Raw genomic sequence first — 57,671 nt, forward strand, 5'->3', positions numbered from 1 at the left:
GGTCAACCTCTAGATTTCTCCAAAAAAGAACAACATTCTTTCCAAGAATGGTTACAACTTTCTCGCTCGCAACCTATAAAAAGGGAATCTGAAGAGACTATAGCGGAACCTATAATTTTAGAAGATGCAGATAAAAGAAAAAAAACAGAACTGATTGATAAATTTATAGAAACCAGTCCTAAAATCTCACCTGTAAAACACGGAGTGCCTTCTTCTATCAATCTCAATGTAAATTCTCAGGACAATTCTTATTTGATGACAGAGACTTTAGCTAGAGTTTACTTAGAACAAAAAAAATATCAAAAAGCGATTCAAGCATATGAAATATTAATTTTGAAATATCCAGAAAAAAGTAGTTTCTTTGCAGACCGCATATCGGATATTAAGATTTTACAACATAACAATAATTAAACAATGAGCACATTTTCAATTTTTTTAGTTTTAATAACTATAGTTTGTTTTCTATTAATCGTAGTTATAATGGTTCAAAACCCTAAAGGTGGTGGATTATCTTCTACTTTAGGCGGTTCTCAAATGATGGGAGGAGTACAAAAAACAACGGACTTTTTAGATAAAAGTACTTGGACATTAGCAACAATTTTAATTGCGCTAATACTTCTTTCTACCTTAAGTTTTACTGGATCATTGAGCGATAACGATTCTAAAATCATTGATACTAAAACAAGTACAGCTCCTGTAGCTCCTGTTCAAAATACACCTGCTGTACCTAATCCAGCAAAATAAAAATACTTTACCTATTTTTAAAATGCCAGCTTGTCAAAGCTGGCATTTTTTATAAGAAAATGTGTCAGTTTATACAGGATGGCATAATTTCTGAAATCCTATAAGCATTCATAAAAACAATAAAATAAAATATAAAATCATGGCTTTAAACATCAAACCACTTTCAGACAGAGTTCTTATCGAACCAGTTGCGGCTGAAACAAAAACTGCGTCAGGGATTTTTATTCCAGATACAGCCAAAGAAAAACCACAAAAAGGAACTGTTGTTGCCGTTGGAAATGGTACAAAAGAACATACAATGACTGTGAAAATCGGAGATTCTGTACTTTACGGAAAATACGCTGGAACTGAATTAAAATTAGAAGGAAAAGATTATTTGATTATGCGTGAGGATGATATCCTTGCGATTATCTAAATCCCCCTAACCCCCGAAGGGGGAATTCTTGAGTTTTTAGAAACTTGAAACCTTAAACTTGAAACAAAATTTAACATAACAGAAATGGCAAAAGATATAAAATTTGATATTGAAGCACGTGACGGATTAAAACGTGGTGTTGACGCATTAGCAAATGCAGTTAAAGTAACTCTTGGACCAAAAGGTCGTAATGTAATTATTGGAAAATCTTTTGGTGGACCAAATGTTACGAAAGATGGTGTTACTGTTGCAAAAGAAATTGAATTGAAAGATCCATTGGAAAATATGGGTGCTCAAATGGTTAAAGAAGTAGCGTCTAAAACTAATGATTTAGCTGGAGACGGAACTACAACTGCTACCGTTTTGGCGCAAGCAATCGTAAAAGAAGGTTTGAAAAACGTTGCAGCTGGAGCGAATCCTATGGACTTGAAACGCGGTATTGACAAAGCTGTTGAAGCTATTGTTGCTGACTTAGCGAAACAAGCTAAAGTGGTAGGAAGTGATTCTGAGAAAATCAAACAAATTGCTTCTATTTCTGCTAATAATGACGAAGTAATTGGTGAATTAATCGCTACTGCTTTCGCAAAAGTAGGAAAAGAAGGTGTTATCACGGTGGAAGAAGCTAAAGGAACTGACACTTACGTGGATGTTGTCGAAGGAATGCAATTTGACAGAGGATATCTTTCTCCTTATTTTGTTACTAATTCAGAAAAGATGGAAGTAGAACTAGAAAGTCCTTACATCCTTTTGTATGACAAAAAAGTATCTTCACTAAAAGAATTATTACCAGTACTTGAGCCAGTTGCTCAATCTGGAAAACCACTATTAATTATTGCTGAAGATGTTGATGGTGAAGCATTATCTACATTAGTTGTAAATAAATTACGTGGAGCCTTGAAAATCGCTGCTGTAAAAGCACCTGGTTTTGGAGACAGAAGAAAAGCAATGCTAGAAGATATCGCTATCTTAACAGGAGGAACTGTTATCTCTGAAGAAAGAGGATATACGTTAGAAAATACAACTTTAGAGATGTTAGGAACTGCTAAGAAAGTAACTATCGATAAAGACAATACTACAATTGTAAGTGGTGCTGGTGAAGCTGACATGATCAAAAATCGTGTGAACCAAATTAAAGGTCAAATGGAAGCTACAACTTCTGATTATGACAAAGAAAAATTGCAAGAACGTTTAGCTAAATTAGCTGGTGGAGTTGCTGTTCTTTATGTTGGTGCTGCTTCTGAAGTAGAAATGAAAGAGAAAAAAGATAGAGTTGATGATGCACTTCACGCAACTCGTGCTGCAGTTGAAGAAGGAATCGTTGCTGGTGGTGGTGTAGCACTTTTGAGAGCTAAAAATGTATTAAGTACTTTGAAAGCTGATAATGCTGACGAAGCTACAGGAATCCAAATCGTATCTCGTGCCGTACAATCTCCTTTGAGAACTATCGTTGAAAATGCAGGTCTTGAAGGTTCTGTTGTGGTTGCAAAAGTTGCTGAAGGAACTGGCGACTTTGGATACAATGCCAAAACTGACGAATATGTTGATATGCTGAAAGCAGGGATTATTGATCCTAAAAAAGTAACTCGTGTAGCCTTAGAAAATGCAGCTTCGGTTGCGGGAATGATATTGACTACTGAATGTGCTTTGATCGATATTAAAGAAGAAAATGGTGGCGGAAACCCAATGGGTGGTGGTATGCCAGGAATGATGTAATATCTATCCAAAAAAAATAAAAATCCGTTTACCAAAAGTAAACGGATTTTTTATTTAATAGCAATAATTATAAATTATGGCAATGACAAACTATATTTTTAATAGAGACAAAAAAAAATCCGAAAATTAAATTTTCGGATTTTTTATATAGGCTATTCTTTATCAGCTGGTCTTTTCTTTAATAACTTGATCAATACTGGAAAAGTAGAAATCAAGACAATGATAATAATAATATATTCGATGTGGTGTTTTAAATCAATGCCTTGCTTTAAGAAAATACCGTAAAGATAATGACCTGCAAAAATTAAGATAAAAGACCATAAGAATGAACTTAATATATTAAAGAATATAAACTTCTTTTTATCCATCGATACAATTCCTGCTATAATAGGAGCAAACGTTCTAAATATTGGTAAAAAACGGGCGAAAATAATAGCTTTACCACCATATTTTTCAAAGAAATCCTTTGATTGAAGTAGGTATTTTTTCTTAAACCAAAAAGTATCTTCTTTCTTAAATAAGTAATAGCCGCTTTTAGCACCAAACCAATATCCAACCATATTTCCTAAAATACCCATTGCTGTGACTGAAAGTGAAAGCAAAAGGACATTCATAAAATCATTAGGAATATGAATAACATTGGCCATTAACTCGCCGCTATAAATTCCAGCTAGAAAAAGTAAACTATCTCCTGGAAGAAAAAAACCTGCAAAAAGTCCTGTTTCAGCAAAAACTATGAATAAAACAATGTACAAGCCTATTTGAACTCCACCAATACTCAATGTAATATAAAACTCTGGGTTGATCAATTGAGTCCAGTCAAAATTATTCATAAATGTCTTTTTTTGTTAACGTGTATAAGTTCGTGAAAGTAATAATAATTTATATCATCAACAATTTAAAACTCCACTTTAAAGTTTAATTAACTTAATTAAATTAAAGAAAAATCAAATGCTAATCCCCATGTAATTTAAAACTAATTTCTTTCATATAAGCAGCAATGATGTAGGCTTTCATAATCTTCGGCTGTAGCCTTTACGTCATCTGTATCGTGTCCTACTTTTGCAATTGCTTTTTTTACAGCTAACGGAGTTGTTTTTTCTTCGTTAATTATCAAATTAAGTTGATGTGTTGCAACATCCCATGAAGCCGATTTTACTCCAGGCACCGTATATGCCGCTTTTTGAATGCGCTTTTGACATTGTTCGCAATTCCCATTTACCTCTGTAACATATTTTGCATTTTTATTCTTTTTTTCTTGTGCTTGAGTTACAAACCCAACTAAAAAAAATAAAAGAACTATACTTAAATTTTTCATTTTTTCTATTTTATTTTATTTTAAACTAATTATTTTATTTTAAATCGCAATCCTGCATAATACATTTGTCCAAAAACAGGTGCATAAACAATTGACGCATCAAAATTGGGACCAAAAGGATTCTCACTTCCCAGAATTGCTTTATCTTGTTTGTAATTTGCAATATTTTCTCCTCCAACATACATTTCGAAAGTAGAAGAAAAAGTTCTAGTAATTTGAGCATTCATCACAGAATAAGATTTTGAAAATTCCGGCAATCTATCATTTACTGGATTTGACATCGTATTAGGTAATTGTTGCTGACCAATCCAATTGAAAGTGTAATCAAATTTCCATTGTTTCCCTTTCTCACCAATGTGTGTTGCATATTCTAAATTACCAAAAAACCTGTGTTTTGCTTGTAAAGGATTTTGGTACTTTCCAGAAAGATAATCTGTGTTTACATCATAAAATTTATAAGCAGATCGCAAATTGAAATGTTGCGCCAATTCATAATTAAATTCGAACTGCATTGTATTGGCAATGGATTTTCCTTTCAAGTTATAAATCAAAACTTGTTGTGGACTTTGCATCAAATCGACAACCGCTTGATTTTGAAAATCAGTTCTATAAAAATCAAAACCAACATCGGCACTTTTGCCAAAGAGCGAGAACTTTTGAGCAAAACTTATTCCATAATTCCACGCAATTTCTGGATTTAATCCATAAATTTTTCCATTTGAATCTAAAATATCAAAAGTTCTAGAACTCGCAAATAACTGTTGATTTTCTGCAAAAATATCAGCAGAGCGTTTTCCTCTTCCTGCTGAAAATCGCAAAACTGCCTTATCCCAAGGATTATACCTCGCGTGTAATCGTGGTGTTACGAAAGTTCCGAGACGGTTGTGATTGTCGATTCTACTACCTAAAATCAAACTAAAATTATCTGCATTGTCATAAGTATATTCAAAAAAAGCACCTATAGAAGTATCTGCTCTACTGTAGTCATTGATATTTACAAATTCTTGGTATTTGTCGTAAGTAAAATTCAAACCTGTAGCAAATTTATTCATCGTATTGCTGATAATCGAGTTAAAAATCAAGTTCGAATAATAGCTGCTTTGTTTAATATTATATTGGTTTAAACCAAAATAAGAATTTTGATCATGGATATTAAATGCATTTTGAAAACCAATACTTTGATAAGGCATGTCTTTAAAAACATAACCTGTTTTTGTAGAAATATCCAAACGTTCTGTATTAATTTCTGAACCCCAAAAATTAGTTGTCCCTTTGTCTTTATTGGGATTAAAATCTAATTGTCCTGTTTGTTTTTTATCATTCATGTATCTGAAATTGATAAAACTAACTAAACCTTTTTCTTCATCATAATACTGATATCTGTTGAGAACATTAATTTGTTTTGCCAACGGATTATCCAAAAAGCCATCTTTGTTTTTATCCATTTTAGAAACTCTTGCATTGCCATGCAAAAACAAGCTACTACTCCATTTATCGGAGAGTTTAGTGTTAAAATGGGTATTTAATTCAAAACGAGAATCGGTAGAACCGTAAGCATTTAAGAAAAATGGAATATCATTAATCGGCTTAATTAACTCCGTATTTATTTGGCCCGAAATACTCTCGTAACCATTCACTACGCTTCCTGCTCCTTTAGTGATTTGAATACTCTCTACCCAAGTCCCTGGTGTAAATGACAAACCATAGGCTTGAGAAGCACCTCGAACAGAAGGGACATTTTCTTCGGTTATCATCAAATACGGACTAGTTAGTCCAAGCATTTTGATTTGTTTTGTTCCTGTCAAAGCATCTGTAAAATTGACATCAATTGATGGATTTGTTTCAAAACTTTCTGCCAGGTTACAACAAGCTGCTTTAAGTAATTCTTTGCTGGTAATTATAGTGGTGTTTCCTGTAACCGTATAAGATTTTTGAATTCCTTTTTGCTTTTTTGTTATTTTTACTTCTTTCAAATTCTCTTGAGAAAACATAGGAATCGAAAGAAAAACAGCAATCAGAAGTATTGCTTTTTTATTCATTATAAATTTATTTAATGTTTATAAAAAGTAGAATCAAACCACAAAAAAGTGATCTGACTTTATAAAAAACATTAAAATCAAGCGTAAAAAATATATTGGCTGTACAATTTAAAGAGTGGTGGCGCATTTGCCTCGCAAAAATAAGAAGTGACTTCAATACTTTTAAGATTTTCAATCGAAAAAAAAGAAATGGTTTGTACTTGCTTAATAACAAAATAATAAGGAGCAGAAAAAGAAAACACTTTAAGAATTGTGTTATCTGATTTTTTTTGAAAGTTGACTACTTTATCTTTACAACAACTGTCTTTTTTAGTTACTGTTTTTTCGCAACACCCTTTTTCAATTTTTTGAGGAGCAATTCTATTTACCGAAATAGAGGCAATTTCGTCTCCACAGTAATGCACATTAAAAGCCATCCCTACATTGGAAACCAATAGTAGAAATGCTAAAATTATACTAGTGCATCTTTTTAAATTCATGTTGCAAAATTAGACAATAAACACAGCATTAAAATCAAAATAGTGTTAAAACTTATAATTCGAATTCCTGACCAATTAATGGAATTTTACAATTAAAACCATATTTTTCTTGAATTTTAATACGTAGTTCATCCGCTGGCTGATTTTCTCCGTGAACTAAAAATACTTTAGTAGGTTTATTTTGTAGATCCGATAACCAATTCACTAAATCATTTTGATCACCATGAGCTGAAAGACCTCCTATTTCTACAATTTTTGCATTTACAGGATAGTATTTTCCAAAAAACTTAATTTCTTTTGCTCCATCTAACATTTTTCGGCCACGAGTTCCTTCAGCTTGATAACCAACCATAATTATAGTTGTTTCTGGCTGCACAATATAATGCTCTAAATAACTCAAAACTCGACCTCCAGTAATCATTCCGCTAGCAGCAATAACTACTTTTGGGCGACTATCCAAAATTATCTCGTTTGTTTCCTTGTGTTCAGAAACTAATAGAAACATTTTACTCACTTTATCACATTCCTCAACCGATAATTTATGCCATTTTGGGTTTTCTCGAAATATATTTAAGGCATTAATTCCCATTGGTGTATCAATAATATAGGGCACATTAGGAATTCTTTTCTCTTGTTTTAATTGCCATAACAAATACATAATAGTTTGAGCTCGTTCTACGGCAAAACTCGGAATAATAACCGTTCCACCACTATTAATTGTATGATTCACATACTTTTCGAGCTCTGATTTAATATCTAAATGTGGATGCAACCTATTGCCATAAGTGCTTTCTAAAAAAACATAATCAGCCTTTTTAGGTTTAGTCGGCGGAAACATTAAAACATCATCATTTCTTCCAATATCGCCAGAGAAAACCAAAGTTTTATCTTCTAAGGTTATGGCAATTGTGCAGGCTCCTAAAATATGTCCTGCAGTAGTAAAAACAGCTTGAATTGAATCATTTAAAGAAACAGCTTCACCAATGGAAACCACACTGAAAAGAGGAAAAACTTTTTCCGCTTGTTCTACTGTATAAAGAGGCTCAGCAATTTCGTGTTTAGAATACTTTCCTTGATTGGCTTTATTAGCTTCTTCTTCTTGAATTTTAGCACTGTCAAGCAGAATTAATTTTGTAATTTCTTTAGTTGGACCAGTACAATAAATTTTCCCATTAAAACCTTGGCTTACTAATCTTGGCAACCAGCCACAATGATCTAAATGACCATGAGTCAAGAGTACATAGTCTATCGTAGAAGGCAAAACTGGCAATGGATCCCAATTCATTTCTCTTAGCGGTTTAATTCCCTGAAACAATCCGCAATCAATCAAAATACGCACTCCATTACTTTCAACTAATGTTTTAGAACCAGTTACAGTTCCCGCTCCTCCTATAAATTTAACTTTCATCTTTATTGCTTTTTTAAAATTAATTAAAACCTCTATTCTTTAATTACATTCGCACAGCTCAGCAGCTTCTTTTAAAACATTTTTTATACGATTGGAACTGATTCCTATTTTTTCTAAAGCAGTAGTGTTGTTTACTATTTCTTTAACTAAAATCACATCCATTACCAATAGTTTGTCTTTTTCAGCAAGAGTCAATGTTGTCAAACAAGTAATTGGATACAGTGCATTATCATCATTTTTGGTCTTTAAATTATCTTTTGAAGGATAATCCCAACTCAACAAATTGATTCCTGAACATTTCGCAAAATCCATTGCGTCCTTAGTAAAGCGATTATTGGTAACAATCCAACATTTTGAAATTACATCTTCTTGTGTAAAAACAGGATGTTTTCTTTCCTTTAAATCATTAAATCGTGATAAAATATACATAGGAACTTTTACATCTGAAGCTGCTTCTCTACCCATATGAAATTTACACTCTACCATTGCTATAACTTCATTTTTCTTAATAAGCACATCTACTTCATGAGAAACACACTTACCTGATAAAGTTAAATTAGTAATTACGTTATATCCTTCTGATGCAAATAGACGAGCAGTATATTTTTCGAAGAAAAAGCCAGCAGGACCCAATAAACGAATAGCTTCTCTAAGATTATAACGAGCTGCATGAGAATTAGCTGTTTTTTTTAACAATGCAAATGCCATTTTGTAAATCTTTTTTGTTGAAATACCTTCGTAAATTTCGTTTTGAATTCGCTTCATAATTCCATCTACAACTGCTAAACTTGCTCCAGACTTTAGTAATGAACTTTTCAGTTTAACAGGATTAAACTCGACGATAAGACCCGAATGTTTTACTATCTTCATGCTTTAATAATTTTAATACCAACTCAATAATATTAAATAAAGATACGCATTAAAAGCTGCTCTATCTTTGTTTTTGATAATAAAATCCTGCAACAAATAGCAATAAAAAAAGAGGCTGAATTAAGAACCTTCGGATATAAAAGAGTATCCAATTATAATTTCCAACAGCAAAAAACACTATATAAATAAAGATACAAATAAAAAGAAGGAAGAGAAAACAATACAAAGCAGCGGCAAATTTCAGGAGTGAAATTTCCTTAAAGACTACATAAATAATACAAAGAGAAAAAAAAGTGTTTAGTGAATATCTGAAAAACAACCCTGTAATTAGAGGAAAGAACTTAACAGCTGGCAAAGACAAATTAGCAAAGTCTTTCTTGAAAAAATCTAAAAAAGGATCATAGAATAATTCATTTTCAAAGGCACGAATTAGAACCAAAAAAAGAACCAGAAAAAGAAGTTGCAATATGATAAGTTTATTACTTACTATTTTACGAAACATATTTTGAAAATTTACGCACCCAGATTAACCATAATAAAAAAACAACACTATAAATAAATAATGGAAAAAGAACTTCATGCAATATCACTTCTTGTTTTGGAAAATAAAACAGTAATACAGTTAATGCAGCTATTCTAAAAACATTTAATAGATAAATAATTATACTTCCGCAAAAAATAAAGAGAAGAGTTGGTGTTAATTTGCTTGAAAAAGCTACTACAAATGAAACAAACAAAATTATAATACTAATTGCATTACAACCCTCTACGATGCGGGCAATATATTCCTTATGAAAAAATAATTTCATGTAGGATCCTGTATCGCTCTCTACTACCGAAACTTCTTCACCAAAAAATAGCAAAATCTGTTCTGTATTCTTACTCACAAACTTTGTAACAGCATCCGTTTTATTCTTTTCTAAACTGCCTAAATATTGCTGATAAATAAAAGTAAGAATGAAATAAGTTAAAAAAAAACTAGCCAAAAAAATTAAGAAAGGTTTATACTGAATAAAATATTTTTTCAAAATCTATATATTTTTAAACAAATTAATTTATTTTTTGAAATTACTTTAAATACTTTTACAAAATAAAAACAAAACGATGACATTTCAAGAACTACAACCAAAAGTAACTCAAATAACTTTGAATACTAGCCTTTCTCGTGATGAAAAGCTTTTAACAATTTGTCAACTACTTAGCGATTCTATTTCCCACTACAACTGGGTAGGGTTTTATTTTGCTAATCATGAAACTCAAACATTACATTTGGGCCCGTATGTGGGAGCAGAAACAGATCACACTGTCATTCCGTTCGGAAAAGGAATTTGTGGACAAGTAGCAGTATCTAACAATAATTTTGTAGTTCCAGATGTTGCTGCTCAAGACAATTATATTGCTTGTAGTTTTACCGTAAAATCCGAAATCGTGGTTCCATTATTTGTAAATGGAGAAAACATAGGACAAATTGATATTGACAGCCATGTAATTGATCCTTTTACAGAGGAAGACGAGCGTTTTTTAGAATTTGTAAATTTAGAAATTGCAAAGCTTTATTAAACTAAATTACACTTATTCGTTATCTTAAATGAAAATAAAATTATATACAATTATTGCAATATTAGTTACGTTTTTTTCCTATTCTCAGGCCAACAAACCTATTAGTCGGATGATTTTTCTGGATTCATTAGACACTGAAACATCACAAGGGGAACATTTATACTCTAGAATTATTAAAAATTATTTTTCTGACAGAACAAGTTACGAATTTACAGAATATTATAAATCTGGAAACATAAAAAGCACTGGAATCAGTAAAAATAAAGACTATTTAGAGATAGACGGGACTTATATTACCTATTTTGAAAACGGGAAAAAAGAATCTATTTCAAATTATAAAAATAAAAAAACAACTGGTAAGTCTTTCAATTATTACGACACCGGAAATATTCAATCAGAAATTGAATATCTAGAGAACGAAGACGAATTCGCAGTAAACTACAAAGTGTTACAAGCATGGAATAAAGAAAACCAACAAGTGATATTTGATGGCAATGGCAAATTCGAATCATTTGAAAATGAGCATTACATTGTTAATGGCATAATTGCAAACGGACTTAGAGAAGGGAAATGGGAAGGATACAATAAATCCAACACTATAAAATTTATCGAAAATTATGCAAAAGGAAAATTAATTTCTGGTATCACTACAGATTCTAACGGTATCGAAATACCTTATACGTTATTATTTGAAAAAGCAAAACCAGAAAAAGGATTAAAACATTTTTACGATTATGTACGTTATAACTTTGTAAGACCAAATGAAACCGAATGGCAGAATACCTCTGGAAAAATACACTTAACATTTACCATAGAAAAAAATGCTACCGTAAATAACATCGCTATAATAAAAGGAATAAACGAAAAATTAGATCAGGAAGCAATACGAACAATACAAACCTATAATAAATGGTTGCCCGGATATTCTAGAGGACTGCCAGTAAGAGTTCAATATCGCATTCCAATTACATTACCATCAAATAAATAGTTTATCACAGAAAACAAATGAATTGTATTTGTCAATTCAAAATTTTATATTACTTTTGCAACCGTCTTACAATAGCTGTATGACATACATAAAAATCATTAAACAAATATTGGAATGTATTTAACTAAAGAGATTAAAGAAGAAATCTTCGCTAAACACGGAGAAAAAACAAACACTGGAAAATCAGAAGCTCAAATAGCTTTGTTCACGTATAGAATTACCCACTTAACGGAGCACTTGAAAAAAAATCGTCACGATTATAATACAGAGCGTTCATTAGTATTGTTAGTAGGTAAAAGAAGATCTTTGTTGGATTACTTGAAAAAGACTGAAATCAACAGATACCGTGAAATTATCAAAGTATTGAATATCAGAAAATAATCAATAAAAAAGAGGTGCGAAAGTGCCTCTTTTTTATTTTACAATTTAGAGTTTAAAAATTCTACTTCAGTCCTGACACAAAAGGGATTAGAATTAAAACTTCTCCAAAAAATGATTACTACCATAAAGTAATCGACAATAAAAAAAGTTTGGTTTTTCATTGGGTTTTAGGCATTAACTACGCAAAACAACAACTACAACACAACTAAAACCCATGTTTAACTAAAAAAATTAAATTTATGATTCCACAATTATTTGTAGAAACTATCGATTTAGGTGATGGCAGAAACATCACAATCGAAACAGGTCGATTAGCAAAACAAGCGGACGGTTCTGTAGTAGTAAGAATTGGAAAAACTGTAATTTTAGGTACAGTGGTTTCCTCAAGAAAAGCAAGTCCTGGTATCGACTTTTTACCATTAACGGTAGATTACCGCGAAAAATTTGCTGCAGCAGGTCGTTTTCCAGGAGGTTTCTTCAAAAGAGAAGCACGCCCAAGCGATAGTGAAGTATTAACAATGCGTTTAGTTGACCGTGTATTGCGTCCACTTTTCCCAGATGATTATCATGCAGAAGTGCAAGTTATGATTCAGTTAATGTCTTATGACGAAGATATTATGCCAGATGCATTAGCAGGTTTAGCAGCTTCGGCAGCACTTGCTCTATCTGACATTCCTTTCGAAACTTTAATTTCTGAAGCTAGAGTTGGTCGTATTGATGGAAAATTCATCATTAACCCATCTCGTGCTCAATTAGCATTATCAGATATTGATATGATGATTGGAGCTTCTATGGATTCTATCGCAATGGTAGAAGGAGAAATGAAAGAAATTTCAGAAGCAGAAATGCTTGAAGCAATCAAATTTGCACACGAACACATCAAAAACCAAATTGCTGCACAATTGCGTTTGCAAGCTGCTTTTGGAAAAAAAGAAGTTCGTACCTACGAAGGAGAAAGAGAAGACGAAGCTATTTATGCGAAAGTAAAAGCAGCATCTTATGATAAAATTTATGCTATTGCAAGCAAAGGTTCATCTAAACAAGAACGTACTGCAGCATTTGAAGAAGTAAAAGAAGAAGTAAAAACTTTATTTACTGAAGAAGAATTAGCAGAAAACGGAGATTTAGTTTCTAAATACTTCAAAAAAACAAACAAAGAAGCAGTTCGTAACGTAACCTTAGATTTAGGAACACGTTTAGACGGAAGAAAAACTACTGAGATCAGAGATATTTGGTGTGAAGTAGATTATTTACCATCAGTTCACGGATCTGCATTATTTACTCGTGGAGAAACGCAAGCATTGGCAACAGCAACTTTAGGAACCTCTAGAGAAGCAAACCAAATTGATTCTCCATCAGAACAAGGGGAAGAAAAATTCTACTTGCACTATAACTTCCCTCCTTTCTCAACTGGTGAAGCTCGTCCTTTAAGAGGAACTTCAAGAAGAGAAGTTGGTCACGGAAATTTAGCGCAAAGAGCCTTAAAAAATATGATTCCTGCTGATTGTCCTTACACTATTCGTGTGGTTTCTGAAGTTTTAGAATCGAATGGTTCTTCTTCTATGGCGACAGTTTGTGCTGGAACATTATCATTAATGGATGCTGGTATTCAAATGATTCGTCCTGTTTCTGGAATTGCAATGGGATTAATTACCGACGGAGATCGTTATGCTGTATTGTCTGATATTTTAGGTGATGAAGATCATTTAGGAGACATGGACTTTAAAGTAACTGGAACTTCTGAAGGAATTACAGCTTGTCAGATGGACATCAAAATTGACGGTTTGAAATACGAGATTATGGAAGCGGCGCTGGCTCAAGCTAGAGATGGTCGTTTGCATATCCTTGGAAAATTAATCGAAACTTTAGCAGCTCCAAAAGCAGATGTTAAAGCGTATGCTCCAAAAATCATTACAAGAAGAATTCCTAATGCATTCATTGGTGCCTTAATCGGACCTGGTGGAAAAGTAATTCAAGAATTACAAAAAGCTACTGGAACTACAATTGTTATTAATGAAGATCCTATTACTGAAGAAGGAGTTATTGAAATCTTAGGTACTGATCCTGCTGGAATTGAAGCAGTATTAGCTAAAATTAAGTCAATCACTTTCAAACCTCAAATGAATGAGTCTTACGAAGTGAAAGTAATTAAAATGCTAGATTTTGGTGCAGTTGTAGAATATACATCCGCTCCAGGAAACGAAGTTTTATTACACGTATCTGAGTTAGCTTGGGAACGTACAGAAAATGTTGCTGATGTAGTAAACATGGGCGATATTTTTGAAGTGAAATACTTAGGTATGGATCCAAAAACTAGAAAAGAAAAAGTGTCAAGAAAAGCACTTTTACCAAGACCTCCACGTGAGGAAAGAAAAGAGTAATCAGATCTTAAGTTTACTAAAGGTTTATTTATAGAAAACCCCAATTCATTTAGTTGAATTGGGGTTTTCGTTTTAATCAAGAAATATTATGTTTGATTACTACAATAAAAAAGCATGTTCTCTAAAGAATTCAAAAAAGCATTGCAAGAACTACCAAGTGCCGAGAAAGATAAATTAATCTTTAGACTTATAAAAATAGATCTGGACCTTGCTAATAGATTGTATTTTGAACTTGTAGACATCGAAACTATTGAAGAAAAAAGAGCAACTTTCGAATTGTTATTGAGTAAAAAAATTAAACAAATCACAAACCGTTTTTACTCAATAGTTTTTTTTTATTACAAAATATACGATATGTAAGTGGTGACATTACAGAATGTATAAAAAATAAATAAAGATAAATATGGCGAGATAAGTCTTAATCTAAAAATGCTGAATGAACTATTACAATTAAACAACAACAAAAATGAAAAAACAGATATGCAAAACCATATACTTTTTGCATTTACGTTATTGCAAGAGCATTTAAAATTATGATTTTAATGAAAGCTATTGATGAAGATTATTTAATTGAATTCAGAAATTATCTTGCAAGATTGGGAAAATTCATTTCTAATAACACGTTCTTAATACGAACCGCAATTAATAATAGTCTTGATATAAACTAGTTATTTAATGGCGAAATACCAAAAAACATTGCAGTGTATCACAAAGAAATAAGAAACAATGCTTTCTAAAATAGAGCTTATTTAATTCATTCTGAATTTGCTTCTATTAGAAACCTCTGAGAAAATGTTAGTTTTACGAATTATTAATTTAAAAAATCTTTTAAGCAATAAACTGCATTAGGGATAGCAGCAATTGTTTGAGCTCTTATTGTGAAGTAAAGCGGAACAATAAAGCGAGTGCGAATAGCCCGACCGCAGGGAATGCCACAATTTAAATTCAGTATGTATGTAATTTAAAAAATCTTTTCAAATTATTGTAACTTTTTTGTAACTCGCTACGTATAACTATTTGTACACTTAAAACTGAGGAGACAAAAACATGAGACAACTTAAAATCACCAAGCAGGTAACGAATCGTGAAACTGCATCATTAGACAAATATTTACAAGAAATTGGAAAAGTTGATCTTATTACAGCAGACGAGGAAGTAGAATTGGCTCAAAAAATTAAGGCTGGGGATCAAAAAGCCCTAGAAAAATTGACAAAAGCTAATTTACGTTTCGTTGTTTCGGTGGCTAAACAATACCAAAATCAAGGATTAACTCTTCCTGATTTAATTAACGAAGGAAACTTAGGATTGATTAAAGCAGCACAACGTTTTGATGAGACACGTGGTTTCAAATTCATTTCGTATGCAGTTTGGTGGATTCGTCAATCGATTCTTCAAGCTCTTGCTGAACAATCTCGTATCGTTCGTTTGCCTTTGAACAAAATTGGTTCTATCAATAAAATCAACAAAATGTACGCTTTATTAGAGCAATCTAATGAACGTCCACCATCTGCTGAGGAAATTGCAAAAGAACTAGACATGACCGTGAATGATGTAAAAGAGTCTATGAAAAACTCTGGTCGTCACTTATCAATGGATGCACCTCTTGTAGAAGGAGAAGATTCTAACCTTTATGACGTTTTACGTTCGGGTGAATCTCCAAATCCAGATAGAGAATTAATACACGAATCATTACGTACTGAAATTGAGCGTTCATTGGAGACATTAACTCCAAGAGAAGCTGATGTTGTACGCTTGTACTTTGGTTTAGGCGATCAACACCCAATGACTCTTGAAGAAATTGGAGAAACTTTTGACCTAACTCGTGAGCGTGTGCGTCAGATTAAAGAAAAAGCAATTCGCAGATTAAAACACACTTCAAGAAGTAAAATCCTTAAAACTTATTTAGGATAAAATATAAATTCCACTTATAGGAATTGAACAGTAAACAACAGTTTGATTGACTGTTCGTTTTTTGATTGATGATTGAAACTCCGGCTGATTACCGGAGTTTTGCTTTTTCAGCAAAAATCCGGTCTGTTCGCAAAAGCTCGGGTTTCCGGAGTTTTGCTTTTTTATCCCCCTAACCCCCAAAGGGGGAATTATAAAAATACTGCTTTTAGACATTGCAATTGATTTGGGCGTGTCCCTTCGTAAAACTTCGGGCCGGGCTTTTCGTTACAATCTTTTTTATTTTATTGTGCTACGCTACATAAAATAAAAAAGGATTTCCACTTCACTCCCTCACGCAAAACGGAATTAAAAACTCACCAATTGTCTTCATAAAAAAACTTTCGCAATCATATTAAATAAACTAATTTTGCAGAAACTACAACATAATAGTCTAAACCAGATTTAGATTAAACAACAACACAAATGAAAAATACACTTATTGCACCCTCAGTATTAGCAGCTGATTTTGGAAATTTACAACGCGACATCGAAATGATTAACAATTCGGAAGCGGATTGGTTTCATATTGATATTATGGATGGTGTTTTTGTTCCTAATATCTCTTACGGAATGCCCGTTTTAGAAGCAATTACAAAGCACGCAAAAAAAACAGTAGACGTTCACTTAATGATTATCGATCCTGATCGTTACATCAAAACATTTGCTGAATTAGGCGCCAATATACTTAGCGTACATTATGAAGCCTGTACCCACTTGCATAGAACTTTACAAGCTATAAAAGCTGAAGGGATGAAAGCTGGAGTAGCAATTAATCCACATACTAATATTGATTTATTAGAAGATGTAATAAATGATATTGACTTGGTTTGTGTCATGAGTGTAAATCCAGGTTTTGGAGGTCAATCTTTTATAGAGAACACTTACGCAAAAGTTAAAAAGCTAAAAGCATTAATTAATAGAACGGGAGCTACAACACTAATAGAAGTTGACGGTGGCGTTACGAACAAAAATGCAAAACAACTTGTTGAAGCTGGAGCAGATGTTCTAGTTGCTGGAAGTTTTGTTTTTAAAGCTGAAAATCCAGTACAAACCATACACGATTTAAAGAAACTAACTACTTTCTAGAAAATGGCGCCTTTAGCGCCATTTTTTATTTATAATAGTTTCCTATATAATTCAAAGTTCCCGGCTCTGTTACTAACTAATACAAAGCTTCCAGCCTTCAAAAGGCTAGAAGCTTTATAAAAAAAAGATAACAAAAAGCCACAAAAAAACCGCCAATCTTTCGAAAGGCGGTTTTTATTTTAATCTATGACAGCATTTTCTTTTTTGTCATAGAAATGATATTCTAAATACGTGTAAGCATCACGAGGTATGATTTTCACCCACTTTTTATGTTCAAGAAACCATTTTGAACGTAATGATGGAAAACCTTTGGTAAGGTATGCAGCCACAAATGGATGTACATTAAGCACAACATCTTTGTGGTTTTTTAATACTCTTTCTAGATCAAAAGTAATCTTGTCAATGATTTGTATTGGCGCTTCAATCTCGCCACTTTCATTATTAGGATCTTCCTCTCTAGTTTTAATATTTACTTCTGGTCTTACTCTTTGTCTAGTAATTTGAACTAATCCAAATTTGCTTGGAGGTAAGATCTTGTGTTTTGCTTTATCATCGCTCATTTCCTCTTTCAAGAAATCGAACAAGACTTTACGATTTTCGGGATTAGACATATCAATAAAATCAATGACTATGATTCCGCCCATATCACGTAGACGCAATTGTCTAGCGATTTCGGCAGCAGCAATCATATTGACTTCCATGGCGGTATCTTCTTGGTTGGTGGCCTTATTAGAACGGTTTCCGCTGTTCACGTCGATAACATGTAACGCTTCAGTATGTTCAATAATAAGATATGCTCCTTTACTCATGGATACTGTTTTTCCAAAAGAAGTTTTGATTTGTCTCTCTATGTTATATTTCTCAAAAATTGGAGTGTCCTTAGATTGATAAAACTTAACGATTGATTGTTTGGATGGTGCAATTTCTTGCAAATAATCCTTTGTTTGGTTGTACAACTCTTCATCATCAATTTGAATACCACTAAAGGTATCATTAAACACATCTCTTAGTATTGAAGAAGCTCTGTTGAGTTCTCCTAATACTTTGGACGGATGATGAGCAGTTGGTAATTTTTTACACATTGCAGTCCATCTGCTGAGCAGGTTCTGCAAATCTTTTTCTAATTCGGCTGTATTTTTGCCTTCGGCTACTGTGCGAACAATAACACCAAATCCTTTTGGTTTGATGGATTGTACTAATCGTTTCAAGCGTTCTTTTTCTTTTTTGTCTTCTATTTTTTGTGAAATAGAAACGCGGTCAGAAAATGGAACTAAAACTATAAATCTTCCGGCTAGAGAAAGCTCAGCGCTAATTCTCGGTCCTTTGGTAGATATAGGTTCTTTGACAACTTGTACTAAAACAGATTGATTGGCACTCAATACATCAGTAATGGTACCATCTTTGTCTATTTCTTTTTCAAACTGAAAGGTTTTTAGGGAGAAATCTTTTAATTTACCTGCGCTTACAAGTTTTATGAATTTCAGTTGGGAAGCTAAATTAGGACCTAAATCATGATAATGTAAAAAGGCGTCTTTTTCGAAGCCAACATTTACAAAAGCTGCATTAAGTCCAGCAACTGGCTTCCTTATTTTGGCAATAAAAATATCACCAACCTGGAAGTTGCTTTCTTCTTCTTCTTTGTGTAATTCAATTAGTTTTCCATCTTTTAATAAGGCAAAATCTACGGCTTCAGAACTCGATCGGATGATTAATTCTTTATTCACACTGTAAATTTTTATCCGAACTTTTAGCAAAAAGTTTAAAATTTTAGTCTCAAACCAAGGCTTAAGAACTTATATCTTAAAACTCATAACTGAATTGTAAGGATGGATTAAACAATATTTTAACAGGTATTGTACCCGGGGAAACTTATAGATTTTAGATTCTCGATTTCTGATTCTTGATTTCTGATTTTAATAAAATCTGAAGTCTACAATCGTTAATCTTAATTCTTAAATCATTCCGTTTCGATTTCAATGAACTTTTAAAAAGAAAAAAGTAGTTATAAACTACTTTTTCTTTTTGTGACGGTTAGCTCTCGCTCTTTTTTTACGTTTGTGAGTTGCTACCTTATGTCTCTTTCTTTTTTTACCACTTGGCATATCGTATCGATTTTATGATTAATTAATATTATTATTTTGCTTCGTTATTTATCTTAACTCCTTCTACAAAAACTTTTGCAGGTTTAAATGCAGGGATATTGTGAGCAGGAATTTTTATTGTTGTATTTTTTGAGATATTTCTACCTGTCTTTTCAGCTCTAGTTTTTACAATAAAACTTCCAAAACCTCTTAAGTATACATTGTCACCAGTCTCTAATGAATTTTTTACTTCATTCATAAAAGTCTCTACAGTTGCCTGAACATCTCCCTTTTCAAGACCTAGTTTCTCTGAAATTTTTGCTACGATATCTGCTTTCGTCATTTTCTTTCCTATTATATTATGTTGTACTATTTTTTTGAGGTTGCAAATATATGAATTTAAAAAACAATTAATCAACCTAATTCATTAAATTTTAATCACATAAACTTTTACTTTTGCAGTCTAATATTTAAACATGAATTTTTCTAACTTATTGATAAAATGGTACTTACAAAATAAACGTGATTTACCTTGGCGAAACACCACAGATCCCTACCCTATTTGGCTCTCGGAAATCATGTTACAACAGACCCGAGTTGCGCAAGGAACACCTTATTTTTTATCTTTTACAACCGCTTTTCCAACCATTTTTGATCTCGCCGCAGCAAGTGAAGAACAAGTACTTAAACTTTGGCAAGGTTTAGGATACTATTCTAGAGCTCGAAATTTACATAAAACCGCTCAATATATAGCTTCTGATTTAAACGGTATATTTCCTGATAACTATAATGACTTACTAAAACTAAAAGGAATTGGAGAATATACAGCCGCCGCAATTGCTTCTTTTTCTCATAATGAAGTGGTACCTGTTGTTGACGGAAACGTTTTTCGAGTATTATCTCGTTATTTTGATGTAGAAACTGATATTGCGCAGGCTTCCGCCAAAAAAGAGTTTACTGCTTTGGCTTTTGAATTAATACCTAAAGACAATCCTGCTATTTTCAATCAAGCAATAATGGAATTTGGCGCTTTGCAATGCGTTCCTAAAAGTCCTAATTGCAGTATTTGTATTTTTAACGAAAGTTGTGCCGCTTTACAAAAGAAGAAAGTAGACCAATTGCCCGTAAAGTCTAAAAAAATAAAAGTTAGAAACCGATACTTTAATTATATAGTAGCATCAGATGAGAACCAAAACACGATCATACAAAAACGAACTGATAAAGGAATTTGGCACAACTTATATGAATTTCCATTATTAGAAACAGAAAAAGAGGAAGATTTTAGTTTTGTTTCAGAACAAATACAAAACGAATATTTTAAAGAAAATAAGATTTCGAGTATCTTAGAAAACAACGACAAAAGTATTGTACATAAACTATCACACCAGTATTTGCATATTAAGTTTTGGAAAGTCAATATAAAAGGTGCTATTAAGGAAGGAATAGATCAAGACACATTAAGGTCATTTCCCTTCCCGATTGTGATTCATAATTTTATTGAAAAGGAATTAAATTAAATATTTCTAAAAAAATGTATCTTTGGTATAAATACCACAATCTACGATGAACGGAACATTAAATAAGGTTATGCTAATTGGTTTTCTTGGCGATGACATCAAAATGCACTATTTTGATGGAGGAAACTGCATTGGTAGATTTCAACTCGCCACGAACGAAGTCTATATAAACAAAACCACAAACGAAAAAATCACCTCTACAGAGTGGCACAACTTAGTTGTACGAAATAAAGCCGCTGAACTTTGTGAAAAATATCTTTCCAAAGGAGACAAAATATACGTCGAAGGCCGAATCAAATCGCGCCAATGGCAAGCTGAAGACGGAAGTACAAAACACACCAGCGAAATTCAAGTGACCGAATTTACTTTTCTAACAACCAAAAAAGATAGCGAAAGTAACAAACAATTTCCTGCAACAGATATTGCAAAAAACACTAATTTTGCCTCAGAAAAAAATGACTTGCCTATAAACGACTTGCCATTTTGATTGTTTAACTAATCTTTACTAATTTGGACCCAGAGCCCAGTTTGTCTTTTATTAACACTATCGACACCCATTTAATATTGGGTCTTTTAGCGATAGTTGTTTTGTTATTTTTCTCCGCATTAATTTCCGGTGCAGGAGTAGCATTATTATCTCTTTCTCAAAAAGAAGTTGATTGTTTATCTCAAGAAAATAATTCTAAGGGGAAAATTATTGCTAAACTTTTAGAAAAACCAAAAAAATTATTAGCAACTCTTATGATTGCCAATAACTTTCTTAATATCTCTATAATTTTATTTTTTGCATTTATTGGAGAAAATATTTTTGAGGCAATTTCCAATCCGTTTTTAAAGTTAACCGTCGAAATAATTATAATTGCATTTTTAATTTTACTTTTTGCAGAAGTATTACCAAAAGTTTATGCAAGTAGAAATCACGTGAAATTTGCTAAAAATATTGTATTTCCAATTGCTTTTTTAGATAAATTATTATCGCCAATCAGCTTACCATTACGTGCATTCACTATTTATTTGCACAACAAATTAGGCAAACAGAAAACAAATTTTTCTGTCGATCAATTGTCTCAAGCACTAGAAATGACAACCTCTGAGGACACTTCTTCTGAGGAACAAAAAATTCTAGAAGGAATAGTTAGCTTTGGAAACACAGATACAAAACAAGTGATGAGTCCTAGAATTGACATCTTTGCATTGGAAATCACAGAACCATTTATTGAAATTTGTCCTAAAATTATTGAAAAAGGATTCTCTAGAATTCCTGTATATCGCGACAACATCGATCAAATAGAAGGTGTTCTTTATGTTAAGGATTTATTACCACATATAAATACAAACGAATACGACTGGAAATTATTATTAAGAGAACCGTTTTTTGTGCCTGAAAATAAAAAACTAGACAACTTATTAAAAGATTTTCAAAGTATGAAAAGCCATCTCGCCATTGTTGTAGATGAATATGGCGGTACTTCTGGACTTGTTTCGCTAGAAGATGTTATCGAAGAAATTGTAGGTGATATTAGCGATGAGTTTGATGACGAACACATTAACTTTTCTCAAATTGATGACAAAAATTATCTATTTGAAGGAAAAATAAATTTGAAAGATTTTTACAGAATTATTGATGTCGATGAAGAATTATTCGAAAATAAAAAAGGAGAAGCAGAAACATTAGCCGGATTTATTCTTGAAATTTTAGGAAATTTTCCAAAGAAAAATCAAAAAATAGCTTTTGAAAACTGTCTATTTACAGTAGAAACAGTAGATCAAAAAAGGGTAAAACAGATAAAAGTGACTCTAGAATAAATCTTTCCGTAAGATTGGAAATAGATAAAAAGAACAAAAAATGACAAAAAGAACTATTGCTTGCATGATACTAATCCTAATTTCACTATTAAATTACAGTTGTAAAGACGAGGTTTTACCTAAACCTTCTAGCTACTTACGACTGGATTATCCCGAAGCAAAATATGTTGGTTTTGAAAATGAATGTCCTTATGCTTTCGAAATGAATTCGGATGCTATCATAAAAAAGGAAAAGAATTGTGACTATACAATTACCTATCCTAAAATGAAGGCCACTATTTACTTGACCTATAAACCTGTTATAAATAATATTGACAAACTGTTACGTGATGCACAGAAATTGACGTACGAACATGTTATAAAAGCAGATGATATTTTAGAACAACCTTATTTGAATCCGGATAAAAAAGTTTACGGTATGTTTTATCAAGTGGAAGGCAACGCAGCTACGAACGCACAATTTTACGCTACAGATAGTACTAAACATTTTGTAACGGCTTCTATTTATTTTTATGCCAAACCAAATTACGACTCTATAATGCCAGCGGCAAGTTATATCAAAAATGACATGCAACGATTAATGGAAACTTTAAAATGGAAATAATATTTTAAAAGTATTACTGTTTTAAAGAAACATATTTATAAAAAAAGCTTCTCAATTGAGAAGCTTTTTTTATGCGAAATTTAAAAATATTAGATTTTTACCTCTTTAACTTTGTATGTCTTACCATCTGCAGCAGCTTCTACCACTTTAGTCAATTTTGCTTGATCTTGAACTGTTTTGTCAAAAGTAACTGTAGCCAACTTTGTATCAAAATCTACTTTAGCATCTTGTACACCATCCAGTCCACTTAAGTCTTCTTGTATTGTTTTAGCACATCCTATAGCGCAAGTCATTCCTTCTATAGCAAAACTTGCCGTCTGAAGATTTTCAGCTGCAATTTCTTTTTTTACTTTTGGAACAGTACTTTCAGTAGCTTCCGCAGTTCCTTTCAAATCTTTTTCATTGGTTTTATCTTTACATCCAACAAATAAGACACTAGCAAGAGCGAAGGTCAACATTGATTTTTTGAAATTCATTATATTATAATTTTAGAGATTAAGAGTTCCTTTTAATACTTCAAAATTAATCAAAAAAAGAAGGAATATTTCATAAAATAATTACAATTTTGGGGCAAAATCAGATTTATGAAATCAAAGCAGTTAAAATGGCTCTACTTAACACTTCTAGCCCTAGTTTGGGGAAGTTCTTTCATATTAATAAAAAAAGGACTCATTGGTTTAACAGCGTTACAATTGGGATCACTACGCATTATTTTTGCTGCTCTTTTTTTATTCCTAATTGGTTTTAAAAATTTATCAAAAATTCCTGCTCGAAAATGGAAATATATTGCCTTGACTTCATTAGTCGGAACTTTTTTGCCTGTTTATTTATTTGCTATTGCTCAAACAGAAATTGAAAGTTCGGTTAGTTCTATTTTAAACTCCCTTACACCTTTAAACACTTTACTTTTAGGCGCCTTTTTTTTCGGATTGCATTTTAAAAGAAATCAAATTTTAGGAATATTAATTGGCCTAACCGGAAGCATTTTATTGGTTTTTAATGGCGCTCTTAATCACCCTGAACAAAACTATTATTACGCTATTTTGGTCTTAATTGCTTCAATTTGTTATGCATTAAACGTTAATATAATAAAAAAACATTTGCACGATTTAAGCCCATTGAGTATAACAACTGGTAATTTTACAATATTGTTCATTCCAGCTTTTATCCTATTATTTTTCTCTGGTTTCTTTGAAGTGGTTCAGGAAATCAAAGTACAACAGTCTGTGCTTTTTATTATGATATTAGGCATAGTAGGGACCGGAATAGCCAATATACTTTTCTTTAAGCTAATACAAATCTCATCACCAGTTTTTGCAACTTCTGTAACCTATTTAATTCCTGTAATTGCTTTTGGATGGGGATTGTTGGACAGTGAAATACTTACGCCCGTGCAATATTTTGGCGCCTTTATTATTTTAATAGGTGTGTATTTATCCGCAAAAAAATAATTGTACCATTACGAAACAATGATAATTTAAAACAACAAAGGCTGTCTTTTAGACAGCCTTTGTTTAAATAATTCAATTAAAGATTACTGAAAATCAGCATCTGATACTCCTTCGTTTATTTTGACATCTGATATTTTTATATCTAATTCAAAACCTACATTTTGTATAATATTAAAAGGAACTTTAACTCCTTTTACTACTCTGTAATCTGAATAATTTGTAGTTTGAGAAATACTCTTACCACCTTGCTCCATCACTTTCGTTTCAGCAACTTTTAAACCTGTATTTACATCATAGAAAAGCGTTGTTTTACCATTTTTGATTGCGTAAGCATCCTTACCATTTATAGATTCAATACTCTCTAAAATTAACCCTTGTTTTTTAGAAAGCAAAAGCTCTTCAATTGGAGTAGCAGCCGCTTTCATTTCGGCAAGCGCAGCACCTTCAATAACTTGACGTTGCCCTTGTTGCATCACATAACCTCCTTTTTCATTAACCACTTGCTTCATTATACTCATTGTCCCCATAGCCAACTCTACCATTAGTTTTCCTTTGGCATCAATTTTAGAAACAAAAGTCAATGGAGAAGGCGCTTGAGGAATCGTCGTTGTTCCATTCAATGCAATTGTTTTAACAGCTGAAACTGCTTTCTCACCACCGATAGCTATAATATAATTATCAATAACTGTTTTTGCAGTCAATCCTGCTGGAACTGGTTTTTTAAATTCTGGTTTAGCAGTTGGATTTCCGTACTTATCAAAATAGAAAACTGGTATCTGTAATTTTTCTAATCCAGCTGCAACATCAGATGCTTTTCCAACAATTACAATTCTACTGTTGTCAACTTTAAAATATTTGTTTGCAACTCTTAAGACATCGTCAGCAGTTACCGCACTTATGTTTTTAATGTAATTTTCGTAAAAATCAGCTGGTAAATTTTGAGTTTGAATTCTTAATGCATATCCTGCCACAGTTTGTGGTTTTTCAATTTGCATTACAAATCGACCTATATAACCCGCTTTTACACTAGCTAACATGTCTTCAGTCACTTTTTCAGTTCTAATTTTTTTGTATTCTTTTATAATCTCTACAACCGTACTGTCTGTCACAGCATTACGAACTTGCGTAGAAGCATTAAAAGTAGCAATACGTTTATCACCACTTATCGCTGTTCTTGCACCATAAGTCCATCCATGAGCTTCTCTCAAGTTCATGTTAATATAACTATTGAAGTCTCCACCCAAAATTTGATTTGCTATCAATACAGCAAAATAATCTGGATCTGTCATTTTTAGACTTGACATATTAACAACTGTAACTTCTGACTGTACCGCATTTGGCATGTCTACAAAGTTAATTTGAGTGCTTGATACATCTTTTGGATCCGTATAAGAAATAGAAGGAGCTGTATCTTTTTTCCATGAACCAAAAAACTTTTCTACCATTTTTTTAGTTTCATTGAATTTTACATCTCCTACAATGATTAGATAAGCATTACTTGGAACGAAATACGTACTGTAGTTTCTTTTTACATCAGCCAAAGTAACATTTTTCAAAGTTGCTTCGCTTACATATTCACCAGAAGGATGATCTTTACCATAAGCTAAAACATCTACTACTCTTCTAGCAACGGCAGAAACACTTTTCTCATTTGCTTTTAGACCTTCAATAAGTTTGGTTTTTTCTTTATCAAATTCTTCTTGAGTAAAATTTGGATTTAATGCGCCATCGGCCATTAACTCTAAAACTCTACCTGCATACTTCGATAAAGAATTTGCTGAAGCACCATTTGAACTAAAGTTAATATTAGCTCCTAGAAAATCGATCTCTTCATTGAAAGCTGTTTTAGAAATTTTAGTTGTTCCACTTCCCATCAACGTACTTGTCATATCAGAAAGTCCTTTTTTGTCTCCTTCTGCATATGGATCATTGTCTAAAGTAAGACTAAAAGCAACTCTAGGCAATTTATGGTTTTCAACAACCATAACTTTCAATCCGTTTTTTAATTCAAAGGTTTGCGGTTTTCCGATTTTAACGGTTGGAGCAACTCCAGGTTTTGGCTGAGGAATGATTTGTCCTTGCATAATAAGTGTTAAGAACAAGCTTGATAAAATTAATATTGATTTTTTCATAATGATATATCTTAGTTTTGAGCTTTGTCTTTAGATGGAACATAATCCAAAACTAATCTTTGATTTGGATTCAAATATTTCTTGGCGATATCTCTAATCTCTTCACGTGTAACCGATTGATAAATATCGTTCTCCGTATTAATTAAATTCACATCTCCGTATAATAAATAGTAAGTTGCTAAATTATCTGCAATACCATCAATAGTTGAGTTGCTGTTTACATATTGATTCTCGAATTTATTCTTTAATTTCTGTAAATCTTTCTCACTTATTAATTCTGTTTGTAGATTTACAACTTCAGAATCTATTTCAGCAAGAATATCAGCAGCCGTATTAGGAGCTTGAGGTAATCCGTAGATAATATAACTTCCGTAGTCCTCTTGACTGTTACTAAAAGCACCTATTTGCAAGGCCATTTTTTTATCGTCAACAATTTTTTTGTACAATCTAGAACTTTTTCCATCCGTTAATATCGAAGAGATCATGTCTAAAACTCTTGCATCTCTAGTTTTCATAGACGGTGTTCTATAGGCAGCTACAATAGCAGGAATTTGAATGTTTGCATCTTCAAACTTTGCTTTTATTGTTTCCGTGATAGGATCTTCTACAAAAGTTTCTCTTTTAATAGCTGCTCCTTTTTTGATAGGTCCAAAATATTTTTGAATCCATTCTTTAGCTTGCTCCTTTTTAAAATCTCCTGCAACAACTAAAACAGCATTGTTAGGAACATAGAATTTCTTATTAAAAGCTTGAAATTCCTCTAAAGTTGCAGCATCTAAATGTGCCATAGAGCCAATTGTTGCCCAACGATAAGGATGCTTCTTAAAAATATTCTTTTTTACTTCTGCCAAAAAGTTACCGTATGGTTGATTGTCAACACGAAGTCTTTTTTCTTCTTTTACAACTTCGTTTTGCGTGTTCACACCAATTTGGTTAATAATAGGATGCAACATTCTCTCTGCTTCCATCCACAATCCTAATTCAAGATTGTTAGACGGGAAAACTTCGTAATAATAAGTTCTATCGTCAGTAGTGTTGGCATTATTCACACCACCATTACTAGTTACAATTTTGAACCATTCTCCTCGCTTTATATTCTCTGTTCCTTCGAATAATAAATGTTCAAAAAAGTGAGCAAATCCAGTTCTTTCCGGATTTTCGTCTTTAGCACCTACATGATACATTACAGATGTGATGACAGTTGGAGCTGACGGATCATTGTGTAAAATTACATGCAAGCCATTATCTAAATTGTATTCCTCAAATGCTACTTTTTGAGCAGAGGCTACTCCTCCTAGCATAAACAAAGCACCTAAAGCCATTAATGATTTTTTCATAAGGTTAATAATTTTGTTAATATGAATAATAAGTAGTATTCCTAAAGAGATTGTTACAAAAAAAAGAAGAAAAATTCTACTTTAACACTTGTTCAATTCAGCAAGAAGAGTAATGAAAAAAGAACAACAAAAGGATGAATTAATAAGCAGTAATATTTTTTGATACACAGATTGCAAGTTAAAAATATAATTGTATATTTGCAACCTTAAAAATTATTAAAACCAATCAGTATGTATGCAATCGTAGAGATAGCAGGGCAACAATTCAAAGTAAGCAAAGACTTAAAGGTTTATGTTAACCGTTTGACTAATGAAGAAGGTTCAAAAGTTACTTTTGATAAAGTTCTTTTATTAGATGACAACGGAACTATCACTTTAGGCGCCCCAGCTATAGAAGGTGCTTCAGTAGAAGCTAAAGTGTTACAACACTTAAAAGGAGACAAAGTTATCATTTTCAAAAAGAAAAGAAGAAAAGGATACAAAAAGAGAAACGGTCACAGACAATATCTTACTCAAATTGTAATCGAAGGAATTACTGGTGTTGGTGCTAAGAAAGCAGCTCCTAAAAAAGCAGCAGCTGAAACAACAGAAGAAGTTGAAGCTCCTAAGAAAAAAGTAGCTAAAGCTAAAAAAGAAGATACACAAGAATAATAACAAAATAAAACTAATACGTCATGGCTCACAAGAAAGGTGTCGGTAGTTCTAAGAATGGTAGAGAATCAGAATCAAAACGTTTAGGTGTTAAGATTTTTGGTGGTCAAGCTGCTATTGCTGGGAACATCATCGTAAGACAAAGAGGTTCAAAACACAATCCAGGTGAAAATGTTTACATCAGTAAAGATCACACACTACACGCAAGAGTAGATGGAGTTGTTATGTTCCAAAAGAAAAGAGATAACAAATCTTATGTATCTATACTTCCATTTGAAGTTGAAGCATAATTGAATTGTTTTCAAAATAAAAAAAACCTTTAGAGCAATCTAAAGGTTTTTTTATGCATAAATTTTTTAATTGCTATCTAAAGAGACGATTCTTAACCTTTAATTGAAACACTACCTTTGTAACTAACTAATATAAAAAAGAAAAGTAGAATCAAAATACTGAATCTTTAACAAACAAAAAAAAACGCACTATAAAGAGCGTTTTAATAAAACATAAATCGTTACAGAGTAGTAAAAAACTCGTAGTGGCCGCGACAGGGTTCGAACCTGCAACCCTCAGAGTCGAAATCTGATATTCTATCCAGTTGAACTACACAGCCATTTTGATTATAGATTGTTGATTAACAATTTTAAATTTGTGATTTAAAATCGTTTACAACACTATCCTTTAAACCAATAATTTCTTTACAAGTGTTGAAATAGTTTTTCCTTCGGCAGTTCCGCCTAATTGTGCTGCTGCCAATCCCATAACTTTTCCCATTGATGCAATTCCAGAAGCTCCAGTTTCAGCAATAATTTTAGCGATTACCGCTTCTACTTCTGCTTCGGTTAATTGTGCTGGTAAGAATTTTTCGATTACTGCAATTTGAGCCAATTCAGGTTCTGCTAAATCCAAACGATTTTGCTCAGTAAAAATCCTAGCGCTTTCTTTACGTGTTTTTACTAATCTTTGAAGCAATTTAACTTCGTCATCAGCAGAAATTTCTTCTTTTGATCCAGATGCCGTCTGAGCTAATAATATTTCAGATTTGATAGCTCTTAAAGCTTCTAGTGCAACAGTATCTTTGGCTCTCATGGCAACTTTGATATCGTCCATGATTTGTATTGATAAACTCATTTTATTTTAGATATTAGATTCTTGTTATTAAATTCTCCTTTGCAAAATAATCCATATTATGACACTAAATTATTGCCCCAGATAGAAAAGAAAAGCCTTTTTGAAGAAAATTCATTTTTTTATAAAACTTAAAAAGCGACCTTGGAAGCTCTTTTAAGTGCTTATAAAAAAGAATTTTTGATAAAAGCTTGAAATGATAGCTGGATTAAGGCACACAAAATTAAAGAAATTTAATGGGAATAACAATAAAACCACCGTTTCCTATAGTAGAAAAAATAACCCGAAAATTCAATTGAGTTTTCGGGTTATTTTAATTTAGTAAGTATTACTTAATCTACATTATCATGCAAATATGAATTGTTTGAACGCAATTGTAAATCATTATTACTATCTGTTCCTACTGAAATTCTTGAATTCGTATTATTTGCAGGATTATTTGAAATATCAATCCCTAATCGTTTGTATGCAGGTTCCTTTTCGTATTCATCAATTTTAGAAACGTTATTATGAAACTTATAATTGAATTCTTTTAATTTCTTTCTTCTCTCATCTGCTCTCATTCGCAACGACTCTTCTATTGTCATTTCCATTGGAGAAACTGGTTCAAAATCAACATTTACAGGCTCTGATTTTTCCACTTGTTTCATGGTAATATTCAACTCAGCAGGAATTACAACTTCTGGTGTTTTTGCAACTGGTTTAGCTGTGAATTCTGGCTCTAGATCCATATACTCTTCTAGAGAATACTTAATTATTCCACTATCAGTTAACTCCGTTACTGGCACAAATTGCACCGCTTCATTTACTTTAATCTCTTTTGTTTCGTTTGTAAGTTCGAAAAGAACTTTATTTTCCTTTACTTCTTCTACTACTGCTGGTTCTGTTTTAAAAAGAGGTAGATCAAATGAAAAAGTAGTCTGCTCTTGTCTTTCAACAACTTTTGGCTGCGGAATTTTGGCTTGTGCTACTGGTGCTGTAATTGTAAAATCTACATCACTTATAGGAGAGACAATTTCGAAAGTTACGTCAAGATTTTTAATAAATTCTGACATCACTGTTAATTCATCTTTTTGAATCAAAGGTTGCTCAATTACTGACTCAGGAACGACAACTGGCTCAGGAATTACAACTGTATCTTCTAATAAATCAAAAACAACTCTTTCATTGGAGTTCGAAACTTGCGAATCAGCATTTAAATCAAATGCTGTAACTGATTTACTGCTTAGATTATAAACACTTCTTTGTTCATCCTCAAGCGTATGAATTATTTTCTTAGGTTCTGTATTTACAATTTCGTTTTGTTGCTCAATATCAAATCCTGTTGCAATTATAGTTACTGCAATAGCGTCTCCAAGAGACTCATCTTCACCAACTCCCATAATAATATTAGCATTGTGACCTGCTTCTACCTGAATATGATCATTGATTTCTCCTATTTCATCAATAGTTATTTCATTAGTTCCAGAAACGATAAGCAACAATACGTTTTTGGCACCAGTTATTTTATTATCATTTAACAAAGGAGAATCTAAAGCAGCAATAATCGCTTCCTTAGCTCTGTTTTCTCCAGAAGAAACTGAAGATCCCATAATAGCAGTTCCGCTATTAAAAAGAACCGTTTTTGCATCTCTTAAATCGATATTCTGAGTGTAGTGATGTGTAATAACTTCAGCAATTCCTCGTGAGGCAGTTGCTAAAACTTCATCTGCTTTTGAAAACCCAGCTTTAAAACCAAGATTACCATATACTTCTCTTAGCTTGTTATTGTTAATAACAATTAATGAATCGACTTGCTTACGCAATTTTTCGATACCGATTAAGGCTTGCTCTTGGCGCACTTTACCTTCAAAAAGAAAAGGCAAGGTTACAATACCAACCGTAAGAATATCTCTTTCTTTAGCCAATTGAGCTATTACTGGCGCAGCACCAGTACCTGTTCCACCACCCATTCCAGCAGTAATGAAAACCATTTTAGTATTGCGATCCAACATTTTTTCTATGTCAGAAATACTTTCAATCGCTGATTGCTGTCCTACATCAGGATTGGCTCCAGCACCAAGTCCTTCAGTAAGATTAACACCTAACTGAATTTTATTTGGCACAGAACTGCTCTGTAAAGCTTGAGAATCCGTATTACATACGATAAAGTCAACACCTTTAATTCCTTGCTTAAACATGTGGTTTATAGCATTGCTTCCACCACCACCTACTCCTATAACTTTTATCACATTTGATTGATTCTTTGGTAAATCAAATGAAATACTTCCAAATTCTGAGTCGCTCATCATTTTATTTGGTTTTTTTTTGAAATTGTTATATTATTAATCTTTTTATTATTTTTAAAGGCCGCGCCTTTTACTCTGCATTATCTAAAAAATCTTTAATCTTATCTACATATCGATCAAAGAAATTTCGTTGTATTCTATTTACAGTAGAATTGTGTTTTTCATTTACACTTTGATCTACTTGTTCTTCTACACTTTCGTACACTTCTTGTATGGGCGCTTGAACAACTGCAGGTCTGTAAGTTGGAATTTTAGGTTGTTCTAAAGCCTCAACTCGAATAGCACTTTGTGATTTATTCTCAATACTCTTCATTACCAATCCTACCGCTGTTGCGTACAAAGGACTTGATATTTCCTCATCTGAATTTCCAGCTAAATGCTCATTTGGATATCCAATTCTAGTATCCATACCTGTAATATACTCTACTAACTGCTTAATGTGTTTTAATTGAGCACCGCCACCTGTCAGTACAATACCAGCAATTAATTTTTTACGAGGATCTTCATGACCATACGCTTTGACTTCTGTAAAAACTAGATCAACGATTTCTACAACTCTGGCATGAATAATTTTAGAAAGGTTCTTTAATGAAATTTCTTTCGGTTCTCTACCTCTTAATCCAGGAATAGAAACAATCTCGTTATCTCTATTTTCACCTGGCCATGCTGAACCAAACTTAACTTTTAATAATTCCGCTTGTTTTTCAATGATCGAACACCCTTCTTTAATATCATCTGTAATCACATTACCACCAAAAGGAATAACCGCTGTATGACGTATAATTCCATCTTTAAAAATAGCTAAGTCAGTTGTTCCTCCACCGATATCGATTAAAGCAACACCAGCTTCTTTTTCTTCTTGACTTAATACTGCATCTGCAGAAGCCAAAGGCTCTAAGGTTAATCCTGACAACTCAATTCCAGAACTTTGAATACATCTCCCTACGTTGCGTATAGAAGAAGCTTGGCCAACTACAACATGAAAACTAGACTCTAATCTCCCGCCATACATCCCTATTGGTTCTTTTATTTCAGATTGGCCATCAATTTTGAATTCTTGTGGTAAAACATGTATGATTTCTTCACCAGGTAACATCGCCAATTTATTTACTTGATCTATCAAAAGTTGAATGTCGTTTCCTCCTATCACTTCTTCAGGATTATGTCTGCTTATGTAATCTGTATGCTGAATACTGCGAATGTGTTGTCCAGCAATTCCAACTACTACGTCTTTAATTTTGTAACCTGAATTATTTTCTGCCTCTTGAACTGCTTGTTGTATTGATTGTATAGTTTGAGTAATGTTATTCACAACACCTCTAGCTACACCTAAACTTTTAGACTTTCCAATTCCTAAAATTTCTAGTTTACCATATTCATTCTTTTTGCCTATCATGGCAACTATTTTTGTTGTCCCAATATCTAGACCTACTGCAATGTTATCTTTTTCCATTATCTATTATTTAGTGCAAACTACTTGTTCCGTAAATCGGAGGTCAATTTTTTTATATTTATACAACGAACTATCTAAAACTGCTTTTTGAAAAAAAGCTTTATAATTTTTAAATTTTCGCTCCACATTATTCAGATTACCAAAATCAATTTGATAATTAAAATTCCTGTTGAGCATTATTAAGCTACCATTTGGCATAATTTGTATTCCGATTATATTTTTTTTCAAAAATGAATCATCAAAAATTACGCGAAACAATTCAGCTAAATCTTCGTTATTATTTTTATTTATTTCTCCTGAAACAAGGGGAACTCTTGCAGTGAAATTTGATGACAAAGGCATTCTATCCCCTTCGTAATCAATATAAAAAGAACCATTACTATCAAATACTCTAGCAACAGGAGTCTTTTGTTTTACCACAGCTTTTAAAACACCATCAATACTCACAAATACATCTGACTTCTCAATCATCTGATGTGAATTCAAGTTTTTTTCTAGCTTATTCAAATCTAAATTAACTTTTTGAATACTCGTTACCGCACTATTATTTTCTATTAACAATTTATTAACCGTTTCCTGTTTAATAAAAGGCGCGTTATCTCCTACAAAAGTAATGATTGTTTTTGACAATTTCCTATTTTCATTTCGTTTTGAAGTAAATGAAAATAAAAAAATAACCAATACAAACATTAGCACTAATCGTATGTTTATCCAATTAAAGAGTTTCATTTATCGCTTTCTTAATTGATGGTACTAATTCTCCAATATTACCCGCTCCAATTGTAACAATAACGGTAGCTTCACTTTTCAAAATTGAGGCTATTAAATCCTCTTTTTCTACTAATTTCTTATTATTATTGGTCATCTTTTCCATAAGCCATTGAGAATTTATACCTTCCATAGGTAACTCACGAGCTGGATAAATGTCTAATAAAAGTACTTCATCGAATGCTGATAAACTTTTAGCAAAATCATCAGCAAAATCTCTTGTTCTGCTAAATAAGTGGGGTTGAAAAACAGCCAAAACTTTTTGATTTGGATACAACTCCCTAACCGCTTGATTCACTGCATTTATTTCAGTAGGATGGTGTGCGTAATCATCAATATATACTTTATCAACGGTTTTAATTTGATAAGAAAATCTTCGTTTAATTCCCTTAAATGAAGCAACCGCAGCAGCAATAGCTTTAGTTGGAGTACCAAATAAATCTGCCATTGCAATAGCCATTAGTACATTCATTAAATTATGTTTCCCCGGCAACCCAAAATGAATGTCCTTAATAACCGAAGTAGGTGTTTGAACGTCAAAAACATAACTTCCATCACCAATCCTAACATTAAACACTTTATAAACAGCCTCTTCATTTATAGCGCAAATAACCCCTTCTATAGGGAGCTCTTTGGTAATAAAGAGTTTAGATTTGTCTGTTATTTTTGAAGCAAATTCTACGAAAGATTCTTCAATTGCCTCACTTGTACCATAAATATCTAAATGATCAGCATCCATAGAAGTTATGCAGGCAATATTAGGATGCAGGTGTAAAAAAGATCTATCAAATTCGTCCGCCTCGACAACAGTTATAGTTTTTCCATTTCCAATTAAATTAGAATTGTAATTTTCTACTATTCCACCAATAAAAGCAGTTACGTCAGCTCCAGCTTCATTCAAAATATGACCTAAAATACCTGATGTAGTTGTTTTTCCATGCGTTCCAGCAACTGCAAAACAAAAAGTATCTTTAGTAATTAATCCTAAAACTTCTGCTCTTTTTTTAATTATATAATCTCTTTCTATAAAATAATTCCATTCAGAATGAGCAGTAGGAACAGCAGGTGTAACAATAACTAAAGTATTTTCATTGTAAAAATCTGAAGGTATCAAATTAATATTATCCTCAAAATGTATTGAAATTCCGCTTTCTATTAATTCAGAAGTAAGAACAGAAGGCGTTTTATCATATCCACAAACTTGCTTGCCTAAATTTTTAAAATAGCGCGCAAGATTGCTCATACCGATTCCTCCGATACCTATAAAATAAACGTTATGTATTTGATTTAAATTCATTTTTAATTTTCAATATTACTTGCAATAGCACTTTTAGTTTTACTTCCAAAATACCCGTAGAATGTTAAACTTGATTTTACTGTAATTATTTTATTAATTTTATTATTTCCGACACAATATCTTTTGTAGCATTTGGTTTTGCTAATTTTTTCATGTTTAAACTCAAATTGTTTTGAAGGTTTTCATCATGCAACAATTTGTTAAAAACGGACTCAAATTTATCCTCTAATTCACTCTCTTTTATCAATAAAGCTCCCTTTTTATCAGCAATAGCCTTGCCATTCTTAGTTTGGTGATCCTCAGCTACGTTAGGAGAAGGAATAAAGATTGTAGGCTTACCAACCAAGCATAACTCTGAAACAGATGACGCTCCGGCACGAGAAATAACAAAATCGGCAGCTGCATAAATTAAATCCATTCTATCAATAAAGGAGACCACTTGAACATCTTCTTTCTCTGAAAAATGTCTGTATTCTGACATATAAAAATTACCACACTGCCAAAAAACTTGAACGCCAGAAGCTAATAAAAAATCCAATTCTTTTTCTATTAACTGATTGATTCTTCTAGAACCAAGACTTCCACCAAGAATTAATAAAGTTTTTTTATTGGTATCTAAATTAAAATAAGAAAGGGCTTCACTTCTTTTTGAGTCAATATCTAAAACATCTTGACGAACTGGATTGCCCGTTAAAATCATTTTCTCTTTTGGAAAAAAACGTTCTAAATTTTCATAAGCAACACAAATCGTATTTGCTTTTTTACTTAACAATTTATTTGTGATTCCTGGAAAGGAGTTCTGTTCTTGAATAACAGTTGGTATCCCCAATAAAGTAGCTATTTGTAATAATGGTCCGCTTGCAAAACCACCGGTACCAATGACAACATCTGGTTTAAATTGGCGTACAATTGTACGCGCTCTAAACAAACTACTAATTAACTTTAATGGAAAAAGTGCATTGTCAAAAGTTATTCTTCTCTGCAATCCAGCAATCCAAAGTCCCGTAATCTGATAACCCGATTGTGGTACTTTTTGCATTTCCATTTTATCTTTGGCACCTACAAAAAGAAACTCAGCATCTGGAAAACGAGTTTTTAATTCATTTGCGATAGCAATTGCAGGATAAATATGTCCTCCTGTACCGCCGCCACTTAATATGAATCTATATTGTTTCATTTTCTTAAACTTACTGAGTTAGTATTATTTTATATTACATTAGAAAAAAAATTACTTGTTTAAAACTGCTTGCATTGGATTTACAGCTTTGTCCTGAATTGAATAATCTTCTTCTAAAACAAATTCTTCTTCTAATTCTCTATCTATTAATTTTTGTAATGCTTCTTCTCTTTTTGCCGCTTCTTTTAATTCTTGAGTAATTTCCTCTTCTTTTTTAGTTACGCCTATAATAATGCCTAAAGCAATACAAGTCATCCAGATGGAAGTTCCTCCACTACTAATTAGAGGCAACGTTTGACCAGTAACGGGCAAAAGCTCTACAGCTACCGCCATATTTATCATGGCTTGAAAAATCATTGGAAATCCCAATCCTATTACTACCAATTTTCCAAAGAGTGTATTGGCTTTGTGCGAAGCAATGACAAACCTAAAAAGCAATAATAAATACAAGGATAAAACTCCCAAACCACCAATTAAACCATATTCCTCTACTATAATTGCATATATAAAATCGGAAGAAGACTGTGGTAAGAAATTTTTCTGAACACTTTTTCCTGGTCCTAAACCATATATTTTACCTGAGGCAATGGCGATTTTTGCTTTTTCTATTTGGTAATCATCTTCATCGGGTTTGTTTGTACTAAAACTTTCAATTCGACTTTCCCAAGTTGCAACTCTATTAAAAAATTTGGCATCCGGAAAAGCTTTTGAAATCAATATAAAAAAACCAAGAAATAAAATACCAGTTCCAATAATAATAGCCAAGTATTTCATTGGATAACGACCTATAAAAGCCAACATTAATATCATTGAAAAAATCAATGCCGTTGTAGAGAAATTGGATGGAAGAATAAAAATTAGCGTAATGAAAACGGGCAACCAAAGCTCTTTTAAAGATTCTACAAAATCAATTGGATTTTCCCTTGTTTTGGATAAATAGCGCGCTACAAACACAAACAGCACTAAAGCAGCAAATGCGGACGGTTGAAATGAAATTCCAACCAGTGGAATTTGTATCCATCGACTTGCATTGGCTCCACCAATTACAGTTCCTTTGATCATCGTTATAGCTAAAACTAACCAAACAACAGGCAACAACCATTTAGAAATTGATCTAAAATAATGATAAGGCACTTTATGTATATAATACACAATAAAGAATCCACATCCTATGTGAGCTAAATGTTTAACTAAATATCCTAAAGTATTTCCTGTTCCGTGGCCTATGTAAGCCAAATTACTACTCGCACTCAAAACAGGCATAAACGAAAACAAGGCGAGTAAGGCCACAAATGACCAAATCCCTTTATCTCCTTTTAAATTACCTATTAATCGCTTCATACTTTATTATCTTCAAATTTTATAAAACTCTTTTTTTATTACAAATGCTTAACAGCTTGTTTGAATTGATTTCCTCTATCTTCGTAACTTTCAAACAAATCAAAACTAGCACATGCTGGCGATAACAAAACGGTATCTCCTTTTTCTGTTAATCTTTGAGCCATTTTTACAGCATCATTCATATTATCTACTTCAACCATAATATCTACTACGTTGCCAAAAACATCAATAATTTTTTTATTATCAACACCAAGACAAATGATCGCTTTTACTTTCTCCCGAACTAAAGCCATCAATTCATTATAGTCATTCCCTTTATCAACACCACCAACAATCCAAACGGTTGGTGTATTCATGCTATCTAAAGCATAAAAAGAAGCGTTAACGTTAGTTGCTTTGGAATCATTTATATATTGAACATTCTGTATTTTCAAAACTTTTTCCAAACGGTGTTCTACTCCTTGAAAATCAGATAAACTCTCTCTAATAGTAGCTTTTCTTATTTGCATTAATTTTGCTACAGAGCTTGCTGCCATTGCGTTTTTCATGTTATGCTTTCCTTCTAAAGCAATGTATTCTGTGTTCATTGTAAATTCTTCTTGACTGATTTTAATCTCCATTTTATTATCTTTTATATAGGCTCCTTCGCTGAAAATTTTCGTCAATGAAAAAGGAATTAATTTTGCTTTTGTTTTGTGAGTGCTTAACCATTGGTTAATCGCTTCATCGTCTGCATCGTATATGAGGTAATCATCCTCGGTTTGATTCATTGTTATTCTAAACTTAGAATCGATGTAATTTTCGTATTTATAATCATATCGATCCAAATGATCTGGACTGATATTGGTAATAATTGCGATATGTGGTTTAAAATCTTTGATTCCATCTAATTGAAAACTACTCAACTCCAACACATACGAATCGTATTTATTATCTGCTACTTGCCAAGCAAAACTCTTTCCTATATTTCCGCCCAAACCAGCATTTAATCCTGCTGATTTTAACAAATGATGAGTAAGCATTGTAGTAGTGGTTTTACCATTACTTCCTGTGATACCAATAATTGTTGCATTTGTATAAGGAGCAGCAAACTCGATTTCTGACATTATTGGAATTCCTTTTTCTTTTAGCTTTTTTACTATTGGTGATTTGTCCGGAATTCCTGGACTTTTCATCACCAAATCTGCATTAAGAATCAGATTCTCTGTATGCATTTCCTCTTCCCATTCAATTCCATTTATAAGAAGAACCTCCTTATAGTTCCCTTTTATTTTTCCAAAGTCTGATACAAACACCTCATATCCTTTCTTTTTTCCTAGAATAGCAGTACCAACACCACTTTCTCCTCCGCCTAAAATCACTAATCTCATACTATCTTAATTTTAAAGTAATAATGGATAATATGGCTAACATGATGGCAACAATCCAGAATCGAGTTACAATTTTACTTTCGTGGTATCCTTTTTTCTGATAATGGTGATGCAAGGGAGACATTAAAAATATTCTTCGGCCTTCGCCAAAGCGTTTCTTTGTATATTTAAAATAACTTACTTGTAGGACTACAGATAAATTTTCGACAAGGAAAATTCCACACAATAATGGAATTAGCATTTCTTTACGCACCGCTATTGCTAAAACAGCAATAATTCCACCAATAGTTAAACTTCCTGTATCACCCATAAAAACGGAAGCTGGATAAGAATTGTACCATAGAAATCCGATAAGTGCCCCAACAAATGCCGCTATAAAAACGGTCATTTCTCCTGAATTGGGGATATACATAATATTGAGATAGTTTGAAAAAATGATATTTCCAGAAACAAAAGTAAATATGCCCAACGCAAGAACAGAAACTGCTGATGTTCCGGCAGCAAGTCCATCAATTCCATCTGTAAGATTTGCACCATTAGAAACTGCTGTTATAATAAAAATAACCACAGGAATAAAAACCAGCCAAGCCCATTTTTGGTAACCATCACCAGTCCAAGCTAATAATTCAGCATAATCAAATTCATTATTTTTAAAGAAAGGTATTGTCGTTACTGTAGATTTCTCTTCAACGGGCGCTTGAACAATTTCATTTTCTGTGGTAACTCTAAAAATATTTATTTTACCTGTATCTTGTCTTACAGTAACTGCAGGACTAAAATAAAGTACAGATCCCACAATCAAACCCAAACCAACTTGCCCAACAACTTTAAAAATTCCTTTTAATCCCTTTTTATCTTTTTTAAAGATTTTTATATAATCATCAATAAAGCCAATAGTTCCCATCCAAAGTGTGGTAACCGTCAACAAAACAATATAGATATTATGTAATTTCGCAAAAAGTATTACCGGAACAAGAGTGGCAAAAATTATAATTAATCCACCCATGGTTGGCGTCCCCGCTTTCTCATTTTGTCCGGCTAAACCTAACTCACGAACAGTTTCACCAACTTGTTGTCTTTGTAAAAACTGAATAATTCTTTTTCCATAAATAGTTGACAACAGCAACGATAACATAAATGCTAATGCTGATCTAACAGTAATGTATTGAAAAACTCCTGTACCAGAGATATCCAATGTTTTGTCTAGATATTCAAATAAATAATATAGCATATATGATTATGAGTTAGTTGATTATTTATTAAGTTGTTCTAAAATTTCCTTTATCGTTTCCATATCGTCAAAATGGTGGCGAATGCCTTTTACTTCTTGGTAGGTTTCATGTCCCTTACCAGCAATTAAAATTATATCGTTAGGCTGAGCCAATTGACAAGCTGTTTTTATTGCTTGTTTTCTATCTGTAATACTTAAAACTTTTTTATAGTTTTGAGGTGCAACACCTTGCTCCATTTCATTAATAATAGCCTCAGGATCTTCCTCTCTGGGATTATCAGAAGTAAGTATCGCTTTGTCACTTAATGCAGTTGCGATATCTGCCATTATCGGACGTTTCGTTTTGTCTCTATTCCCTCCACAACCCACAACTGTAATTAGTTGTTCATTTTTAGTTCGAATATCATTTATAGTTTTCAAAACATTATCTAATGCATCCGGAGTATGCGCGTAATCTACAATTGCAGTAATATTGGTTGCTGATACTATAAATTGAAATCTTCCAGAAACGCTTTCTAAATCAGATAATAATCGAAGTACTTCAAGACTTTCCAATCCTAACTCAACTGCTGCACCATAAATCGCTAATAAGTTATAGGCGTTAAAAGTACCTATCAATTTTACCCAAACTTCATTTCCGTTTATTTTTAATAACAAACCAGAGAGTTGGTTTTCAAGAATCTGAGCTTTATAATCGGCGTAAGATTTCAGAGCGTAAGAACATTTTCTTGCTGTTGTATTTTGCAACACTATTTGTCCATTTTTATCATCGATATTAGACAATGCAAATGCAGTTTTAGGCAAATGATCAAAAAATGATTTTTTAACATCTCTATATTCTGCAAACGTAGGATGGTAATCTAAGTGATCATGCGATAAATTAGTAAATATTCCTCCCACAAAATGCAACCCTTCTGTTCTTTTTTGATGAATACCATGTGAACTCACCTCCATAAAACAGTATTCAACACCTTGATCTACCATTTCTTTTAGATAATGGTTTATGGTAATAGAATCTGGTGTAGTATGAGTGGCTTTATATTCAATAGTGTCAACAACAATTTTTACCGTAGAAAGCAACCCTACTTTAAAACCTGCTTTTTGGAATAACTGAAATAATAGGGATGCAATTGTAGTTTTACCATTGGTACCCGTAATTCCAACTAACTTTAAATGCTGAGATGGATCACCAAAAAAATTGGCCGCCATAAAAGCCATAGCAGTATTGGTATCTTTCACTAATACATAAGTAACCTCTTTTTCAATTTTTTCAGGAAAAGTGTCGCACACTATGGCTACTGCTCCTAGCTGAATTGCTTTTTCTATAAAATCGTGCCCATCAGAAACAGAACCTCTTATTGCCACAAAAATATCATTAGATCCAATTTTTCGAGAATCAAAATCTAATTTATGAATAGCAACATCAGTCGAACCCTTTACGGCCTCGATAGCTACCTTGAACAATATATCTTTTAGTAAACTCATGATAATTCTAATAATATCGTTGCGTTCTTAACAATATTTTGTCCCGCTTCTACCGATTGTTTTTTTACTTTTCCAACTCCTAAAATTCGTACCTTCAAACCTAAATTACCCAACAATGCTACTGCATCCATACCAGACATTCCTTTTAGATTTGGCACTAATTGTTGCTTAACGTGAGATTTAACAAAATAAGAATCGTAATCACTTTCTTGTTTTGGAATTTTTCTGTCTAAATTTTTAATTTCATTCGTTGAAGGCGCATCCGTAAATATTTTTTGTGCAATTCTTTTAAAAACGGGTCCAGCAACATCGGCACCATAATAATTATTATTGACTGTATTTGGTTTATGAACCACCACAATACAAGAATATTTAGGATTGTCTGCAGGGAAATAGCCAACAAAAGAAGAAGCATAATGTTTGTCTGCACCTCCATTAATTCCATAATTTACTGCCGCAGTTCCCGTTTTACCTGCCATTGAAAAATCTTTAGAATACAATTTAGATCCAGTACCTTTTTTAACCACATTCTCTAAAACCGCGCGCAATTTTAAAATAGTTGATTGCGAACAAATTCTTGGATTTAAAACTTCTTTATCGTATTTTTTTATGGTTCTATTCCATTCTTTAATTTCAGAAACGAACTGAGGTTTCACCATTTCCCCATTATTTGCAACAGCATTATAAAAAGCTAATGTTTGCATAGGTGTAATTGAGACGCCATAACCAAAAGCCATCCAAGGCAGCGAAATATTAGACCAATGTTTGTCTTTAGGTTGTGGTATATAAGGTCTTCCTTCGCCTTTTATTGAAAGTCCTAATGGTTTGTTTAATCCAAAATTATTAAGATGATTTACAAATTTTGAAGGTTCATTTTTATAATTCTCATACACCGCTTGAACCATAATCGTATTAGACGAAAGTTCAAACCCTCTTGCTAATGAAATCTTACCGTAACCCCCAATATGCGAATCGCGTACTTTTTTGCCAGAATAAACGATAACCCCACCTTTACTATCATAAACACTACTAGTATCTGCTTTTTTATCTTCAAGAAGTGCCATCAAATCGGCAAGTTTATACGTAGATCCAGGCTCATGTGATTCGGCTACTGCATAATTCGTTGTTTCGAAATATGAACCATCAGTGCCTCTTCCTAAATTTGAAATTGCTTTTACATGACCCGTTTTTGTTTCCATAACCACTACACAACCATGATCTGCTTCATATATTTCTAACTGTTTTAGTAAAGCATGATGCGCAATATCCTGTATGTAAACATCTATAGTTGAGACAACATCATACCCGTCTTGAGGATCAACTTCATTCAAATCTCTTATTGGCTTCCATTGCCCTTTGGCAATCTTTTGTTTTAAAATTTTACCGTCTTTACCATTAAGATAATCTCTAAACGCCCACTCTATTCCTTTACCATCATACGATTCGCCTTTTGAAGTGCGCTCATAACCTACCGTTCGTTCAGCAATTTTACCTATTGGATGTTCTCTTACCGTTTCTTGCTCGATTATAATCCCTCCTTTATAGGCACCCAAATTAAATAATGGAAAACCTTTAATTTTAAAGTATTGTGTATAACTCAATTTACGAGCAATCAAATAATATCTGTTTTTGTTCGCTCTAGCTTTTCGAAGTTCATTCTCATAAAAACCCGATGATTTACCTAAAACTGTTGCTAACGAATCTGACAATGCTCTAACATTTTTCTCAAATGATTCTGGCTTTGGAGCCAAAGCATCAAAACGTATTTCATAATTTGGAATTGAAGTAGCCAAAAGACTGCCATCAGCAGAATAAATATTTCCTTTATTGGCTGGAATTACAAAATTCCTAACGGTTCTTTCTTTAGCCAACTTTCTATAATAATCCCCTTCAACCCACTGAATATTAGTTAATTTAACGGCAATAGCAATAGCCATGACAAAAATGCCAAAAGCTACCATGTATATTCTATAAGATATGTGCTTATCTTCTACTGCCATAATTTTCCTAAAAAGGTTTTATCTTCTTCTTTTATTACTTTTATTTTTACTGGAGGAACTGTTGACGGAAAAATTCCTTTCTCAATCATTTTTTCAGAAACAGTAGACTCCATTTTCAGTTTCATCAACTCAGAACGCCTGTCAACAAACTCAGAGCGCAGCTCTTTAGCTTTATTAGTTAACTCGACAATTTTAAACACCTTTTGTTCAAATCTCTGAGTGTTAGCAATCATTAGAATAGCTAATAAAATTATAAAAACAATAAAACGCCAGTTCTTGACCGCATCCTCATTATTAAGGAATTTTGCCTTTAACAAACCGTATACTCCGTTTTTCATCTTTTAATAAATTATCTCTTTTCTGCTATTCTTAATTTGGCACTTCTAGCCCTATTGTTTTCTTTTATCTCTTGATTATCCGGAACAATTAGTTTACCGATGGTTTTGAATGGAACCGAAAAATTACCAAAAAAATCACGTTCAGGTTCTCCTTCAAACAGACCGTTTTTCATAAAACGCTTGACTAATCTGTCTTCTAAAGAGTGATATGATATTACACTTAATCTGCCTTCAGGACTTAAAATCTCTAGTGATTGCTCTAAAAATTCTTTCAAAACATCCATCTCTTGATTTACTTCAATTCGGATAGCTTGATAAATCTGAGCTAATATTTTATTTCGAATTCTTTCCGGTAAAAATCGCGCTAACACTTCTTTTAACTGATCTGTAGTTTTAATAGGACTATTTTCTCTAGACTCAATTATTGTTCTAGACAAAAGCGGAGCATTTTTTAATTCACCATAATCCAAAAAGACTCTCTTTAAATTAGCCTCATCATACTCATTAACCACTTTATAAGCATTTAAATCATTTTTTTGACTCATTCGCATATCCAATCCAGCATCAAATCGTGTAGAAAAACCTCTTTCTGGCACATCAAATTGATGAGAAGAAACTCCTAAATCTGCTAAAATTCCGTCTACACTTTTAATTCCGTAAAAGCGCATGAAACGTTTTATAAATCTAAAATTCTCATTAATCAGTGTAAATCTTTCGTCTGGCAATGCATTTGCCAAAGCATCCTCATCTTGATCAAAAGCAAAAAGTTTTCCGTTTGGACCCAGTCTAGACAAAATTTCTTTTGAATGACCACCTCCACCAAAAGTCACATCAACATAAACACCATCAGGTTTAATATTTAAACCATCTACTGTTGCATGAAGCAAAACCGGATTATGATATTCCATTGTCGTCGTCATTTATATTACCCATTACTTCTTCTGCTAAATCTGCAAAATCTAAATCCTCACCACTTATTGATTTCTCATATAAATCTTTATCCCAGATTTCTACAATATTCACTGCCGAAGAAAACACTACTTCTTTTGCTATACTTGCAAAAGAAACCAAATCCTTAGGAACTAATAACCTTCCTAAAGCATCAATCTCAACCACCTTAACCCCTGCAGTAAAGCGACGAATAAAATCATTATTCTTCTTTACAAAACGATTGAGTTTATTTATTTTTTGCATCATTAAATCCCATTCCTGCATAGGATATAACTCTAGGCAAGGCTGAAACACAGAACGCTTCAAAACGAATCCGTTTTGAAGTGAGGAAGCCAATTGCTTTTTCAAAGGCGCTGGCATGAGCAACCTTCCTTTAGCATCGACTTTACATTCATATGTCCCAATAATTGTATCCAAAGAATAGTATTAAATGATGTAGAGCAAAAATATAAAAAAAATTACCACATTTTACCACTATATACCACTTTGTTAATAAGTTTAACCACTTTACTCCCGAAAAGCCTAATTTATAAGCAATCAGAGCTTTAACAATTATTTGCTTTATTTGTAAGAAACATAATGTTATAAAAAACAACATTTTGAAGATGTCTAAACAGCCTATTAAAATGGTTCAGATAAATCAGAAAAAGACATAAATAGAGAAGAATAATCCAACAAAAAAGAGGATTTTAATGTTTGAACAGAATAATTTTACAATTAAAAATTGTTGTAAGAATTAATTTTTATTTATTAAATCATATATTTGTCAAAATTGAAAATTCGGTTTCAAACAAAATGGAAAAAAACTATAAAAAAGAAGGTAGATACAGCTATTATGAAGCTGGAGAAGGAATCCCAATCGTTATACTTCACGGACTAATGGGAGGACTCAGTAATTTTGATGCTGTTGCTAGTTACTTTTCTACAAAAGGCTACAAAATCATCATTCCAGACCTACCCATATACACTCAAAATATTTTGAAAACTAATGTAAAAAGTTTTGCAAAATATGTAAAAGATTTCATCACATTTAAAGGTTTAGAACGCGTTATATTATTAGGTAATTCATTGGGCGGACACATAGCTTTGTACCACACTAAAATGTATCCTGAAAAAGTAGCAGGTCTTGTAATTACAGGAAGTTCAGGACTTTACGAAAGTGCAATGGGAGATAGTTATCCTAAAAGAGGGGATTACGAATACATTAAGAAGAAAGCAGAAGATGTTTTTTATGATCCTGCGGTAGCCACAAAAGAACTTATAGATGAAGTTTATGAATCTGTGAATGATAGAATAAAACTGATAAAAACATTAACAATTGCTAAAAGTGCAATTCGCCATAATATGGCTAAAGATTTGCCAAAAATGCATGTTCAGACTTGTATCATCTGGGGAAAAAACGATAAAGTTACACCTCCTGATGTTGCAGAAGAATTTAATAAATTATTACCAAATTCTACTTTATATTGGATTGACAAATGCGGACATGCTGCTATGATGGAACATCCAGATGAATTTAACAATTTACTGGAAGAGTGGTTAACCAATACACATTTACCAGTATAATTTTATACCAAGAGAATTTTTACACAACATAAAAATGAAAATTAATACCGCAGAATTTGTTATTAGTAACTCCGAAGTAAGCAAATGTCCTAAAGATTTTTTGCCGGAATATGCTTTTATTGGTAGATCAAATGTAGGGAAATCCTCTTTGATAAACATGATAACAAATCATAAGAAATTAGCAAAAACATCTGGAAGACCTGGAAAAACACAATTGATCAATCACTTTTTGATTAACAGCAATTGGTATCTAGTCGATTTACCAGGTTATGGTTATGCAAAAGTGTCTAAGAAAACAAAATCTATTTTTCAGGAATTTATAACAGACTACTTTGAAACAAGAGAACAATTAGTATGTGCATTTGTTTTGATTGATATTCGCCACGAAGCGCAAACTATAGATATCGAATTTATGTCGTACATGGGAGAAAGCGAAATTCCCTTCTGTATTATTTTTACCAAAGCAGATAAAATTAGTAAAGTAAAAATAGATTCACATATTGCCGCTTACAAGAAAAAAATGTTTGCTAATAACTGGGCCGAAATGCCTCATTATTTTGTAACCTCAGCAACAGAATCAACAGGAAAAGAAGAATTATTAGGCTACATAGACGAAGTGAACCAAGAAGTATTTAAAAACAACAATCAGTTTTAAAATACTCTAAATAGACTTGGAAAAATAGACATGACAAGAAAAAAAATTATCTCAATTCCTATTTTAGCCATTGTTTTATTGCTTTTTGCTTCATGCAAAAGCAATACTTACGTCTTAACTAATATAGATTATAAAACAGGCGTTGATTTTACAAATGGAAAATGGTTGCTTAATCAATTAGATAGTCCAGGCTACAATTCTGAAAGGCTTACTAATGAGGCCGCCACCTTTTTTAAAGATAATTTAAAAGATCGCTATTTTTACAGAGAGGACGTGAGCAATTTATTGATACCTTATAAAATCCCATTAAACCCAAGTAAACAAAAACTTCAAGAGCTAAAAATCGGAACAGGTTTTGACTATTTCATCAATATTTCTTCTAAAAAAAACAAAGACGAAATAGGAATAATTGGACTATACGAAGACGAATACTCAACGGGAGCAAACCAAAGCGAGGTAACACTAGAAATATATGACTTGAATTCACAAGAAATAATCTATTCTCAAAGGGCAATTGGAAAGGAATCCGCTAAAAAAGAAAAGTCAGTATGGGAAACTCAAAAATCAAATAAATTAATCGATAACATTTCTTTTCACAGAAGCTCAAGTACGCTAATGACAGGAAGCTTGAAGAAGATCCTAAAAGATTTGCAAAAAAAATCTATACAAAATTAAAAATTCTTTCAGTCTAAAAAACCATTAATTCAACAAAAAAAAACTGCAATTGAAACGAATCAAATTGCAGTTTTTTTTTAGTTTAAATTTTGAAGCTGTACTTTGTACAGAATAGTTTGGGATAAAAGATTAACTATTTACCCAACTCTAATTTCTCTGCAAAATAATCGCAAAAATCTTTCATGGTATCTGACATTTTTTCGTCATCTGTAGCACGTTTAAAAGTTTCTGACATTGCTACTAAAGTTTGGTGAAAGAAAATTTTCATTTCATCAACAGGCATATCTTTCGTCCACAGATCAATTCGCATACTTTCCTTTGCTTTGCTATCCCAAATAGAAAGCATAATCGCTTTAGCCTCTTGCGCCTCCACACCTCCATCTTGAGCAGACCACATTAATTTTTCTGGAACACGGTTTTCATCTAATTCGACTAAAAACTTAATTTCGGATGTATTTTTATTTGACATTATTTTTTGGGTTTGTATTTAGATTTTTCGAACAACTCTTTTGCATTCATTTTTAATAATTCGGAAATAGGCATATCATTATTTTTTGCAAAAGATCGTACTATTTGCCAACCGATCCATGCTCCAACTCTTCCCGGAGAATCATTGTCAATCTCAAGATAAAATTTAGAGAAAGGAGCTGGGTTTATAAATCGGGAAATTAATTTTTGATCATTATTATAAAGCATTTCTCTTTCTATAAAATAGCGCCACATATAATTTTCATTTTCCTCACACCAAGTAATTTGTTCTGGCGTGTAACCCATTTTTTCTGCATCTGAATACTCAGGCAATAATAAATCTTTTAGATATAATTGTTTGCCATTGTATATCATCTGTGTTAAAAGATCTTTATCAAGGACTGGTGGAATTTTACGTGTCGAAAAACTAGCCACTACGTCAGGAGCGATTTGTTTTTCTACAAAATTTTGCTTTAAATAATTTGGGAATTGATAAAATTTGTGCTCTTTTCCCAGATATAATTCTAAAGAGATGATGACTAAACTATCTGCATAAATAGCCTTATTATTATAGTCCATTTCTGCGATAACAGTAATCACTTTTGGTGTTTTTGTTTCTGGAAAATAATATTTAATGTGTTTAAAAAGAGTTTCTAATTCTTCCTTTTCAGGTTCAAAATTAGCATACTTTTTCTGAACCTCAGTGTACACTTCTTTCCAAATTGGATCCTGCATTTTGTTAATCCAAACACTGTTGTCATTTCCCGCAGGAAAAAAAAACGGAAATTGTTTTTTGACCTTATCTAAATCTTGAGGCTTCGTTTCAAAAAATAATTGATCAAAACGCTCCACTTTTACTTCTAAAGGAATTACCGCTATGGCAGTTTCAACTTTATTTTTCTTATTACAAGATAAAATAAAGAGACAAAAGACTACAAGCAACAGATATTTTTTCATATTTATTAATTAAATTTGTTTCTAAAGAAAAATCAGGAAACAAAAGAATGAGTAATTCATTTTGCAAATATACATTCCTGCTTCTTAAAATGTAAATTATTATGACTAAAAAAAGCACCATTCAAGTTGAAAAAATAAACGATCAAATTGTTAAGTGGTTAAAAACTTATGCCGAAAATGCAAAGGTAAACGGGTTTGTGATCGGTATTTCTGGCGGAGTAGATTCAGCCGTAACCTCAACCTTATGTGCTCAAACAGGATTAAAGGTTTTATGTGTTGAAATGCCAATTCATCAAGCACAAAGTCATGTAACTCGCGGAAAAGAACATATTGAACAATTAAAGTTACGTTTCCCAAATGTAAGTAGTATTGAAGCGAATCTAACGGATACTTTTGAAACTTTTAAAACCGTTGTCCCAGAAAATGAAGATGTTGCCAAATTAAATTTAGCATTAGCAAATACTAGAGCAAGATTAAGAATGACCACTTTATATTATTTTGCTGGAATTCATGGACTATTGGTGGCAGGAACAGGAAATAAAGTTGAAGATTTTGGCGTTGGTTTTTACACAAAATATGGTGACGGCGGAGTAGATCTAAGTCCAATAGCTGATTTAATGAAATCGGAAGTGTTTTTATTGGGTCATTATTTAAAAATAACTAAATCAATTTTAGACGCCTCACCAACAGATGGATTGTTTGGTGATGACAGAACAGATGAAGATCAACTTGGCGCTAGTTATGATGAGTTAGAATGGGCAATGTTACAAGATGAATCTAAAAAAAGCGCAACAGATTTTACAGGAAGAGAACGTATTGTTTTTGAAATATACAAGCGATTAAATCGTATAAATCAACACAAAATGATCCCAATTCCCTTTTGTAGAATCAATAAATATTAAAGAAATCATATTTTCTATTGATTTGCAATTAATTACAGAAATTATTTATTAATTTTACGAATCCAATTACAAACAATTCTAAAAACTTAAAATTATGATTAAAGTATGTATAGCCGATAACTATCCTGTTGTGCATTTTGGAGTAAAATCTTACTTTAAAGATAATGCAGACATTTCGATAGTTGCCAATGTTGGCAATTTCTTAATGGTGCGGGATATACTTCAAACAAAAGACATTGATGTCTTAGTAATAGATTTGGAACTAGAAGGTCTTTCCAGCATTTTTGAGGTCAAAGCACTTTTGAAAAATTTTCCAAAAACAAAAATTATTATCTATAGTGGTCTTTCTGAACAGATTTATGCACCAAATGCCATAAAAGCCGGAGTATCTGGTTTTGTACACAAATCTGAAAAATTAGAAACTTTAGGTATCTCTATTATCAAAGTCTACCAAGGCAAGATAATAATGAATGAGACAGTAAAGAAAAATTTAGCATTGATTGCTAAACAAACTAAAAGTGAACGTTTGTATCGCAAGTTATCTAATCGTGAAGTTGAAGTTTTACGTTATTTAAGTGGAGGTAAAAAGAACCATGAAATTGCTGAAATTTTAAATCTTAACGAAAAAACGATTAGTACATACAAATTGCGTTTATTAACTAAGTTAAATGTTACTAACCTAGTAGACTTAGTGGATAAAGCAAAAAAACTAGAAATAGTTTAGTATCGAGACATTACTCTTCCCAGTTTTTTAGAAAAAGAATGGATTAATGTATTGTAATCCATTATCATTGATAAAGACTCTGTATTATCCGAATTTGATTCAGATAGCACAGAGTTTTTTAATTCTTCGATTATCATTCCTACCAAATACCAACGCATTGTCAATATTGTTTCTGAAACATTTTGACTTATAGTCTCGTCTTTTGATTTTGGAAAAATATTTTGTCCTACCCAATCATGTAGAACAACACGTTCATCCTCCATCAAAATATCGGTAACCTCTTGAGCAAAATCAGGCTGTAAATGCATCAAGTATTGTTCTAAACTAAATGTTTCATGTTGATGATAAAAGTTTATGAGATCATTAAATATATCTCTAAACAAAGGATTGGCCAATTCTACCTCATCTTCTTGTAGGCTTAGGTAAATTCTTTGATATACTTTATATTCTTTTTTCTCTGTAAATGTTGCAATCTCACCTTCTTCGTTTGTTTTTAAAAACGTATCTTCAAATTCTTCGTTTTTATTACCGTATAACAAAAGAATTTCTATAATTTTTCGTTCGAGTCGATATAAAATATCAACTTTTTGAGGAGATATAGGGTTGTCATTTTTTACAATCTCAAAAGCCTTTTGCTCCTGCTTTTGTTTTTTACCAACTTCTGTAACTTCTTTTTGAACTAATTGTGCTAAGGTACTTTGCAGCACTTGCTCTGAAATGTCCATAATCCTAGAACATTCCTGAATGTAAATTTCTCTTTGAATACGATCTGGAATTTTTGAAATACTAGTAACCATATCTCGAATCAAATCTGCTTTTTTGATTGGATCGTTCTTGGCTTCATTCATCAAAAGTGACGCCTTAAATTGAATAAAATCTTTAGCATTATTTTCTAGATATAAAACTAAATCATCATGAGAAGTTTTTTTGGCAAAACTATCTGGATCTTCACCATCAGGAAAAGTACATACTTTTACGTTCATCCCTTCCTCTAGTATCAAATCGATTCCGCGAATAGAAGCACGAAGTCCTGCTGCATCGCCATCAAAAAGCATCGTTACATTCTTAGTCAACCTATTGATCAATCTGATTTGATCTGGCGTCAATGCTGTACCAGATGAAGCAACAACATTTTCTATTCCTGCTTGGTTAAACTGAATCACATCTGTATAACCTTCAACTAAATAACAATTATTTAGTTTAGCAATAGATTGTTTGGCTTGAAAAATTCCGTAAAGGACTTTGCTTTTATGGTAAATATCACTTTCAGGCGAATTTAAATATTTTGCTGCTTTTTTATCGTTGGTCAAAATTCTACCTCCAAAACCCAGCACTCTTCCTGACATACTTTGAATAGGAAACATAACACGCCCTTTGAAGCGATCAAATGGACGATCGTCTTTAGGAATTGTTAAACCGGTACTTTCCAAAAATTCTAATTTATACCCTTTTCCTAGCGCTTCCTTAGTAAAAGCATCCCAAGCTTCAGGAGAATAACCTAATCCAAATTTTTCAATAGTATCATTTGTAAACCCTCTTTCTTTAAAATAAGAATAACCTATCGCTTTTCCTTCTTCTGAATTTAAAAGCGTATTGTGAAAATAGGTTTTAGCAAATTCTGAAACTAGATACATACTTTCTCTAATATCGGTATTTGCTTTTTCTTCATCAGTTTGCTCTGTTTCTTCGATTTCAATATTGTATTTTTTGGCTAGATAGCGAATGGCCTCTGGATACGTAAATTGTTCGTGTTCCATCAAGAACGCAACCGAGTTGCCACCTTTTCCAGAACTAAAATCTTTCCAAATTCCTTTAGCTGGAGAAACCATAAACGAAGGAGAACGCTCCTCAGAAAAAGGACTCAATCCCTTGAAATTACTTCCTGCTCGTTTTAAATTTACAAAATCACCGATTACCTCCTCTACTCGAGCAGTTTCGAAAACAGTATCAATGGTCGCTTTTGAAATCAAAATATCTTGGGAAATTAAAATTATTTTAAGATTGCAAAAATACGCAAATCAAACCTCAAATTCTAAATCTAAAACGAAAAAAAGCGCCTCTTTCGAAGCACTTTTTAAATAACTAACTAACTCAAATAAATCTTAATTAAAATCGAAACGCAATCCTAAAGAAACATTATTCTGATTCACAGCATTATTTTTAAACAACGGATTTAAATCATATTTCAAATATAAACTTGTCGATTTATAACCTGCATAAGTACTTAAACCATAAATAAAATCTGTTGTATTAAAATCGCCTTTGACTTTATCAGTAACTTTCAGGTCATTGTCATTATATTTTATAATTTGCTTTGATTTCAAATTAACTCCTGCATATCCTCCAACTCCCAAACGAAAGCTATTGTGGGTTCTAAATAAAGGTTTCCCATTTGAATCTTTATTACCAGAAAAATCAAATTCTAAATGTAAGGGCGCAACTAAATAAACATTTTTAAAACGTGAATCATTTAAATCTCTAGAATCTACAGTAAGATCTGTTTGATTTCCATTCACTACAAAACTGCGATTATCCGTTGGACGAAGATTATTATACATCAAAGAAAGACCATATTTAGCGTGCAAAAGATTATCCTTTTCTAAGATTCTACTATTGTACGTAACACCAAGTTCATAAAAATGAGATCCAAAATACCTAAAATCTGACTTATTCACATTTCCATTTGTTACTACATTATTCAATCCCGCAGCAAAAACTAATTGGCTTGTAGTTCTTTTAGACAATCTACTTTCTTTATCCTCATATCCATTATAAAACTTCATAGAAGTCACATTGAATTCTCTATTATTAGAACCTATAGAATCATTACTAATCCCAATAATAACTCTGGTTGAGCCTTTTTTATCATTTTCAGCACTATCAAATTTACCATCTACTATATCTTGAATTAACTGATTCAATTTCTTCTCCTCTAAAGCTACTTTAGTTTCGATAGTATTGGCACGTACTTTTGCTTTTTCTAATTTGAGTGCTTCTGCTTTTTCTTTCGAAATTAATCCTTTTTCTACTTCTTGATCAATAGCATCTACTTCATTTTTTAATGCCTTTTTTTCTCTATCCTTCACCAACTTAATTTCGTCCCCTATTGCTTTGGCTCTTTTTTCAAAGGAAATCAATTTATTGTCTCTTCCTTTATTGTAGCCTGTTTCCGCAAGAGAATCATCTACTATTTCTATAGTAATGTCTTTAAACCAAACTTGACCTGTTTCATTTAATAAAACACCATAAGAAATAGAGGTAGCATCAACTGGTACAAATAATACGATTTCATATTTTTGCCAGTCTGTTGTTCCTTTAATGCGTCTATCGTTCATATTGTCAAAAGCGAGAACTTGAGCTGAATAATAATCAACACGCATCCATAATGCAGCACCAGATTTTGCTTTTTCACTTTTTACATATCCAGACATTTTAACTGTTTTTCCTTTATATAAATCAGATGGAACGGTTTTCATAAGGGAACCAAAACCATAAATCTTATTTTTAACTGACTTCATGGTAAAAATATTTTGATCCATTAGCTGTGGATTTTTTTCAAAACTCATGTTGTAATTAGGAGAGTTTGGTTCCCAATACGACCAGTCTAGCACATATTTATAACTTCCTGTACTTTGAGCGTTTAATTTGGCGACCATAGCGACCAAAAGAATAACTGTAAATAAAATAATTTTTCTCATGATTTTCGTTTTTTGATTGATGATTGATGATTGGTTTAATCTTGATAATTTCTATTAACTAAAACTGTTTTTATAGCATTATAATTTTTGCTGAATTTATCTAATGCTTTTTCTCTAAAGGATTGATTTAATTCGGTTTCAGCATCAGAGAGCAAGCTGTTTGCACTAACAGTAATCCCTATATTGTTTGGTTGAACAGCTTTGTTTTCGTACTTCGTGTTACTAATTTCAGCTAACAATTTTTCAGCAGAACTGTATCTTTTAGAAATATCTATTGTATTTTCACTATTCCCAACAGCTTTATTTATCTTAACATTATTTATCGGATCTCTAGTTGATGAATCTTTTAATGCATAAGATTTTTGAATTAGATTGCTTTTCGAGCTAGTGGCAACAGCAAGAACTCCAGAAGATTTTGGCATTCCGTTTTGAACTGTTTTAGATAAATCTTCTTTTTTCTTTATTGTAGGTTCCTCAATATTAGTATCTATTCCTTTTTGCTCAAGAACAATTGGGTTAATCGTTTGTGTTTTGACACTTTCAGAACTATTAAAATAAAACGTTGAAATCATTAAAAACCCAACAAAACTAGCTGCAATATAAATCCAAGAGAACTTACTTTTTGGCTTTTCGGCAGCAGTTAACATACTATCCAATTTTTCCCAAGCCATTGGCGTCGGTTTTATTTCCCTTACGTTTAATTGCGCTTTAAATTGTTTTTCAAAATTATCTGGTTCCATAACTGTAATTTTTTAACTTATTAATCTGTCCTTGCAACATTTTCCTAGCATGTGATAATTGCGACTTTGATGTTCCTTCACTTATTCCTAATAAACTTGCTATTTCATTGTGCTTAAAACCTTCTATTGCAAATAAATTGAACACCATTTTATAACCCTCTGGTAAGCCATCGATCAAAAACTGAATATCATCTATTGAAAATTTGCTTTCTATATTATTAAAGCTTTCTTCCAAATAAGTTTCCTCTTCGATGTATTTAACTTTTTTATTGACTCTGATAAAAGAAATACATTCATTGACCATTATCCTTCTAATCCAACCTTCAAAACTTCCTTTATTTTCGAAGTTTTGAAGGTTAACAAAAACTTTCATAAAGGCAGTTATCATAATGTCTTCTGCTTGATGTATATCCTTTATATATTGGCGGCAAACACTTAACATTTTAGGAGAAAATTGAGTGTAAAGCTGCTGTTGTGCTTGCCGATTATTTTCGACAGCCAACTGAATTAACTCTTTTTCTTGTTGATGTAATTGGATTACTTTCATAAATGATTTCAATGACAAAATTCAATAGTAATAGCAAAAAAATTATTCTTGTTTTAATTGCTTTTTGACATTGAATAAGACTTCTATTAGTATAGACGAGAATGAAGACAAAAAGGTTGCATGGATAATTTTAAAAAAGTAAAAAAATATCTAAAAACAAAATTAAGCTACTGATTTACAACATATAAACAATAATATAAAGTATAGAATCTTTAATAAAAAAAATAAACTATTCAAATTAAACTTATAAATTGTCTAATTCTATAATTTATTTTTTTCTTTCAATTACGTAGTTAACCATTAAGATTAGGGCATCTTTATATTCAGAGTCAGGATAATTATCCAAAAGAGATAAGGCCTCCTGCTGAAATTCGATCATTTTATTTTCAGCGTAGACTAAACCGTTATTGTTCTTTACGAATGCAATAACTTCTTTAACTCTTTTTTTATCTTTATTGTGGTTTTTTATAGAATTGATCAACCAACTTTTTTCTTTTGAAGTACACGTATTCAAAACATGAATAAGTGGTAAAGTCATTTTTTGTTCTTTAATATCAATTCCGGTGGGTTTACCAATGGCTTCATCAGTATAATCAAATAAATCGTCTTTGATCTGGAAAGCCATTCCTATAAGCTCACCAAATTTTCTCATATTCTCCACCTGAACATCATCTTCAATTACAGATTTTGCACCAAGCGCACAACAAGCAGCAATAAGTGTTGCTGTCTTTTTTCGGATAATGTCGTAATAAACGTCCTCGGTAATATCAAGTCTTCGGGCTTTTTCGATTTGTAGCAGCTCACCCTCGCTCATTTCACGCACAGCGACAGATATAATCCTTAGCAAATCAAAATCACCATTATCTATAGAGAGTAATAATCCTTTAGACAATAAATAATCGCCTACTAATACGGCAATTTTATTTTTCCAAAGTGCATTAATAGAGAAAAAACCTCTTCGTCTGTTGCTATCATCTACAACATCATCATGCACTAAAGTTGCA

Annotated in this window: 57 protein-coding genes and 1 tRNA gene (2 of these 58 only partly in view); 23 read left to right on the forward strand and 35 right to left on the reverse strand. The window is 32.3% G+C overall.

Translation table 11 applies throughout. From position 1 onward, the window contains the following. The 4 genes from J3S90_RS02220 to groL all read left to right on the forward strand — a co-directional run. Nucleotides 1–411, forward strand: partial view of a tetratricopeptide repeat protein gene (locus J3S90_RS02220; protein WP_210644449.1) — the 3' end only. 450 nt of this gene lie to the left of the window's left edge; only the last 411 of its 861 coding nucleotides appear in the window; its start codon lies off the left edge, out of view; its stop codon occupies nucleotides 409–411. Between the two features lie 3 nt (nucleotides 412–414). Then, nucleotides 415–744, forward strand: coding sequence for a preprotein translocase subunit SecG (secG, locus tag J3S90_RS02225; RefSeq protein ID WP_188048741.1), 330 nt, complete (start codon nucleotides 415–417; stop codon nucleotides 742–744). A 139-nt stretch (nucleotides 745–883) separates the two neighbouring features. Further along, the gene (locus J3S90_RS02230; RefSeq protein WP_007137725.1) at nucleotides 884–1,159 is read left to right on the forward strand and encodes a co-chaperone GroES; all 276 of its coding nucleotides are present in this window, start codon (nucleotides 884–886) and stop codon (nucleotides 1,157–1,159) included. Between the two features lie 84 nt (nucleotides 1,160–1,243). Then, nucleotides 1,244–2,872, forward strand: a complete 1,629-nt coding sequence (groL, locus tag J3S90_RS02235; RefSeq protein WP_210644451.1) for a chaperonin GroEL — start codon at nucleotides 1,244–1,246, stop codon at nucleotides 2,870–2,872. Between the two features lie 152 nt (nucleotides 2,873–3,024). On the opposite strand, the gene J3S90_RS02240 is transcribed toward groL, so the two are convergent. From J3S90_RS02240 to xrtF, 8 genes are all read right to left on the reverse strand, one after another. Beyond that, nucleotides 3,025–3,705, reverse strand: a complete 681-nt coding sequence (locus J3S90_RS02240; protein ID WP_210644453.1) for a DedA family protein — start codon at nucleotides 3,703–3,705, stop codon at nucleotides 3,025–3,027. 143 nt (nucleotides 3,706–3,848) lie between these two features. Then, entirely contained in the window at nucleotides 3,849–4,190 is a 342-nt protein-coding gene (locus tag J3S90_RS02245; RefSeq protein ID WP_210644455.1) for a heavy-metal-associated domain-containing protein, read from the reverse strand. A gap of 29 nt (nucleotides 4,191–4,219) precedes the next feature. Next, the gene (locus J3S90_RS02250; protein WP_210644457.1) at nucleotides 4,220–6,229 is read right to left on the reverse strand and encodes a TonB-dependent receptor plug domain-containing protein; all 2,010 of its coding nucleotides are present in this window, start codon (nucleotides 6,227–6,229) and stop codon (nucleotides 4,220–4,222) included. A 77-nt stretch (nucleotides 6,230–6,306) separates the two neighbouring features. Next, nucleotides 6,307–6,708, reverse strand: coding sequence for an HYC_CC_PP family protein (locus tag J3S90_RS02255; protein ID WP_188048747.1), 402 nt, complete (start codon nucleotides 6,706–6,708; stop codon nucleotides 6,307–6,309). A 52-nt stretch (nucleotides 6,709–6,760) separates the two neighbouring features. After that, nucleotides 6,761–8,116 (reverse strand): MBL fold metallo-hydrolase, encoded by a 1,356-nt coding sequence (locus J3S90_RS02260; protein WP_210644459.1) that lies wholly within the window; start codon nucleotides 8,114–8,116, stop codon nucleotides 6,761–6,763. 39 nt (nucleotides 8,117–8,155) lie between these two features. Next, nucleotides 8,156–8,986, reverse strand: coding sequence for a restriction endonuclease (locus J3S90_RS02265; RefSeq protein ID WP_210644461.1), 831 nt, complete (start codon nucleotides 8,984–8,986; stop codon nucleotides 8,156–8,158). A 61-nt stretch (nucleotides 8,987–9,047) separates the two neighbouring features. After that, nucleotides 9,048–9,488: an exosortase F system-associated membrane protein gene (locus J3S90_RS02270; protein WP_210644464.1), complete on the reverse strand. Its 441-nt coding sequence runs from the start codon at nucleotides 9,486–9,488 to the stop codon at nucleotides 9,048–9,050. Continuing rightward, nucleotides 9,478–10,014: an exosortase family protein XrtF gene (gene xrtF / locus J3S90_RS02275; RefSeq protein ID WP_188048751.1), complete on the reverse strand. Its 537-nt coding sequence runs from the start codon at nucleotides 10,012–10,014 to the stop codon at nucleotides 9,478–9,480. The genes J3S90_RS02270 and xrtF overlap by 11 nt, the downstream gene beginning before the upstream one ends. Before the next feature lie 76 nt (nucleotides 10,015–10,090). Between xrtF and J3S90_RS02280 the strand changes: the two genes are divergently transcribed. The 7 genes from J3S90_RS02280 to rpe all read left to right on the forward strand — a co-directional run bounded on the left by J3S90_RS02280 (nucleotide 10,091) and on the right by rpe (nucleotide 17,332). After that, nucleotides 10,091–10,546 (forward strand): GAF domain-containing protein, encoded by a 456-nt coding sequence (locus tag J3S90_RS02280; RefSeq protein ID WP_210644466.1) that lies wholly within the window; start codon nucleotides 10,091–10,093, stop codon nucleotides 10,544–10,546. Between the two features lie 28 nt (nucleotides 10,547–10,574). After that, a complete protein-coding gene (locus tag J3S90_RS02285) occupies nucleotides 10,575–11,534 on the forward strand; it encodes an energy transducer TonB (protein ID WP_210644468.1) in 960 nt (319 codons plus the stop codon). Between the two features lie 114 nt (nucleotides 11,535–11,648). Continuing rightward, complete coding sequence (gene rpsO, locus J3S90_RS02290) at nucleotides 11,649–11,915, forward strand: 30S ribosomal protein S15 (protein ID WP_188048754.1); 267 nt, start codon at nucleotides 11,649–11,651, stop codon at nucleotides 11,913–11,915. 239 nt (nucleotides 11,916–12,154) lie between these two features. Next, nucleotides 12,155–14,296, forward strand: a complete 2,142-nt coding sequence (locus tag J3S90_RS02295; RefSeq protein WP_188048755.1) for a polyribonucleotide nucleotidyltransferase — start codon at nucleotides 12,155–12,157, stop codon at nucleotides 14,294–14,296. Nucleotides 14,297–14,410: 114 nt separating this feature from the next. Continuing rightward, nucleotides 14,411–14,656: a hypothetical protein gene (locus tag J3S90_RS02300; protein ID WP_210644470.1), complete on the forward strand. Its 246-nt coding sequence runs from the start codon at nucleotides 14,411–14,413 to the stop codon at nucleotides 14,654–14,656. Nucleotides 14,657–15,343: 687 nt separating this feature from the next. After that, nucleotides 15,344–16,207, forward strand: coding sequence for a sigma-70 family RNA polymerase sigma factor (locus J3S90_RS02305; RefSeq protein ID WP_007137700.1), 864 nt, complete (start codon nucleotides 15,344–15,346; stop codon nucleotides 16,205–16,207). Between the two features lie 462 nt (nucleotides 16,208–16,669). Then, nucleotides 16,670–17,332, forward strand: a complete 663-nt coding sequence (gene rpe, locus J3S90_RS02310) for a ribulose-phosphate 3-epimerase (protein WP_188048756.1) — start codon at nucleotides 16,670–16,672, stop codon at nucleotides 17,330–17,332. A 179-nt stretch (nucleotides 17,333–17,511) separates the two neighbouring features. Here rpe and J3S90_RS02315 read toward each other — a convergent pair whose 3' ends face one another. Beyond that, on the reverse strand, nucleotides 17,512–19,056 hold the full coding sequence (locus J3S90_RS02315; protein WP_188048757.1) for an Rne/Rng family ribonuclease: 1,545 nt from the start codon (nucleotides 19,054–19,056) through the stop codon (nucleotides 17,512–17,514). A gap of 409 nt (nucleotides 19,057–19,465) precedes the next feature. Continuing rightward, entirely contained in the window at nucleotides 19,466–19,786 is a 321-nt protein-coding gene (locus tag J3S90_RS02320) for an HU family DNA-binding protein (protein WP_262487700.1), read from the reverse strand. A gap of 103 nt (nucleotides 19,787–19,889) precedes the next feature. On the opposite strand from J3S90_RS02320, the gene mutY reads away from it, so the two are divergent. From mutY to gldD, 4 genes are all read left to right on the forward strand, one after another. Further along, a complete protein-coding gene (gene mutY / locus J3S90_RS02325; RefSeq protein ID WP_210644472.1) occupies nucleotides 19,890–20,930 on the forward strand; it encodes an A/G-specific adenine glycosylase in 1,041 nt (346 codons plus the stop codon). A gap of 46 nt (nucleotides 20,931–20,976) precedes the next feature. After that, a complete protein-coding gene (locus J3S90_RS02330) occupies nucleotides 20,977–21,417 on the forward strand; it encodes a single-stranded DNA-binding protein (RefSeq protein WP_188048759.1) in 441 nt (146 codons plus the stop codon). A 23-nt stretch (nucleotides 21,418–21,440) separates the two neighbouring features. After that, nucleotides 21,441–22,736, forward strand: coding sequence for a gliding motility-associated protein GldE (gene gldE / locus J3S90_RS02335; RefSeq protein ID WP_210644474.1), 1,296 nt, complete (start codon nucleotides 21,441–21,443; stop codon nucleotides 22,734–22,736). 64 nt (nucleotides 22,737–22,800) lie between these two features. Beyond that, nucleotides 22,801–23,340 (forward strand): gliding motility lipoprotein GldD, encoded by a 540-nt coding sequence (gene gldD / locus J3S90_RS02340; protein WP_449536177.1) that lies wholly within the window; start codon nucleotides 22,801–22,803, stop codon nucleotides 23,338–23,340. 89 nt (nucleotides 23,341–23,429) lie between these two features. Here gldD and J3S90_RS02345 read toward each other — a convergent pair whose 3' ends face one another. After that, nucleotides 23,430–23,816, reverse strand: coding sequence for a heavy-metal-associated domain-containing protein (locus J3S90_RS02345; RefSeq protein ID WP_188048762.1), 387 nt, complete (start codon nucleotides 23,814–23,816; stop codon nucleotides 23,430–23,432). Between the two features lie 108 nt (nucleotides 23,817–23,924). On the opposite strand from J3S90_RS02345, the gene J3S90_RS02350 reads away from it, so the two are divergent. Beyond that, nucleotides 23,925–24,791, forward strand: coding sequence for a DMT family transporter (locus tag J3S90_RS02350; protein ID WP_210644478.1), 867 nt, complete (start codon nucleotides 23,925–23,927; stop codon nucleotides 24,789–24,791). 83 nt (nucleotides 24,792–24,874) lie between these two features. Here J3S90_RS02350 and J3S90_RS02355 read toward each other — a convergent pair whose 3' ends face one another. Together J3S90_RS02355 and J3S90_RS02360 are read right to left on the reverse strand one after the other, a co-directional pair. Beyond that, nucleotides 24,875–26,923, reverse strand: coding sequence for a M16 family metallopeptidase (locus J3S90_RS02355; protein WP_236023871.1), 2,049 nt, complete (start codon nucleotides 26,921–26,923; stop codon nucleotides 24,875–24,877). A gap of 11 nt (nucleotides 26,924–26,934) precedes the next feature. Further along, nucleotides 26,935–28,260, reverse strand: a complete 1,326-nt coding sequence (locus tag J3S90_RS02360; protein WP_188048764.1) for a M16 family metallopeptidase — start codon at nucleotides 28,258–28,260, stop codon at nucleotides 26,935–26,937. Between the two features lie 231 nt (nucleotides 28,261–28,491). Here J3S90_RS02360 and rplU point away from each other — a divergent pair, with 231 nt between their 5' ends. Together rplU and rpmA are read left to right on the forward strand one after the other, a co-directional pair. Further along, on the forward strand, nucleotides 28,492–28,911 hold the full coding sequence (rplU, locus tag J3S90_RS02365) for a 50S ribosomal protein L21 (RefSeq protein WP_188048765.1): 420 nt from the start codon (nucleotides 28,492–28,494) through the stop codon (nucleotides 28,909–28,911). 23 nt (nucleotides 28,912–28,934) lie between these two features. Further along, the gene (gene rpmA / locus J3S90_RS02370; protein ID WP_121924086.1) at nucleotides 28,935–29,201 is read left to right on the forward strand and encodes a 50S ribosomal protein L27; all 267 of its coding nucleotides are present in this window, start codon (nucleotides 28,935–28,937) and stop codon (nucleotides 29,199–29,201) included. 246 nt (nucleotides 29,202–29,447) lie between these two features. Here the strand turns inward: rpmA and J3S90_RS02375 are convergent. The 15 genes from J3S90_RS02375 to mraZ all read right to left on the reverse strand — a co-directional run bounded on the left by J3S90_RS02375 (nucleotide 29,448) and on the right by mraZ (nucleotide 46,152). Beyond that, a tRNA-Arg gene (locus tag J3S90_RS02375) sits at nucleotides 29,448–29,521 on the reverse strand. A 68-nt stretch (nucleotides 29,522–29,589) separates the two neighbouring features. After that, nucleotides 29,590–30,039, reverse strand: a complete 450-nt coding sequence (locus tag J3S90_RS02380; protein WP_188048766.1) for a GatB/YqeY domain-containing protein — start codon at nucleotides 30,037–30,039, stop codon at nucleotides 29,590–29,592. A gap of 329 nt (nucleotides 30,040–30,368) precedes the next feature. Continuing rightward, nucleotides 30,369–32,327, reverse strand: a complete 1,959-nt coding sequence (ftsZ, locus tag J3S90_RS02385) for a cell division protein FtsZ (RefSeq protein WP_210644480.1) — start codon at nucleotides 32,325–32,327, stop codon at nucleotides 30,369–30,371. A gap of 67 nt (nucleotides 32,328–32,394) precedes the next feature. After that, entirely contained in the window at nucleotides 32,395–33,777 is a 1,383-nt protein-coding gene (gene ftsA / locus J3S90_RS02390) for a cell division protein FtsA (protein ID WP_188048768.1), read from the reverse strand. A 6-nt stretch (nucleotides 33,778–33,783) separates the two neighbouring features. Beyond that, nucleotides 33,784–34,506 carry a cell division protein FtsQ/DivIB gene (locus J3S90_RS02395; RefSeq protein ID WP_210644482.1) on the reverse strand — a complete coding sequence of 241 codons (723 nt, stop codon included), beginning with the start codon at nucleotides 34,504–34,506 and terminating at the stop codon, nucleotides 33,784–33,786. After that, the gene (gene murC, locus J3S90_RS02400) at nucleotides 34,493–35,842 is read right to left on the reverse strand and encodes a UDP-N-acetylmuramate--L-alanine ligase (RefSeq protein WP_188048770.1); all 1,350 of its coding nucleotides are present in this window, start codon (nucleotides 35,840–35,842) and stop codon (nucleotides 34,493–34,495) included. Before murC ends, J3S90_RS02395 begins: the two co-directional genes overlap by 14 nt. An 85-nt stretch (nucleotides 35,843–35,927) precedes the next feature. Further along, nucleotides 35,928–37,019, reverse strand: coding sequence for an undecaprenyldiphospho-muramoylpentapeptide beta-N-acetylglucosaminyltransferase (gene murG / locus J3S90_RS02405; RefSeq protein WP_210644484.1), 1,092 nt, complete (start codon nucleotides 37,017–37,019; stop codon nucleotides 35,928–35,930). Nucleotides 37,020–37,070: 51 nt separating this feature from the next. Then, complete coding sequence (locus J3S90_RS02410; RefSeq protein ID WP_210644486.1) at nucleotides 37,071–38,360, reverse strand: FtsW/RodA/SpoVE family cell cycle protein; 1,290 nt, start codon at nucleotides 38,358–38,360, stop codon at nucleotides 37,071–37,073. 38 nt (nucleotides 38,361–38,398) lie between these two features. Then, the gene (gene murD, locus J3S90_RS02415) at nucleotides 38,399–39,730 is read right to left on the reverse strand and encodes a UDP-N-acetylmuramoyl-L-alanine--D-glutamate ligase (RefSeq protein WP_188048773.1); all 1,332 of its coding nucleotides are present in this window, start codon (nucleotides 39,728–39,730) and stop codon (nucleotides 38,399–38,401) included. A gap of 1 nt (nucleotide 39,731) precedes the next feature. Beyond that, nucleotides 39,732–40,961 carry a phospho-N-acetylmuramoyl-pentapeptide-transferase gene (mraY, locus tag J3S90_RS02420; RefSeq protein ID WP_210644487.1) on the reverse strand — a complete coding sequence of 410 codons (1,230 nt, stop codon included), beginning with the start codon at nucleotides 40,959–40,961 and terminating at the stop codon, nucleotides 39,732–39,734. 21 nt (nucleotides 40,962–40,982) lie between these two features. Then, on the reverse strand, nucleotides 40,983–42,446 hold the full coding sequence (locus J3S90_RS02425) for a UDP-N-acetylmuramoyl-L-alanyl-D-glutamate--2,6-diaminopimelate ligase (RefSeq protein WP_210644489.1): 1,464 nt from the start codon (nucleotides 42,444–42,446) through the stop codon (nucleotides 40,983–40,985). Next, on the reverse strand, nucleotides 42,443–44,446 hold the full coding sequence (locus tag J3S90_RS02430; protein WP_210644491.1) for a penicillin-binding protein: 2,004 nt from the start codon (nucleotides 44,444–44,446) through the stop codon (nucleotides 42,443–42,445). Before J3S90_RS02430 ends, J3S90_RS02425 begins: the two co-directional genes overlap by 4 nt. After that, a complete protein-coding gene (locus J3S90_RS02435) occupies nucleotides 44,437–44,784 on the reverse strand; it encodes an FtsL-like putative cell division protein (protein ID WP_188048777.1) in 348 nt (115 codons plus the stop codon). Before J3S90_RS02435 ends, J3S90_RS02430 begins: the two co-directional genes overlap by 10 nt. Before the next feature lie 11 nt (nucleotides 44,785–44,795). After that, nucleotides 44,796–45,704, reverse strand: coding sequence for a 16S rRNA (cytosine(1402)-N(4))-methyltransferase RsmH (gene rsmH, locus J3S90_RS02440; protein WP_210644493.1), 909 nt, complete (start codon nucleotides 45,702–45,704; stop codon nucleotides 44,796–44,798). Further along, nucleotides 45,679–46,152 carry a division/cell wall cluster transcriptional repressor MraZ gene (gene mraZ / locus J3S90_RS02445; RefSeq protein WP_188048779.1) on the reverse strand — a complete coding sequence of 158 codons (474 nt, stop codon included), beginning with the start codon at nucleotides 46,150–46,152 and terminating at the stop codon, nucleotides 45,679–45,681. The genes rsmH and mraZ overlap by 26 nt, the downstream gene beginning before the upstream one ends. A gap of 378 nt (nucleotides 46,153–46,530) precedes the next feature. Between mraZ and J3S90_RS02450 the strand changes: the two genes are divergently transcribed. Genes J3S90_RS02450 through J3S90_RS02460 form a run of 3 tightly spaced genes read left to right on the forward strand, consistent with a single transcriptional unit; the run spans nucleotide 46,531 to nucleotide 48,631 of the window. Then, nucleotides 46,531–47,301: an alpha/beta fold hydrolase gene (locus J3S90_RS02450; protein ID WP_188048780.1), complete on the forward strand. Its 771-nt coding sequence runs from the start codon at nucleotides 46,531–46,533 to the stop codon at nucleotides 47,299–47,301. 34 nt (nucleotides 47,302–47,335) lie between these two features. Next, nucleotides 47,336–47,956 carry a ribosome biogenesis GTP-binding protein YihA/YsxC gene (yihA, locus tag J3S90_RS02455; protein ID WP_188048781.1) on the forward strand — a complete coding sequence of 207 codons (621 nt, stop codon included), beginning with the start codon at nucleotides 47,336–47,338 and terminating at the stop codon, nucleotides 47,954–47,956. A 30-nt stretch (nucleotides 47,957–47,986) separates the two neighbouring features. Beyond that, nucleotides 47,987–48,631: a hypothetical protein gene (locus J3S90_RS02460; RefSeq protein ID WP_188048782.1), complete on the forward strand. Its 645-nt coding sequence runs from the start codon at nucleotides 47,987–47,989 to the stop codon at nucleotides 48,629–48,631. Between the two features lie 133 nt (nucleotides 48,632–48,764). Here J3S90_RS02460 and gldC read toward each other — a convergent pair whose 3' ends face one another. Both gldC and gldB read right to left on the reverse strand, forming a co-directional pair. Further along, nucleotides 48,765–49,100, reverse strand: a complete 336-nt coding sequence (gene gldC, locus J3S90_RS02465) for a gliding motility protein GldC (RefSeq protein WP_188048783.1) — start codon at nucleotides 49,098–49,100, stop codon at nucleotides 48,765–48,767. After that, on the reverse strand, nucleotides 49,100–50,056 hold the full coding sequence (gene gldB / locus J3S90_RS02470; protein WP_210644495.1) for a gliding motility lipoprotein GldB: 957 nt from the start codon (nucleotides 50,054–50,056) through the stop codon (nucleotides 49,100–49,102). The genes gldC and gldB overlap by 1 nt, the downstream gene beginning before the upstream one ends. Before the next feature lie 101 nt (nucleotides 50,057–50,157). Here gldB and nadE point away from each other — a divergent pair, with 101 nt between their 5' ends. Together nadE and J3S90_RS02480 are read left to right on the forward strand one after the other, a co-directional pair. Then, complete coding sequence (nadE, locus tag J3S90_RS02475; RefSeq protein ID WP_188048785.1) at nucleotides 50,158–50,958, forward strand: NAD(+) synthase; 801 nt, start codon at nucleotides 50,158–50,160, stop codon at nucleotides 50,956–50,958. Between the two features lie 94 nt (nucleotides 50,959–51,052). Beyond that, nucleotides 51,053–51,682: a response regulator transcription factor gene (locus J3S90_RS02480; RefSeq protein WP_188048786.1), complete on the forward strand. Its 630-nt coding sequence runs from the start codon at nucleotides 51,053–51,055 to the stop codon at nucleotides 51,680–51,682. Here J3S90_RS02480 and dnaG read toward each other — a convergent pair. The 5 genes from dnaG to J3S90_RS02505 all read right to left on the reverse strand — a co-directional run. Further along, nucleotides 51,679–53,652, reverse strand: a complete 1,974-nt coding sequence (dnaG, locus tag J3S90_RS02485) for a DNA primase (RefSeq protein WP_210644498.1) — start codon at nucleotides 53,650–53,652, stop codon at nucleotides 51,679–51,681. The genes J3S90_RS02480 and dnaG overlap by 4 nt on opposite strands. Before the next feature lie 132 nt (nucleotides 53,653–53,784). Continuing rightward, complete coding sequence (locus J3S90_RS02490) at nucleotides 53,785–55,380, reverse strand: hypothetical protein (RefSeq protein WP_210644500.1); 1,596 nt, start codon at nucleotides 55,378–55,380, stop codon at nucleotides 53,785–53,787. Nucleotides 55,381–55,415: 35 nt separating this feature from the next. Beyond that, on the reverse strand, nucleotides 55,416–56,120 hold the full coding sequence (locus J3S90_RS02495; RefSeq protein WP_210644502.1) for a hypothetical protein: 705 nt from the start codon (nucleotides 56,118–56,120) through the stop codon (nucleotides 55,416–55,418). Next, nucleotides 56,107–56,667 (reverse strand): RNA polymerase sigma factor, encoded by a 561-nt coding sequence (locus J3S90_RS02500; protein ID WP_210644504.1) that lies wholly within the window; start codon nucleotides 56,665–56,667, stop codon nucleotides 56,107–56,109. Before J3S90_RS02500 ends, J3S90_RS02495 begins: the two co-directional genes overlap by 14 nt. 268 nt (nucleotides 56,668–56,935) lie before the next feature. Then, on the reverse strand, nucleotides 56,936–57,671 hold the 3' portion of the coding sequence (locus J3S90_RS02505) for a polyprenyl synthetase family protein (protein WP_210644506.1). It continues 242 nt past the right edge of the window; only the last 736 of its 978 coding nucleotides appear in the window; its start codon lies beyond the right edge, outside the window — the gene reads right to left on this strand; its stop codon occupies nucleotides 56,936–56,938.

It is taken from the genome of Flavobacterium flabelliforme, assembly GCF_017948675.1.
GTDB lineage: Bacteria > Bacteroidota > Bacteroidia > Flavobacteriales > Flavobacteriaceae > Flavobacterium > Flavobacterium pygoscelis.

Excerpts from the sequence above, each read along its gene's own strand:
- J3S90_RS02380 (WP_188048766.1), bottom strand. The coding sequence starts at position 30,039 with ATGAGTTTATCAATACAAATCATGGACGATATCAAAGTTGCCATGAGA.
- nadE (WP_188048785.1), top strand. The coding sequence starts at position 50,158 with ATGACTAAAAAAAGCACCATTCAAGTTGAAAAAATAAACGATCAAATT.
- J3S90_RS02260 (WP_210644459.1), bottom strand. The coding sequence starts at position 8,116 with ATGAAAGTTAAATTTATAGGAGGAGCGGGAACTGTAACTGGTTCTAAA.
- J3S90_RS02300 (WP_210644470.1), top strand. The coding sequence starts at position 14,411 with ATGTTCTCTAAAGAATTCAAAAAAGCATTGCAAGAACTACCAAGTGCC.
- J3S90_RS02500 (WP_210644504.1), bottom strand. The coding sequence starts at position 56,667 with ATGAAAGTAATCCAATTACATCAACAAGAAAAAGAGTTAATTCAGTTG.
- gldB (WP_210644495.1), bottom strand. The coding sequence starts at position 50,056 with ATGAAAAAATATCTGTTGCTTGTAGTCTTTTGTCTCTTTATTTTATCT.
- rplU (WP_188048765.1), top strand. The coding sequence starts at position 28,492 with ATGTATGCAATCGTAGAGATAGCAGGGCAACAATTCAAAGTAAGCAAA.
- J3S90_RS02495 (WP_210644502.1), bottom strand. The coding sequence starts at position 56,120 with ATGGAACCAGATAATTTTGAAAAACAATTTAAAGCGCAATTAAACGTA.
- ftsA (WP_188048768.1), bottom strand. The coding sequence starts at position 33,777 with ATGGAAAAAGATAACATTGCAGTAGGTCTAGATATTGGGACAACAAAA.
- J3S90_RS02295 (WP_188048755.1), top strand. The coding sequence starts at position 12,155 with ATGATTCCACAATTATTTGTAGAAACTATCGATTTAGGTGATGGCAGA.
- J3S90_RS02355 (WP_236023871.1), bottom strand. The coding sequence starts at position 26,923 with ATGAAAAAATCAATATTAATTTTATCAAGCTTGTTCTTAACACTTATT.
- secG (WP_188048741.1), top strand. The coding sequence starts at position 415 with ATGAGCACATTTTCAATTTTTTTAGTTTTAATAACTATAGTTTGTTTT.
- J3S90_RS02410 (WP_210644486.1), bottom strand. The coding sequence starts at position 38,360 with ATGAAGCGATTAATAGGTAATTTAAAAGGAGATAAAGGGATTTGGTCA.
- J3S90_RS02450 (WP_188048780.1), top strand. The coding sequence starts at position 46,531 with ATGGAAAAAAACTATAAAAAAGAAGGTAGATACAGCTATTATGAAGCT.
- J3S90_RS02255 (WP_188048747.1), bottom strand. The coding sequence starts at position 6,708 with ATGAATTTAAAAAGATGCACTAGTATAATTTTAGCATTTCTACTATTG.
- mraY (WP_210644487.1), bottom strand. The coding sequence starts at position 40,961 with ATGCTATATTATTTATTTGAATATCTAGACAAAACATTGGATATCTCT.
- J3S90_RS02270 (WP_210644464.1), bottom strand. The coding sequence starts at position 9,488 with ATGTTTCGTAAAATAGTAAGTAATAAACTTATCATATTGCAACTTCTT.
- J3S90_RS02250 (WP_210644457.1), bottom strand. The coding sequence starts at position 6,229 with ATGAATAAAAAAGCAATACTTCTGATTGCTGTTTTTCTTTCGATTCCT.
- J3S90_RS02330 (WP_188048759.1), top strand. The coding sequence starts at position 20,977 with ATGAACGGAACATTAAATAAGGTTATGCTAATTGGTTTTCTTGGCGAT.
- J3S90_RS02350 (WP_210644478.1), top strand. The coding sequence starts at position 23,925 with ATGAAATCAAAGCAGTTAAAATGGCTCTACTTAACACTTCTAGCCCTA.
- gldD (WP_449536177.1), top strand. The coding sequence starts at position 22,801 with ATGATACTAATCCTAATTTCACTATTAAATTACAGTTGTAAAGACGAG.
- rpe (WP_188048756.1), top strand. The coding sequence starts at position 16,670 with ATGAAAAATACACTTATTGCACCCTCAGTATTAGCAGCTGATTTTGGA.
- J3S90_RS02490 (WP_210644500.1), bottom strand. The coding sequence starts at position 55,380 with ATGAGAAAAATTATTTTATTTACAGTTATTCTTTTGGTCGCTATGGTC.
- J3S90_RS02280 (WP_210644466.1), top strand. The coding sequence starts at position 10,091 with ATGACATTTCAAGAACTACAACCAAAAGTAACTCAAATAACTTTGAAT.
- rpsO (WP_188048754.1), top strand. The coding sequence starts at position 11,649 with ATGTATTTAACTAAAGAGATTAAAGAAGAAATCTTCGCTAAACACGGA.
- murG (WP_210644484.1), bottom strand. The coding sequence starts at position 37,019 with ATGAAACAATATAGATTCATATTAAGTGGCGGCGGTACAGGAGGACAT.
- J3S90_RS02360 (WP_188048764.1), bottom strand. The coding sequence starts at position 28,260 with ATGAAAAAATCATTAATGGCTTTAGGTGCTTTGTTTATGCTAGGAGGA.
- gldC (WP_188048783.1), bottom strand. The coding sequence starts at position 49,100 with ATGTCAAATAAAAATACATCCGAAATTAAGTTTTTAGTCGAATTAGAT.
- groL (WP_210644451.1), top strand. The coding sequence starts at position 1,244 with ATGGCAAAAGATATAAAATTTGATATTGAAGCACGTGACGGATTAAAA.
- ftsZ (WP_210644480.1), bottom strand. The coding sequence starts at position 32,327 with ATGATGAGCGACTCAGAATTTGGAAGTATTTCATTTGATTTACCAAAG.
- J3S90_RS02460 (WP_188048782.1), top strand. The coding sequence starts at position 47,987 with ATGACAAGAAAAAAAATTATCTCAATTCCTATTTTAGCCATTGTTTTA.
- J3S90_RS02435 (WP_188048777.1), bottom strand. The coding sequence starts at position 44,784 with ATGAAAAACGGAGTATACGGTTTGTTAAAGGCAAAATTCCTTAATAAT.
- mutY (WP_210644472.1), top strand. The coding sequence starts at position 19,890 with ATGAATTTTTCTAACTTATTGATAAAATGGTACTTACAAAATAAACGT.
- J3S90_RS02305 (WP_007137700.1), top strand. The coding sequence starts at position 15,344 with ATGAGACAACTTAAAATCACCAAGCAGGTAACGAATCGTGAAACTGCA.
- J3S90_RS02345 (WP_188048762.1), bottom strand. The coding sequence starts at position 23,816 with ATGAATTTCAAAAAATCAATGTTGACCTTCGCTCTTGCTAGTGTCTTA.
- yihA (WP_188048781.1), top strand. The coding sequence starts at position 47,336 with ATGAAAATTAATACCGCAGAATTTGTTATTAGTAACTCCGAAGTAAGC.
- J3S90_RS02285 (WP_210644468.1), top strand. The coding sequence starts at position 10,575 with ATGAAAATAAAATTATATACAATTATTGCAATATTAGTTACGTTTTTT.
- J3S90_RS02480 (WP_188048786.1), top strand. The coding sequence starts at position 51,053 with ATGATTAAAGTATGTATAGCCGATAACTATCCTGTTGTGCATTTTGGA.
- rpmA (WP_121924086.1), top strand. The coding sequence starts at position 28,935 with ATGGCTCACAAGAAAGGTGTCGGTAGTTCTAAGAATGGTAGAGAATCA.
- murD (WP_188048773.1), bottom strand. The coding sequence starts at position 39,730 with ATGAGATTAGTGATTTTAGGCGGAGGAGAAAGTGGTGTTGGTACTGCT.
- J3S90_RS02265 (WP_210644461.1), bottom strand. The coding sequence starts at position 8,986 with ATGAAGATAGTAAAACATTCGGGTCTTATCGTCGAGTTTAATCCTGTT.
- murC (WP_188048770.1), bottom strand. The coding sequence starts at position 35,842 with ATGAATTTAAATCAAATACATAACGTTTATTTTATAGGTATCGGAGGA.
- J3S90_RS02430 (WP_210644491.1), bottom strand. The coding sequence starts at position 44,446 with ATGGCAGTAGAAGATAAGCACATATCTTATAGAATATACATGGTAGCT.
- J3S90_RS02230 (WP_007137725.1), top strand. The coding sequence starts at position 884 with ATGGCTTTAAACATCAAACCACTTTCAGACAGAGTTCTTATCGAACCA.
- rsmH (WP_210644493.1), bottom strand. The coding sequence starts at position 45,704 with ATGACGACGACAATGGAATATCATAATCCGGTTTTGCTTCATGCAACA.
- J3S90_RS02395 (WP_210644482.1), bottom strand. The coding sequence starts at position 34,506 with ATGAAACTCTTTAATTGGATAAACATACGATTAGTGCTAATGTTTGTA.
- J3S90_RS02240 (WP_210644453.1), bottom strand. The coding sequence starts at position 3,705 with ATGAATAATTTTGACTGGACTCAATTGATCAACCCAGAGTTTTATATT.
- J3S90_RS02425 (WP_210644489.1), bottom strand. The coding sequence starts at position 42,446 with ATGAGTTTACTAAAAGATATATTGTTCAAGGTAGCTATCGAGGCCGTA.
- J3S90_RS02245 (WP_210644455.1), bottom strand. The coding sequence starts at position 4,190 with ATGAAAAATTTAAGTATAGTTCTTTTATTTTTTTTAGTTGGGTTTGTA.